Source organism: Streptomyces sp. BF23-19, from assembly GCF_041106355.1.
GTDB lineage: Bacteria > Actinomycetota > Actinomycetes > Streptomycetales > Streptomycetaceae > Streptomyces > Streptomyces virginiae_A.
Map to the genome: position 1 here is coordinate 85,848 of NZ_JBGBPT010000011.1, position 55,603 is coordinate 141,450.

The 55,603-nt window shown below is 72.1% G+C and carries 49 protein-coding genes and 1 pseudogene (1 of these 50 running past the window's edge); 18 read left to right on the top strand and 32 right to left on the bottom strand.

Going from position 1 to position 55,603, the window contains the following annotated elements:
* The 13 genes from pgi to AB8A24_RS09320 form a co-directional block, all read right to left on the bottom strand.
* Positions 1-1,422, bottom strand: partial view of a glucose-6-phosphate isomerase gene (gene pgi, locus AB8A24_RS09260; protein ID WP_328966032.1) — the 5' portion only. Its footprint begins 234 nt before the window's first position; the window shows 1,422 of its 1,656 coding nt (coding positions 1-1,422); the start codon lies at positions 1,420-1,422; its stop codon lies beyond the left edge, outside the window.
* Between the two features lie 149 nt (positions 1,423-1,571).
* Positions 1,572-1,907, bottom strand: a complete 336-nt coding sequence (locus tag AB8A24_RS09265) for an RNA polymerase-binding protein RbpA (protein ID WP_010352468.1) — start codon at positions 1,905-1,907, stop codon at positions 1,572-1,574.
* A gap of 181 nt (positions 1,908-2,088) precedes the next feature.
* The gene (gene secG, locus AB8A24_RS09270) at positions 2,089-2,319 is read right to left on the bottom strand and encodes a preprotein translocase subunit SecG (RefSeq protein ID WP_030720398.1); all 231 of its coding nucleotides are present in this window, start codon (positions 2,317-2,319) and stop codon (positions 2,089-2,091) included.
* Positions 2,320-2,449: 130 nt separating this feature from the next.
* The gene (gene tpiA / locus AB8A24_RS09275; RefSeq protein ID WP_328963799.1) at positions 2,450-3,226 is read right to left on the bottom strand and encodes a triose-phosphate isomerase; all 777 of its coding nucleotides are present in this window, start codon (positions 3,224-3,226) and stop codon (positions 2,450-2,452) included.
* Between the two features lie 6 nt (positions 3,227-3,232).
* Complete coding sequence (gene pgk / locus AB8A24_RS09280) at positions 3,233-4,447, bottom strand: phosphoglycerate kinase (protein WP_369475321.1); 1,215 nt, start codon at positions 4,445-4,447, stop codon at positions 3,233-3,235.
* Between the two features lie 131 nt (positions 4,448-4,578).
* Positions 4,579-5,586, bottom strand: coding sequence for a type I glyceraldehyde-3-phosphate dehydrogenase (gene gap / locus AB8A24_RS09285; protein WP_030009077.1), 1,008 nt, complete (start codon positions 5,584-5,586; stop codon positions 4,579-4,581).
* A gap of 231 nt (positions 5,587-5,817) precedes the next feature.
* Complete coding sequence (locus AB8A24_RS09290) at positions 5,818-8,778, bottom strand: M14 family zinc carboxypeptidase (protein ID WP_369475322.1); 2,961 nt, start codon at positions 8,776-8,778, stop codon at positions 5,818-5,820.
* 138 nt (positions 8,779-8,916) lie between these two features.
* Positions 8,917-9,912 (bottom strand): DNA-binding protein WhiA, encoded by a 996-nt coding sequence (gene whiA / locus AB8A24_RS09295; RefSeq protein ID WP_030009075.1) that lies wholly within the window; start codon positions 9,910-9,912, stop codon positions 8,917-8,919.
* The gene (yvcK, locus tag AB8A24_RS09300) at positions 9,903-10,967 is read right to left on the bottom strand and encodes a uridine diphosphate-N-acetylglucosamine-binding protein YvcK (protein WP_030720408.1); all 1,065 of its coding nucleotides are present in this window, start codon (positions 10,965-10,967) and stop codon (positions 9,903-9,905) included. The genes whiA and yvcK overlap by 10 nt, the downstream gene beginning before the upstream one ends.
* Entirely contained in the window at positions 10,964-11,911 is a 948-nt protein-coding gene (rapZ, locus tag AB8A24_RS09305; protein ID WP_030720410.1) for an RNase adapter RapZ, read from the bottom strand. Before rapZ ends, yvcK begins: the two co-directional genes overlap by 4 nt.
* Positions 11,908-13,926, bottom strand: a complete 2,019-nt coding sequence (uvrC, locus tag AB8A24_RS09310; RefSeq protein WP_328963796.1) for an excinuclease ABC subunit UvrC — start codon at positions 13,924-13,926, stop codon at positions 11,908-11,910. The genes rapZ and uvrC overlap by 4 nt, the downstream gene beginning before the upstream one ends.
* Before the next feature lie 228 nt (positions 13,927-14,154).
* Positions 14,155-14,946, bottom strand: coding sequence for a hypothetical protein (locus AB8A24_RS09315; RefSeq protein ID WP_328966031.1), 792 nt, complete (start codon positions 14,944-14,946; stop codon positions 14,155-14,157).
* A gap of 5 nt (positions 14,947-14,951) precedes the next feature.
* Positions 14,952-15,560 (bottom strand): papain-like cysteine protease family protein, encoded by a 609-nt coding sequence (locus tag AB8A24_RS09320; protein ID WP_266485042.1) that lies wholly within the window; start codon positions 15,558-15,560, stop codon positions 14,952-14,954.
* Positions 15,561-15,789: 229 nt separating this feature from the next.
* Between AB8A24_RS09320 and AB8A24_RS09325 the strand changes: the two genes are divergently transcribed.
* Positions 15,790-16,722, top strand: coding sequence for a hypothetical protein (locus tag AB8A24_RS09325; protein WP_266485040.1), 933 nt, complete (start codon positions 15,790-15,792; stop codon positions 16,720-16,722).
* Between the two features lie 38 nt (positions 16,723-16,760).
* Here AB8A24_RS09325 and AB8A24_RS09330 read toward each other — a convergent pair whose 3' ends face one another.
* On the bottom strand, positions 16,761-17,192 hold the full coding sequence (locus AB8A24_RS09330) for a Rieske (2Fe-2S) protein (protein ID WP_328963795.1): 432 nt from the start codon (positions 17,190-17,192) through the stop codon (positions 16,761-16,763).
* Between the two features lie 139 nt (positions 17,193-17,331).
* Here AB8A24_RS09330 and AB8A24_RS09335 point away from each other — a divergent pair, with 139 nt between their 5' ends.
* A complete protein-coding gene (locus AB8A24_RS09335; RefSeq protein WP_369475323.1) occupies positions 17,332-18,207 on the top strand; it encodes a carbohydrate kinase in 876 nt (291 codons plus the stop codon).
* Positions 18,208-18,284: 77 nt separating this feature from the next.
* Here the strand turns inward: AB8A24_RS09335 and AB8A24_RS09340 are convergent, their stop codons facing one another.
* The gene (locus AB8A24_RS09340; protein ID WP_328963793.1) at positions 18,285-18,902 is read right to left on the bottom strand and encodes a helix-turn-helix domain-containing protein; all 618 of its coding nucleotides are present in this window, start codon (positions 18,900-18,902) and stop codon (positions 18,285-18,287) included.
* Positions 18,903-18,968: 66 nt separating this feature from the next.
* Here AB8A24_RS09340 and AB8A24_RS09345 point away from each other — a divergent pair, with 66 nt between their 5' ends.
* Positions 18,969-19,619, top strand: coding sequence for an NAD(P)-dependent oxidoreductase (locus tag AB8A24_RS09345; RefSeq protein WP_369475324.1), 651 nt, complete (start codon positions 18,969-18,971; stop codon positions 19,617-19,619).
* An 88-nt stretch (positions 19,620-19,707) separates the two neighbouring features.
* Here AB8A24_RS09345 and uvrA read toward each other — a convergent pair whose 3' ends face one another.
* A complete protein-coding gene (gene uvrA / locus AB8A24_RS09350) occupies positions 19,708-22,719 on the bottom strand; it encodes an excinuclease ABC subunit UvrA (protein WP_328963791.1) in 3,012 nt (1,003 codons plus the stop codon).
* 187 nt (positions 22,720-22,906) lie between these two features.
* On the opposite strand from uvrA, the gene AB8A24_RS09355 reads away from it, so the two are divergent.
* The 3 genes from AB8A24_RS09355 (at position 22,907) to AB8A24_RS09365 (ending at position 25,809) form a co-directional block, all read left to right on the top strand.
* A complete protein-coding gene (locus AB8A24_RS09355; protein WP_328963790.1) occupies positions 22,907-23,596 on the top strand; it encodes a maleylpyruvate isomerase family mycothiol-dependent enzyme in 690 nt (229 codons plus the stop codon).
* A gap of 9 nt (positions 23,597-23,605) precedes the next feature.
* Positions 23,606-24,262, top strand: a complete 657-nt coding sequence (locus AB8A24_RS09360; protein WP_328963789.1) for an MBL fold metallo-hydrolase — start codon at positions 23,606-23,608, stop codon at positions 24,260-24,262.
* A gap of 230 nt (positions 24,263-24,492) precedes the next feature.
* Positions 24,493-25,809 carry an MFS transporter gene (locus AB8A24_RS09365; RefSeq protein WP_328966030.1) on the top strand — a complete coding sequence of 439 codons (1,317 nt, stop codon included), beginning with the start codon at positions 24,493-24,495 and terminating at the stop codon, positions 25,807-25,809.
* A gap of 28 nt (positions 25,810-25,837) precedes the next feature.
* Here the strand turns inward: AB8A24_RS09365 and AB8A24_RS09370 are convergent, their stop codons facing one another.
* The 4 genes from AB8A24_RS09370 to uvrB all read right to left on the bottom strand — a co-directional run bounded on the left by AB8A24_RS09370 (position 25,838) and on the right by uvrB (position 31,880).
* Positions 25,838-26,821 carry a TerC/Alx family metal homeostasis membrane protein gene (locus AB8A24_RS09370; RefSeq protein WP_266390265.1) on the bottom strand — a complete coding sequence of 328 codons (984 nt, stop codon included), beginning with the start codon at positions 26,819-26,821 and terminating at the stop codon, positions 25,838-25,840.
* 239 nt (positions 26,822-27,060) lie between these two features.
* Complete coding sequence (locus tag AB8A24_RS09375; protein ID WP_328963787.1) at positions 27,061-29,013, bottom strand: TerD family protein; 1,953 nt, start codon at positions 29,011-29,013, stop codon at positions 27,061-27,063.
* Between the two features lie 44 nt (positions 29,014-29,057).
* Positions 29,058-29,636 carry a TerD family protein gene (locus AB8A24_RS09380; protein ID WP_030762430.1) on the bottom strand — a complete coding sequence of 193 codons (579 nt, stop codon included), beginning with the start codon at positions 29,634-29,636 and terminating at the stop codon, positions 29,058-29,060.
* 87 nt (positions 29,637-29,723) lie between these two features.
* Positions 29,724-31,880 (bottom strand): excinuclease ABC subunit UvrB, encoded by a 2,157-nt coding sequence (uvrB, locus tag AB8A24_RS09385; protein ID WP_328963786.1) that lies wholly within the window; start codon positions 31,878-31,880, stop codon positions 29,724-29,726.
* Between the two features lie 234 nt (positions 31,881-32,114).
* On the opposite strand from uvrB, the gene AB8A24_RS09390 reads away from it, so the two are divergent.
* The 3 genes from AB8A24_RS09390 (at position 32,115) to AB8A24_RS09400 (ending at position 35,194) form a co-directional block, all read left to right on the top strand.
* A complete protein-coding gene (locus AB8A24_RS09390) occupies positions 32,115-33,047 on the top strand; it encodes a glycerophosphodiester phosphodiesterase family protein (RefSeq protein WP_328963785.1) in 933 nt (310 codons plus the stop codon).
* A 106-nt stretch (positions 33,048-33,153) separates the two neighbouring features.
* Positions 33,154-33,726, top strand: coding sequence for a methylated-DNA--[protein]-cysteine S-methyltransferase (locus tag AB8A24_RS09395; RefSeq protein ID WP_328963784.1), 573 nt, complete (start codon positions 33,154-33,156; stop codon positions 33,724-33,726).
* A gap of 208 nt (positions 33,727-33,934) precedes the next feature.
* Positions 33,935-35,194, top strand: coding sequence for an MFS transporter (locus tag AB8A24_RS09400; RefSeq protein WP_328966029.1), 1,260 nt, complete (start codon positions 33,935-33,937; stop codon positions 35,192-35,194).
* Here the strand turns inward: AB8A24_RS09400 and AB8A24_RS09405 are convergent.
* Complete coding sequence (locus AB8A24_RS09405) at positions 35,184-35,552, bottom strand: cupin domain-containing protein (protein WP_328963783.1); 369 nt, start codon at positions 35,550-35,552, stop codon at positions 35,184-35,186. The genes AB8A24_RS09400 and AB8A24_RS09405 overlap by 11 nt on opposite strands.
* A 100-nt stretch (positions 35,553-35,652) precedes the next feature.
* Positions 35,653-35,930: pseudogene (locus AB8A24_RS09410) on the bottom strand (class I SAM-dependent methyltransferase); the annotation flags it as partial.
* Positions 35,931-36,040: 110 nt separating this feature from the next.
* Between AB8A24_RS09410 and AB8A24_RS09415 the strand changes: the two are divergent.
* Together AB8A24_RS09415 and AB8A24_RS09420 are read left to right on the top strand one after the other, a co-directional pair.
* Positions 36,041-36,973 (top strand): pseudouridine-5'-phosphate glycosidase, encoded by a 933-nt coding sequence (locus AB8A24_RS09415; protein WP_328963782.1) that lies wholly within the window; start codon positions 36,041-36,043, stop codon positions 36,971-36,973.
* On the top strand, positions 36,970-37,869 hold the full coding sequence (locus AB8A24_RS09420) for a PfkB family carbohydrate kinase (protein ID WP_328963781.1): 900 nt from the start codon (positions 36,970-36,972) through the stop codon (positions 37,867-37,869). Before AB8A24_RS09415 ends, AB8A24_RS09420 begins: the two co-directional genes overlap by 4 nt.
* Positions 37,870-37,940: 71 nt before the next feature.
* Here the strand turns inward: AB8A24_RS09420 and AB8A24_RS09425 are convergent, their stop codons facing one another.
* On the bottom strand, positions 37,941-38,636 hold the full coding sequence (locus AB8A24_RS09425; RefSeq protein WP_328963780.1) for a uridine kinase: 696 nt from the start codon (positions 38,634-38,636) through the stop codon (positions 37,941-37,943).
* Between the two features lie 93 nt (positions 38,637-38,729).
* Here AB8A24_RS09425 and AB8A24_RS09430 point away from each other — a divergent pair, with 93 nt between their 5' ends.
* Positions 38,730-40,184 carry a WGR domain-containing protein gene (locus AB8A24_RS09430; protein WP_369475325.1) on the top strand — a complete coding sequence of 485 codons (1,455 nt, stop codon included), beginning with the start codon at positions 38,730-38,732 and terminating at the stop codon, positions 40,182-40,184.
* 62 nt (positions 40,185-40,246) lie between these two features.
* Here the strand turns inward: AB8A24_RS09430 and AB8A24_RS09435 are convergent, their stop codons facing one another.
* A complete protein-coding gene (locus AB8A24_RS09435; RefSeq protein ID WP_323181209.1) occupies positions 40,247-40,651 on the bottom strand; it encodes a cupin domain-containing protein in 405 nt (134 codons plus the stop codon).
* Between the two features lie 106 nt (positions 40,652-40,757).
* Between AB8A24_RS09435 and AB8A24_RS09440 the strand changes: the two genes are divergently transcribed.
* Complete coding sequence (locus AB8A24_RS09440) at positions 40,758-41,450, top strand: DUF2293 domain-containing protein (RefSeq protein ID WP_369475326.1); 693 nt, start codon at positions 40,758-40,760, stop codon at positions 41,448-41,450.
* Positions 41,451-41,455: 5 nt separating this feature from the next.
* On the opposite strand, the gene AB8A24_RS09445 is transcribed toward AB8A24_RS09440, so the two are convergent.
* Positions 41,456-42,127 carry a chaplin gene (locus tag AB8A24_RS09445; RefSeq protein ID WP_328963777.1) on the bottom strand — a complete coding sequence of 224 codons (672 nt, stop codon included), beginning with the start codon at positions 42,125-42,127 and terminating at the stop codon, positions 41,456-41,458.
* A gap of 163 nt (positions 42,128-42,290) precedes the next feature.
* On the opposite strand from AB8A24_RS09445, the gene AB8A24_RS09450 reads away from it, so the two are divergent.
* Complete coding sequence (locus AB8A24_RS09450; protein WP_328963776.1) at positions 42,291-42,839, top strand: hypothetical protein; 549 nt, start codon at positions 42,291-42,293, stop codon at positions 42,837-42,839.
* On the opposite strand, the gene AB8A24_RS09455 is transcribed toward AB8A24_RS09450, so the two are convergent.
* The 3 genes from AB8A24_RS09455 to AB8A24_RS09465 form a co-directional block, all read right to left on the bottom strand.
* Positions 42,820-44,025: an SWIM zinc finger family protein gene (locus AB8A24_RS09455; RefSeq protein WP_328963775.1), complete on the bottom strand. Its 1,206-nt coding sequence runs from the start codon at positions 44,023-44,025 to the stop codon at positions 42,820-42,822. The two genes, AB8A24_RS09450 and AB8A24_RS09455, sit on opposite strands and share 20 nt — an antisense overlap.
* On the bottom strand, positions 44,022-46,922 hold the full coding sequence (locus AB8A24_RS09460) for an SNF2-related protein (protein WP_369475327.1): 2,901 nt from the start codon (positions 46,920-46,922) through the stop codon (positions 44,022-44,024). The genes AB8A24_RS09455 and AB8A24_RS09460 overlap by 4 nt, the downstream gene beginning before the upstream one ends.
* Positions 46,923-47,035: 113 nt before the next feature.
* On the bottom strand, positions 47,036-48,409 hold the full coding sequence (locus tag AB8A24_RS09465) for a helix-turn-helix domain-containing protein (protein ID WP_369475328.1): 1,374 nt from the start codon (positions 48,407-48,409) through the stop codon (positions 47,036-47,038).
* Between the two features lie 177 nt (positions 48,410-48,586).
* Between AB8A24_RS09465 and AB8A24_RS09470 the strand changes: the two genes are divergently transcribed.
* On the top strand, positions 48,587-49,204 hold the full coding sequence (locus AB8A24_RS09470) for a hypothetical protein (protein ID WP_328963772.1): 618 nt from the start codon (positions 48,587-48,589) through the stop codon (positions 49,202-49,204).
* Positions 49,205-49,244: 40 nt separating this feature from the next.
* The gene (locus AB8A24_RS09475; protein WP_328963771.1) at positions 49,245-49,505 is read left to right on the top strand and encodes a DUF6343 family protein; all 261 of its coding nucleotides are present in this window, start codon (positions 49,245-49,247) and stop codon (positions 49,503-49,505) included.
* A 34-nt stretch (positions 49,506-49,539) separates the two neighbouring features.
* Here the strand turns inward: AB8A24_RS09475 and AB8A24_RS09480 are convergent, their stop codons facing one another.
* The 4 genes from AB8A24_RS09480 to rpsA form a co-directional block, all read right to left on the bottom strand.
* Complete coding sequence (locus AB8A24_RS09480; protein ID WP_369475329.1) at positions 49,540-49,971, bottom strand: tetratricopeptide repeat protein; 432 nt, start codon at positions 49,969-49,971, stop codon at positions 49,540-49,542.
* A gap of 66 nt (positions 49,972-50,037) precedes the next feature.
* Positions 50,038-50,658 carry a dephospho-CoA kinase gene (gene coaE, locus AB8A24_RS09485; RefSeq protein WP_369475330.1) on the bottom strand — a complete coding sequence of 207 codons (621 nt, stop codon included), beginning with the start codon at positions 50,656-50,658 and terminating at the stop codon, positions 50,038-50,040.
* A 31-nt stretch (positions 50,659-50,689) separates the two neighbouring features.
* Complete coding sequence (locus AB8A24_RS09490; RefSeq protein ID WP_328963768.1) at positions 50,690-51,628, bottom strand: PAC2 family protein; 939 nt, start codon at positions 51,626-51,628, stop codon at positions 50,690-50,692.
* A gap of 210 nt (positions 51,629-51,838) precedes the next feature.
* Positions 51,839-53,347 (bottom strand): 30S ribosomal protein S1, encoded by a 1,509-nt coding sequence (gene rpsA / locus AB8A24_RS09495; protein WP_033222162.1) that lies wholly within the window; start codon positions 53,345-53,347, stop codon positions 51,839-51,841.
* A gap of 353 nt (positions 53,348-53,700) precedes the next feature.
* Between rpsA and AB8A24_RS09500 the strand changes: the two genes are divergently transcribed.
* A complete protein-coding gene (locus AB8A24_RS09500) occupies positions 53,701-54,549 on the top strand; it encodes a class I SAM-dependent methyltransferase (RefSeq protein WP_266390318.1) in 849 nt (282 codons plus the stop codon).
* Between the two features lies 1 nt (position 54,550).
* The coding region (locus tag AB8A24_RS09505) for a DEAD/DEAH box helicase (RefSeq protein ID WP_369475331.1) at positions 54,551-55,603 on the top strand (1,053 nt) is incomplete at its 3' end.

Sequence of the window (55,603 nt, forward strand, 5' to 3'; positions counted from 1 at the left end):
GGCCAGGATGGTGGTCGTCGGGTGGTTCCCGTGGAAGGTCTTGTGCGGGACCAGCGACTCCGGGGCGCCCTCGGCACGCACCTCGTCGGCCGTCTTGCCGAAGGCCAGCGCCTGGGTCTGCGCGAAGAAGTTCGCCATCAGCAGGTCGTGCTGGGCCGCCGGGGCGGCCTCCAGCTCCGCCACCGGCCGGGCGAAGCCGATGAAGTCCGCGGGGATCACCTTCGTCCCCTGGTGGATCAGCTGGTAGTAGGCGTGCTGTCCGTTGGTGCCGGGCGTGCCCCAGACCACCGGGCCCGTCTGCCACTCCACCGGATTGCCCTCGCGGTCCACGGACTTGCCGTTGGACTCCATGTCGAGCTGTTGCAAGTACGCCGTGAACCGCGAGAGGTAGTGGCTGTACGGGAGCACCGCGTGCGACTGGGCGTCGAAGAAGGCGCCGTACCAGATCCCCAACAGGCCCATCAGCAGCGGGGCGTTCTCGTGCGCGGGAGCCGTCCGGAAGTGCTCGTCCATGGCGTGGAAGCCGCCGAGCATCTCCCGGAAGGCGTCCGGGCCGATCGCGATCATCAGCGAGAGGCCGATGGCGGAGTCGAAGGAGTAGCGTCCGCCGACCCAGTCCCAGAACCCGAACATGTTGGCCGGATCGATGCCGAACTCGGTGACCTTCTCGGCGTTGGTGGACAGCGCCACGAAGTGCCGGGCCACGGCGGCCTGGTCCCCGCCCAGTCCGGCGAGCAGCCAACCACGCGCCGAGGTGGCGTTGGTGATGGTCTCGATGGTGGTGAAGGTCTTGGAGGCGATGATGAACAGCGTCTCGGCCGGGTCCAGGCCCCGCACGGCCTCGTGCAGGTCGGCGCCGTCGACGTTGGAGACGAAGCGCACCGTCAGATCGCGGTCGGTGAAGGCGCGCAGGGCCTCGTAGGCCATGGCCGGGCCGAGGTCGGAGCCGCCGATGCCGATGTTGACGACGTTGCGGATGCGCTTGCCGGTGAAGCCCTTCCACGCGCCCGACCGGATCTGGTCGGAGAAGGCCGCCATCTTGTCGAGGACGGCGTGCACCTCGGGGACGACGTTCTCGCCGTCCACCTCGACGACCGCGTCGGCCGGTGCGCGCAGGGCGGTGTGCAGCACCGCCCGGTCCTCGGTCGTGTTGATCTTCTCGCCACGGAACATCGCCTCGCGCAGCTCGGCCACGCCCGTGGCGCCGGCCAGCTCGTGGAGCAGCGCGAGCGTCTCGTCGGTGACGAGGTGCTTCGAGTAGTCGATGTGCAGGTCCCCGACCTGCAGGGTGTAGCCGGCGCCGCGGCCGGGATTCTCCTCGAACAGTTCCCGCAGATGCGTCTGCCCGAACTCCTCCCGGTGCTTGCCCAGTGCCAGCCACTCGGGCGTCCGGGTCAGCTTCGTACGGCTGCCTGCATTCATCTCGGACATCAACCCACTTCTTCCGTCCTGTCGTGCCCCGCCGGCTCCAACCTAAGGGATCAGAAGCGGCAGAACGCACACAAAGAGGCCCGGTCCCACAGGAGAAGTTCCTGTGGGACCGGGCCTCACGTCACACTCTTCGAGCCGGCTCAGATCTCGCCGCGGAGCTTGGCGAGCGCCTCGGCGAGGATCGCCTCGCCATCGGCGTCCGAGCGCCGTTCCCGTACGTACGCCAGGTGCGTCTTGTACGGCTCGGTGCGCGGAGGCGCGGGCGGGTTGTCCCGATCCTGGCCGGCCGGAAACCCGCAGCGCGGGCAGTCCCAGGTGTCGGGCACCTGCGCGTCGCTGGCGAAGCTCGGCTGCGTCTCGTGCCCGTTCGAGCACCAGAAGGAGATGCGCAGACGGGGCGCGGACTCGCCGCGCTCCGCCTCACCCATCGGCCCCGCTCCGACCCGGCTACCACGGATCGCGTTGCCACTTGCCACGGTCGTAACTCCCTGCGTGATGGTGCCGCGGAAGGTGAGTGGAATTCCGCCGCGGAGCGCCCAAGTCTACGTAAGGCCCAACGCACGTCCAGTGAGCGGAGTTACTGATTCCACGCGATGAACGCCGACCCTCATTCTAGGCCGGGCGGTGCCGACCGGACTGCCGGAATGGCCAGAACGGTCAGGTGCTCGACTTCGTCAGCAGGCCGAGCGCGACGATGCACGCGAACCACAGCAGACCGACCACCACGGTGATGCGGTCGAGGTTGCGCTCCGCTACGGAGGAACCGCCGACCGACGACTGCATACCGCCGCCGAACATGTCGGAGAGGCCGCCGCCCTTGCCCTTGTGCATCAGCACGAGCAGCATCAGCAGGGCGCTGAAGACGATCAGGGCGATCGAGAACCCCATAATCACGGCTGATTCCTACTTTCTGGCTTTTTCGGGCTTTCCGGCTTTGCGAGATGTGCACGGGGGCCAGGGGCTGATGCATCAGCCTCCGGCCCCCGCAAGGGTACGACGGATCCGCCCTACCGCATACTCACTGGTCGCGGAAGCGGACGATCTTGACGAACTCCTCCGCGTCCAGCGCCGCGCCGCCGATCAGGGCTCCGTCGACGTCGGGCTGGGCCATGATCGCCGCGATGTTCCCGGACTTCACGGAGCCGCCGTACTGGATGCGGACCTTGTCGGCCAGCTCCTGCGAGTACAGCTCGGCGAGACGGCCGCGGATCGCCCCGCAGACCTCCTGGGCGTCGTCGGGGGTGGCGACCTCGCCGGTCCCGATGGCCCAGACGGGCTCGTAGGCGATCACGATGGACTCGACCTGCTCGGCCGGGACGCCTTCCAGGCCGCCGTCGAGCTGGCTGAGGGTGTAGGAGACCTGCTCGCCGGCCTTACGGACGTCCAGGCCCTCGCCGACGCACAGGATCGGGGTGATCCCGTGCCGGTAGGCGGCCTTGACCTTGGCGTTGCAGATCTCGTCGGTCTCGCCGTGGTACTGGCGGCGCTCGCTGTGGCCGACGGCCACGAACGTGCACTTCAGCTTCGACAGCATCGGGCCGGAGATCTCACCGGTGTAGGCACCGGAGTCGTGCGCGGAGATGTCCTGCGCGCCGTACTTGATCTTCAGCTTGTCGCCGTCGACCAGGGTCTGGACCGAGCGGAGGTCGACGAAGGGCGGCAGGACCGCGACCTCGACGGCGTCGTAGTCCTTGTCCGCGAGGGCGAAGGCGAGCTTCTGGACGTGGGCGATGGCCTCGAGGTGGTTGAGGTTCATCTTCCAGTTGCCCGCCATGAGCGGGGTGCGCGTGGTCATACGGGTTCAGCCCTCCAGGGCGGCGAGGCCGGGGAGCGTCTTGCCCTCGAGGTATTCGAGGGAGGCGCCGCCACCGGTCGAGATGTGGCCGAATGCATTCTCGTCGAAGCCCAGGATGCGGACCGCGGCGGCGCTGTCGCCACCGCCGACGACGGTGAAGGCGCTGCTGTCGAGCAGGGCCTGGGCGACGGCCGTGGTGCCCCCGGCGTAGTCGGGGTGCTCGAAGACGCCCACCGGGCCGTTCCAGAAGACGGTCTTGGCGTCGGCGATCTTCGACGCGTACAGCTCACGCGTCTTGGGGCCGATGTCCAGACCCTCCTGGTCGGCGGGGATCTTGTCCGCGTCGACGATCGCGAAGGTGGCCGGGGTCTTGCCCTTGAGGTCCGGGAACTCCGAGGAGACCAGGACGTCGACCGGGAGGACCAGCTCGACGCCGGTGTCCTCGGCGCGCTTCATGTACTCCTTGACGACCTCCACCTGGTCCTTCTGGAGCAGGGAGATGCCGACCTCGTAGCCCTTGGCGTAGAGGAAGGTGTAGGCCATGCCGCCGCCGATGAGGATGCGGTCGGCCTTGCCGAGCAGCTGGTCGATGACGGCGAGCTTGTCGGAGACCTTGGCGCCGCCCAGGACCACCACGTACGGGCGCTCGACCTCGGCGGTCAGCTTCTTCAGGACGCCGACCTCGGTGGCGATGAGGTAGCCGGCCGCGTGCGGGAGGCGGGCGGGCAGGTCGAAGACCGAGGCGTGCCCCCGGTGCACGGCGCCGAAGCCGTCGCCCACGTAGACGTCGGCGAGCTCGGCGAGCTGGTCCGCGAAGGCGCCGCGCTCGGCGTCGTCCTTGGACGTCTCGCCGGCGTTGAAGCGCAGGTTCTCGATGACGGCGACCTGGCCGTCGGTGAGAGCCGCGACGGTCTCCTTGGCGGAGGCGCCGACGGTGTCGGTGGCGAACGCCACGTCGGCACCGAGCAGTTCGCCGAGGCGCGTGGCGGCCGGGGCGAGCGAGAACGCCGGCTCGACGCCGGTGCCCTTGGGGCGGCCCAGGTGCGAGGCCACGATGACGCGGGCGCCGGCTTCGGCGAGCTTCGCGATCGTGGGCCGGACGGCGCGGATGCGGCCGTCGTCGGTGATGGTGCCCTCGGCCAGCGGGACGTTCAGGTCCGCGCGGACGAAGACCCGCTTGCCCTTGACGCCTTCGGCGAGCAGTTCATCGATCGTCTTCATGTATTTCTACTCCTTTGAGCCTTCACTCGAAGGGCGAGGAAGGATAACGAAGCAAGCAACAGGGCCCGCGCGGCGCATCATTGCGCTGCTCGGACCCTGTGCTTCACATCGTGGTGCCTTGCCCTACGTTTTTAGAGCTGACCGCCGACGAAGACGGTGAGGTCGACGAGACGGTTGGAGTAGCCCCACTCGTTGTCGTACCAACCGACGACCTTGACCTGCGTACCGTCCTGAACCATGGTCAGGGAGGAGTCGAAGGTGCAGGACGCGGGCCAGTTCACGATGTCGGAAGAGACGATCGCGTCCTCGGTGTAGTCGAGGATGCCCTTGAGCTGCCCCTCCGAAGCCTTCTGGAAGGCCGCGTTGATCTCTTCCACCGTGGTCTCGCGGGAGAGCTCCAGCACCAGGTCGGTCACCGAGCCGGTCGGGACCGGGACGCGCATGGCGATGCCGTCGAGCTTGCCCTTGAGCTGCGGGAGGACCAGCGCGGTGGCCTTGGCGGCACCGGTGGAGGTCGGGATGATGTTCTCGGCCGCGGCGCGGGCGCGACGCAGGTCCGAGTGCGGGAAGTCCAGGATGCGCTGGTCGTTCGTGTACGCGTGGACCGTCGTCATCATGCCCTTGACGATGCCGAAGTTCTCGTCGAGGACCTTGGCCATCGGCGCCACACAGTTGGTGGTGCAGGAGGCGTTGGAGATGACGTGGTGGTTGGCCGCGTCGTACTTGTCGTGGTTGACGCCCATCACGATGGTGATGTCCTCGTCCTTGGCCGGAGCCGAGATGAGGACCTTCTTCGCGCCCGCCGCGATGTGCTTGGCGGCGTCGGCCTTCTTCGTGAAGATGCCGGTCGACTCGATGACGATGTCGGCGCCCAGCTCTCCCCAGGGGAGGTTGGCGGGGTCACGCTCGGCGAAGGTTTTGAAGGTCTGGCCACCGACGGTGATGCTGTCGTCGGTGTGGGAGACCTCGGCCTTGAGGCGGCCCAGGATGGTGTCGTACTTGAGCAGATGCACCAGGGTCGCGTTGTCAGTCAGGTCGTTGACACCGACGATCTCGATGTCCGCTCCCTGCTCCAGGAGCGCCCGGAAATAGTTGCGGCCAATTCGGCCAAAACCGTTGATGCCTACGCGGATCGTCACGAACCGATCTCCTCGTTGGTGCGCCGGTAAGAGCGCCGGCGAGCTGTATGGGATGTCCCCGACCGCTTACGACCCTACCTCTCCGTGAGCTTTTGGGTGACATCGGTCGGGGCCTGACACTCCCCCTACTTCCCGGGGGTACTCCCGCGTGGGTCCCGTTCCGGACACTCCGGAACGGGACCCACGGACTTCGACCCCGTCACTCAGGGTGAGCGAGAAACGGGACTCCGATCAGCGGTGCAGTGTGCGCAGTGCCTTACCGACGAGTAGGGCACGGTCCGCCGCGGTGGGCATGTGCTCCAGGCCGAAGCCCAGCAACACCGTGTCACGCGTAGTCACCGCAGCGTAGGACTTGAACAGTTCCCCGGACCGGGCCCAGTCGCCGGGGACTTCGGGACTTCCGGCCGGTGCGGCCTGTGCCGTCCAGGCCCCGAGCGACGTCTCGAATCCCTCCACGGGCTGGTCCGCGCCCTTGACGGAGAGGCGTGCCTCGTCCGCGAAGACGCCGCGGCCGCCCGAGCCCGGGTCGGTGATGTAGGAGAGGGAGAGCTCAACGGTCTTGCCGGCGTAGGCGCTCAGGTCGAAGGAGACCTGCTTCCAGCCGCCGGAGGATCCGGTGAAGCTGTTCCACTTGCCGCTGGTGCCCTGCGGGGTGCAGCCGGCGGCGTCGAGCGTGAGGTAGCGGCGCAGGAACGGGTGGCCGTTGACGAAGAACCCGGCCGCGCACTCCTCCGGGACGGTCGAGCTGCTCAGGCCGCCCGCGTCCGGAAGGGTGGTCCAGTCGTCGCCGCCGGCGGTCCGGGCCTCCAGCGCGGCGTGGTCGTAGCCCTCCTCGACGTTCCAGTTGAGCGCCAGTTTCAGCTGCGGCTGGTCGGCCGCGGTGACCCCGGTGAGGTCGATCGTGCGGACGAGGCGCTTCCAGTCGTCGTCGGCGTGCAGGGCCGCGGCCATGCCGGTGCCGGCGTAGGGGGCGTACGGGTTCACGACCCCGGTGAAGGCTCCCGCCTGAGCGCTCTTGAACTGCGGGAACTGCGCGGGCGCCAGGGTCTCGGAGGTCACGGTGTACCCGCCGGGGGCGTTCAGCGGGTTGCCCGCGGCGTCCGCGACGGTGCCCCGCGCGCCGTTCAGCGCGCCGGCACCGGCGAAGCCGGTGGCTCCGGCGGTGCTCGTACGGCTGTACGCGCCGAGCCAGTACTGGCTGAAGTCGTTGGTCACGGCGCGGCCGACCTGGGCGTTGCCGCCCGCCAGCTCACCGGCCTCGATCAGCTTGCCGCCCTCGTTCAGGAAGTCGCGCACCGCCAACTGGGTCTCGCCGCCGGGGGTCTTGGCCCCCGTGTAGTGGACGGCCGTACCGAAGTGGGAGAGGACCCCGAGGTGGTGCGGGACGCCTTGGACGGCGACGTCCCAGACCGCCGCCGACCTGCCGTTGGCCCGCAGGGCGTCGACGTAGGACTGGGCGTGCTGGGCCTTGGCCCCCTCTTCCGCGATCACCAGGACGTCCGCGCGCGGCCGCTCGGCCACCGTGTACGTGAAGTGCTCACTGGCGACCTGCTTGCCCGAGCGGTCGCGGCCGGTGAACCAGACCTCGACCTTGTCGCCGGGCTTCGCGCCGTCGACCTCGGCGCGGTACTCGTCGAACCAGTTGTTGTCGTCGCCGCCGTAGACCTCGCCGCCCTTCCAGGGCCCCAGGTCCTCGTCGTGCGTGCGGCCGCCGTTGATCCGGAAGTTGAGTTCCTTGTCCTTCAGTGCCTTGCGGGCGGTGACGGAGACCGGCTGGTCCTCGCCGCGGGCGACGTAGGAGGTGGCGAAGGCGTCCACGGTGAAGTCGGCGGCGCTCAGGCCCAGCGAGGACTTCGGACGGTCCGGGGTCGCGGCGCTCTCGCCGACGGAGAGCGCGAAGGGGATGTTCTTGGCGAACTCCGCCTGGATGAGCTTCTCGTCGTCCGGGAAGTTGAAGCCGGAGGCGCAGTCCTCGGGCTTCCACTGATCGTTCGGGTCGCTCGCCGAGGCGGTCTGGCAGGTGGTCATCTCCGGCGTGAACATCATGATGCCGTTGACGTTGGAGGCGTGGCCGTCGGCCTCGCCGTTGGTGGTGTAGAGCTCGGAGGAGACCTGCGGGTAGTAGCCCGGGACGGCGGGGTTCTCCGGGGTGCCGGCGAGCGCCTTGTAGGCGACGTCGTCGGGGGTGGGGGTGGCGACCTGCCAGCCCACGCCGTAGAGCAGCAGCTCGGCCGCGGAGTGGTAGTTGATGGCGTAGTCGAAGCCGATGCGCTTCTCGAAGCGGTCGAGGGCGACGGTCTCCGGCTCGGAGGAGGCGCTCGGGCCGCGGTAGGTCTCGTTCGCCTGGTTCGGCGAGGAGCCCTCGTTGTCGTAGCCCCACTTGAAGGCGAAGTTCCGGTTGAGGTCGACCCCGTCGCCGGGGCCGGTCTTCCCGTCGCCGTTGTTGTCGCGCAGGTTCTTGCGCCACAGCCGCTGGCCGTCGGCCGCGTGCGTGTAGTCGTACCCGTCCGGGTTGGCGGAGAGCAGGAACCACAGCTCGCTGGAGTCCACCAGCTGGGTGATCCGCTGGTCCTTGCCGTAGTTGTCGATGGTGTGGTGCATCAGCCGCCGGGTCATCTCGGGGGTGATCCACTCACGGGCGTGCTGGTTGGACATGTAGAGGACCGACGGCTTGTCGCCGTCCTTGGTCCTCTTGGCGTTCTTGCTGACCTTCAGGGCGAGGATGTCCTTGCCCTGGACGGTCTTGCCGATGGAGACGACCTTGGTGAGCCCCGGGTTCTCCTGCGCGGTCCGCAGGATCTCCTCCTGGAGACCGCCCTTGCCGCTGTACGGGCGGAACACCCCGTCCCCGGCGGCCTTGGCACGGGCGAGGCCCTGGGCGGGAACCTTGCGCTCGGCCAGCTTGACGCCCTGGGCGGCCAGTTCCTCGGCCTGGGCACCGCTGAGGAAGAGCTCGACGCGGGCCGTCCCGGTCTCCGGGGCCCGCTCGGTGAGCTCGTGCGCGTCCTGCCCCGCGGCGAGCACGAGCGGGACCTGTTCCCGGGTGATGTCGGCGTCGTAGACCCGTACCTCATCGGCGCCGGATGCGGCGCCGGGTACCGGCTGGGCCTGCGCCGCGGCGGGTAGCACGGCGAGTGTGGTTCCGAAGACGAGTGCGCTTGCGGCGAGGATCGATCTCGCGCGGTGACTCATGTGCCCCCCTGGGCGTCGTCTGCCACGAAAGCGTTCGGACGCCAGACTCAAGACCGGCCCATGCTCATGTCAATGGGGCGTGCGGCAAAGGGGCCCGCACGAGTGATCGCGCGAGCCCCTTCAGCCGTACCGGATGACCTAACCGGCCATGTTGTCGGCCATCTCCTCGCTGAGGTCGAGGTTCGACTCGGTGCCCGGGATGCCGAGGTCCTGGGCCCGCTTGTCGGCCATCGCCAGCAGGCGGCGGATCCGGCCGGCGACCGCGTCCTTGGTCAGCGGCGGGTCGGCGAGCGCGCCCAGCTCCTCCAGGGAGGCCTGCTTGTGCTCCATGCGCAGCCGGCCGGCCGCGGCCAGGTGCTCGGGGACCTCCTCGCCGAGGATCTCCAGCGCGCGCTGCACGCGGGCTCCGGCGGCCACCGCGGCCCGCGCCGAGCGGCGCAGGTTGGCGTCGTCGAAGTTGGCCAGGCGGTTGGCGGTGGCGCGCACCTCGCGCCGCATCCGCCGCTCCTCCCAGGCCAGCACCGACTCGTGCGCGCCGAGCCGGGTCAACAGGGCGCCGATCGCGTCGCCGTCGCGGACCACGACCCGGTCCACCCCGCGCACCTCGCGCGCCTTTGCGGCGATGGACAGCCTGCGGGCGGCGCCCACCAGGGCCAGGGCGGCCTCCGGGCCGGGGCAGGTGACCTCCAGGGAGGAGGACCGGCCCGGCTCGGTGAGCGAGCCGTGGGCCAGGAAGGCGCCGCGCCAGGCCGCCTCCGCGTCACAGGTGGCCCCGGAGACCACCTGCGGGGGAAGACCCCGGATGGGGCGGCCGCGGCCGTCCACGAGGCCCGTCTGGCGCGCCAGCTGGTCACCGCCGGCCACGACGCGGACCACGTAACGGCTGCCGCGGCGCAGTCCGCCGGGGGCCATCACCACCAGGTCCGAGGAATGGCCGAAGATCTCCAGGATGTCCTTGCGCAGGCGTCTGGCGGCGATCCCCGTGTCCAGCTCCGCCTCGATGACGATGCGGCCGCTCACCAGGTGCAGCCCGCCCGCGAACCGAAGGATCGCCGAGACCTCCGCCTTCCTGCAGCAGGTCCGGGTGACAGGCAGGCGGGAGATCTCATCCTTCACCGCAGGCGTCATCGCCATGGGCCGATCCTTCCATGCATCCGAAAAATACGGTCGTACGCGGCGGCCAGCAGCTCCGGATCGTGCTTCGGAGAGCCGTCCTGCCTGGCCACGGGGGCCAGCTCGACCGCGGCACCGAACCGTTTCGCGGCATCGGCGAGGGACTCGCGGTCGGGCACGGCGGCCTCGTCGGCCAGCACCACGTCCAGGGCGAGTTTAGGGGCGTGTCGGGCCAAAACCTCCAAATGACGCTGCGGAGAGAAGCCCTCTGTTTCGCCGGGCTGCGGCGCGAGGTTCAGCGAGAGCACCCGCCGGGCCTTCGTCTCCATGAGCGCGTCCAGCAGTTCCGGCACCAGCAGGTGCGGAATGACCGAGGAGAACCAGGACCCCGGACCGAGCACCACCCAGTCGGCGTCCAGGACCGCGGCGACGGCCTCCGGCACGGCCGGCGGGTCGCTCGGCACCACCTGTACGGAGAGCACCTCGCCCGGGGTCAGCGCCACCGTGGCCTGCCCGCGGACGGTGTCCACGTCCTCGGGGCGGGCCGGGTCGTGCCCTCTGACCAGGGCCTGGAGTTCCAGCGGCACCGCCGACATCGGCAGCACCCGGCCCTGCGCGCCGAGCAGCTTCCCGACCAGGTCGAGGGCCTGGACGGGATCGCCGAGCTGTTCCCACAGGGCGACGATCAGCAGGTTGCCGACGGCGTGCCCGTGCAGGTCGCCCTCGGACTGGAAGCGGTGCTGGATGACCCGGGCCCAGGTCTGGCCCCAGTCGTCGTCACCGCACAGCGCGGCCAGCGCCTTGCGCAGGTCGCCGGGCGGGAGCACGCCGAGCTCCTCCCGGAGCCGGCCGCTGGACCCGCCGTCGTCGGCGACGGTGACCACGGCGGTGAGGTCACCGGTGATCCGGCGCAGGGCGGCGAGGGAGGCCGACAGGCCCTGGCCGCCGCCGAGCGCCACCACCTTGGGGGTGGCGCCGCGTCGGCGGCCGGAGCGGCCGGAGCGGCCCACGCCGTCCTCGCCCCGTCCCGGGGTGAGGCGGCGCAGGCGGCTCAGCCGCGGGGTCCGTGCGGTCACTCGCGCCCCATGTCCCGATGGACGACGACGGTCTCGACTCCCTCGGAGGCGAGGCGGGCGGCGAGCTTCTCGGACATGGCCACGCTGCGGTGCTTGCCGCCCGTGCAGCCGACCGCGATGGTCACGTACCGCTTGCCCTCGCGGCGGTAGCCGGTGGCGATCAGCTGGAGCAGCTCGGTGTAGCGGTCGAGGAACTCCTTGGCGCCGGGCTGGCTGAAGACGTACCCCGACACCTCCTCGTTGAGCCCGGTGAAGGGGCGCAGCTCCGGGACCCAGTGCGGGTTGGGGATGAAGCGGCAGTCGACGACGAGGTCGGCGTCGACGGGGAGGCCGTACTTGTAGCCGAAGGACATGACGGTGGCCCGCAGCTCGGGCTCCTCGTCCCCGGCGAACTGGGCGTCCATCTTCGCGCGCAGTTCGTGCACGTTCAGGCTGGAGGTGTCGATCACCAGGTCGGCGTCGCCGCGCAGCTCGCGCAGCAGGTCGCGCTCGGCGGCGATGCCGTCGGTGATGCGCCCGTCGCCCTGGAGCGGGTGCGGACGGCGGACCGACTCGAAGCGGCGGACCAGCGCGTCGTCGGAGGACTCCAGGAAGACGATGCGGCGGGTGACGCCCTTGCTGTCGAGGTCGGCGAGGGACTCACGCAGGGCGTCGAAGAACTGGCGGCCGCGGACGTCGACGACGACGGCGATGCGCGCCACGTTGCCCTGGGAGCGCGCGCCGAGCTCGACCATGGTCGGGATCAGGGCCGGCGGGAGGTTGTCGACGACGAACCAGCCGAGGTCCTCCAGACACTTCGCCGCCGTACTGCGGCCGGCCCCGGACATGCCGGAGATGATCACCAGCTCGGGGATGGCCGCCTCGGCGGTCTCGCCGGGCTCCACTGTCGTGCCCGTACTCACCTGTGCTCCGTCTCGGTCGTGCGTGGTCTCGTGCTCGGTCATTGCTCGGTCCCCCGTTCGGACGATGCTCCCGCTGGCGCGGGGGTCTCATCCTCAATGATCTCTCCTGTCGCCGTGTTGACGGCAGGACCAGCGGGAACCGCCTGGGCGAGGGCCGCGGCCACGGTCTCGGCCGTCTTACGACCTATGCCCGGGACCTCGCAGATCTGGTCGATTGTCGCCTGTCTCAGCTTCTTCACCGAACCGAAGTGCTTGATCAGGGCCTGCTTGCGGCTCTCGCCCAGGCCGGGCACCTCGTCCAGCGGGCCGGATTTCAGGCGCTTGCCGCGCTTGTTCCGCTGGTACTGGATGGCGAACCGGTGGGCTTCGTCACGCACCCGCTGGAGCAGGTAGAGGCCCTCGCTGGTGCGCGGCAGCACGACGGGGTCGTCCTCGCCGGGCAGCCAGACCTCCTCCAGCCGCTTGGCCAGGCCGCACACGGCGACGTCGTCGATCCCGAGCTCCTCCAGGGCCCGCTTGGCGGCGGCGACCTGCGGCTGTCCGCCGTCGACCACGACGAGCTGGGGCGGGTACGCGAACCGCTTGGGCCGCCCGTCGTCCTCCGGGACCGACCCGGCGACGTCCTCGCCCTCCTCGGGGTCCCACTCCCCCGTCCTCAGCTTCTCCTGGAGGTAGCGGCGGAAGCGCCGGGAGACCACCTCGTGCATGGAGCGGACGTCGTCCTGCCCCTCGAACGTCTTGATCTGGAAGCGCCGGTACTCGCTCTTGCGGGCCAGCCCGTCCTCGAAGACGACCATCGACGCGACGACGTCGTCACCCTGGAGGTGGGAGATGTCGAAGCACTCGATGCGCAGCGGGGCACTGTCGAGGTCCAGGGCCTCGGCGATCTCCTCCAGGGCCCGGGACCGGGTGGTCAGGTCGCTGGCGCGCTTGGTCTTGTGCAGGGCGAGGGACTGGAGCGCGTTGCGGTGCACGGTCTCCATCAGGGCCTTCTTGTCGCCGCGCTGCGGTATCCGCAGGCTGACCTGGGACCCTCGGCGCTCGGCGAGCCACTGGTTCAGCGCCGGCGTGTCCTCGGGGAGGGCGGGGACCAGCACCTCCTTGGGGACGGCCTCGCCCTTCTCCTCGCCGTACAGCTGCTGGAGGGCGTGCTCGACGAGCCCGGCGGTGTCGACGGCCTCGACCTTGTCGGTGACCCAGCCGCGCTGGCCGCGGACCCGGCCGCCGCGGACGTGGAAGATCTGCACGGCGGCTTCGAGCTCGTCCTCGGCCACGGCAATCAGGTCGGCGTCGGTGGCGTCGGCGAGCACGACGGCGTTCTTCTCCATCGCCCGACGCAGGGCCCCGATGTCGTCGCGCAGCCGGGCGGCCTTCTCGTACTCCATGTCCTCGGCCGCGATGCGCATCTCCTTCTCCAGCCGGGAGAGGTAGGCGCCGGTGCGGCCGGCCATGAAGTCGCAGAAGTCCTCGGCCAGTTCGCGGTGCTCCTCGGGGGTGACCTTGCCGACGCAAGGGGCGGAGCACTTGCCGATGTAGCCGAGCAGGCAGGGGCGGCCGATCTGCGCGGACCGCTTGAACACGCCCGCGGAGCAGGTCCGTACCGGGAAGACCCGGAGCATCAGGTCGACGGTCTCGCGGATCGCCCAGGCATGCCCGTACGGGCCGAAGTACCGCACGCCCTTCTTCTTGGGCCCCCGCATGACCTGGACCCTCGGGTACTCCTCGTTGAGGGTGACGGCGAGGGAGGGGTAGCTCTTGTCGTCCCGGTACTTGACGTTGAACCGGGGGTCGAACTCCTTGATCCAGGAGTACTCCAGCTGCAGCGCCTCGACCTCGGTGGACACCACGGTCCACTCGACGGAGGCGGCCGTGGTCACCATGGTGGCGGTACGGGGGTGCAGGCCCGCGATGTCCTGGAAGTAGCTGGCCAGGCGCTGGCGCAGGCTCTTGGCCTTCCCGACGTAGATCACCCGACGGTGCTCGTCGCGGAACTTGTAGACCCCCGGTGAGTCCGGGATCTGGCCCGGCTCGGGGCGGTAGCTGGAAGGGTCGGCCATGCCAACCACCCTACTTGCGCGCACCGACAACAGACCGTACGCCTCCGGCGCGGTCTGCGGATCCGGCGGTGGCCCCGCGGGCCTTCCGGGCTCCGCCCGCACCCGGTCCTCAAACGCCGGACGGGCTGAAGATCCAGCCTCGCCGGCGTTTGAGGCGCCTCTTCAGCCTCGCCGGCGTTCGAGGCGCGGGGGTCCGGGGGCGGAGCCCCCGTAGCCCCGCGGAGCGGGCTACGCCCCCACGGCCCGGCGGCGCCGGAGCATCAGCAGCCCGCCCCCGCCCAGCGCGAGCGCAGCGGCGCCACCGGTCACGGCCGCGACCGGAGTCCCGTCACCCCCGGCCGGGGCTTCGGCGTAGCCGCCCGCCATGCCCCGCGCGGCATAGGCGGACCCGGGGAGCTTGTCCCCGTACGCCCCGGCCACCCGGGCCCGGTAGGCGTCCAGGCTCGTGCCCCCGGCGCCCACGGCCCGTACCGCGTCCTCGTCCAGCGGGAGCACTCTGCTGCCCCCGGCCACGTACCAGGCGTCGATCTGCGGCTCCCGGAACACCGTCCCGCCGGGCAGCTTCGCCGCGCCCAGCTGCGCGTAGCGGAACTCGTCGTCGCCGGTGGCGATGTTCACGACCGCCCAGCCGGCCTCCGTCCGGGCGGTCCACAGCGCGGCCTGCTGCCCGTCGGAGGAGACGGCCTTGCTGGCGAGGAATTCCAGGCGGGCGACGGGCGCGCCCGCTCTGCCCGCGACGAACTCCGGGGAGAGGTGGTTGACCGGTATCGCCTCGCCCTCGATCCGGGGCCGCGCGGCCGTGAGGGAGACCTTGCCTTCCCGGGCGAAGAAGCGGGAGAGGGTGGCCAGGGTGTCGGGGGCGGTGGCCGCCTGCGCGGCGGCGGCCTTGTTCTCGGCGGTGGCGGCCTGGGGCTGCGGCACCGGGCCCCCGGGGGCCGCGGCGGCCTGTGGGGCGAGGCCGAGGAGGGTGGTGGCGGCGAGGACCGCGGCTGCGGCGGCGGTGGCGGCGCGCAGGGTCATGGCGGTCACGCCCCGATCCGGTAGAGGGAGTGGGTCCAGGAGAAGGTGCTGTTGTCGACGTACCAGGCGTGGGAGGCCCAGTTGTAGCGGTCGCTGGAGGGCCAGGGGTCGCCCCAGTAGACCCAGTTGTTCGCGGTGTCGTAGCCGTAGACGACGTGCATGTGGCCGCCGCCGTTCGACCACTGGATGCGGGTCTCGATCGGCCGGTCGGCGTTGATCTCGGTCTGGACGGTGGAGTACTGGAGCCAGCCGGTCACGTACGAGCCGGGGTTGATGCCCGCCCAGCGCAGCCCGGTCTGGACGTTGCCGAGGGTGGCCTGGTTGTTGGGGCATTCGCTGCCCTGTTGGCGGTTGAAGGCGGCGTTGCAGAACTGGTTCTGGCTGTAGTTCCGGCCGAACCAGGTGGCGATGGTGTTGCCACCGGCGGCCCAGCACCAGTTGGTCTTCGTCTGGGCCTGCATGGTGATGTTCAGCCGCTTGGTGGCGAGGGCGGAGTCGGTGCCGGCCTCGGCAGCGGCGGCGGTGCCGGTGCCGAGGGGCAGGGCGAACAGCAGGGCGGTGAGCACGGCGGTGAGGCAGGCGGCTGGGGAATGCCGCCTGTTTCGGTTGCGCATCGCGTTCCTCCCGATGTGGGGTGTGGGGGGTGGAGGAGCGCGTCCGGACGCTGTTCAGGAGCATCAGGGAGTTGTCGCGATCAGGTCAACACGCTTCAATACGCGGTGACATTGCTATGTGAACGGTGGGGCTGCGGTGTGAACGGTTGCTGCCGTGTCACCTGGTCTCCCGGAGCCACCGCCGCGATCCCCCGCGCCGGCCCGTGTGAACGTTCACGAAGGAGTCGCCATGCGACCGACCGAGGACACGGCGGAACTCGGCCAGTTGCTGCGCGGCGGCCCCTTCCACCTCGCCCTGCGCGCCGCCCTGGCCGCGCGCGGACTGCCCCTGCACCGGGTGCAGCACCGGCTCGCCGCCCAGGGCATCAAGGTGGGTGTCACCAGCCTCAGTTACTGGCAGCAGGGCGCCCGGCGCCCGCGTCACCCGGAGTCACTGCGGGCGGTCACCGCCCTGGAACGGATCCTGGAACTGCCCGACGGCGCCCTCCTGCGCCTGCTGGCCGCCGAGGACCCCGGCCCCGGGTCCGCGCGCCCGCCCACCCGCTCCTACCGGGCACTGTTCAGCATGGGAGGGACGGTCGAGCGGCTGCTGGACGGGATGGACCTCCCGCCGGACGGCGGGCTGCACTCGGTCGGCCACCACGAGCGGGTCCGCATCGGACCGGCGGGCGAGCTGCGGGTCCGCGAGTCGCAGCAGATCGTCCGGGCACACCGCGACGGCGTCGACCGCTACCTCGCCGTCCACCACGGCGACCCCGGCTGCGACGTGTCCCGGATGCGCGTGACGGCGTACGAGAACTGCCGCACGGGCCGGGTGCGGTGCCACCCGGAGTCCGGGGTGGTGGTCGCGGAGCTGCTCTTCGACGCACGGCTGCGGCGCGGGGACACCCACGTCTTCGGCTACGGGGTCGAGGACGGCACCGGAGCCCGCAGCGGCGAGTACGTGCGCGGGTTCAGCTACGCCGGCGGCCAGTACATGCTCCAGGTCAGCTTCGACGAGGCGGCCCTGCCGGTGCGCTGCCGGCGCTTCGCCCGGGGCGGGCCCGAGGCCCCGCGCACCGGTCTCGTGGACCTGACGCCCAGCGGCCGGCACCGGGCGGTGCACCTGGTGGAGCAGTCGGTGCGGCGCGGGATCCTCGGGATCGCCTGGGACTGGGACTGATACGAACGTCCGGACGCGGTCCCGGGAGCGGACGCGGGTCAGCCCGCGACGAGCTTGCCGTTCTCGGCCCGGACCGGGACCGCGGGCAGCGGGGCGGCGGCCGGACCGCGCAGGACCTTGCCGGTCTTCACGTCGAAACGGCTGCCGTGGCAGGGGCAGTTCCCCTCCCCCTCGACGATCTTGTCCAGGACGCAGCCGGCGTGCGTGCACTGGGCGCTGAAGGCCTTGTACTCGCCCTCCGCCGGGCAGCTGACGATCAGCTTGTTCTCCCGGTACAGCTTCGCGCCGCCCACCGGGACGTCGGCCGCGGCGCCCAGGTCCACCGGCGCGGTGGGGGTGGCGGGGGTGTGGCCTCCGCTGTCGGTCTCGGTCGAGCAGGCCGCGAGGGTCGCTCCGGCGCCCGCGGTCCCGGCGAGCGCGGCGGCGCCCTTGAGGACGGTACGGCGGGCGGGCGACTGCGGCGCGGACATGCGGTTCTCCTGAGCTACGGGACGGGGTGCGGGCACCCGGGGAGGGGTGCGGGCGCGGGGGGCGGGGCGCGGGCCGGAACCCGGCCGGGGCACCGGCCCACCCGACGATACCTCCGTCCCATGAGGTAGCTTCCCCCGCGTGATCGTCGTCGGCGGAGAAGCCCTCATCGACCTGGTGCCCGTCGCGCTGCCGCCCGGGGCCCTGCTGCCCCGGCCGGGCGGCGGGCCGTACAACACCGCGCTCGCGCTCGGGCGGCTCGGCGCCGAGGTGGCCTTCTGTTCCCGGGTCTCCTCGGACGGCTTCGGCGAGAGTCTGCTGGCCGGGCTGCGGGCCGCCGGGGTGGACCTGTCGCTGGTCCAGCGCGGACCGGAGCCGACCACGCTCGCCGTGCCCTCGCTGGCTCCGGACGGCTCGGCCTCGTACGGCTTCTACGTCGAGGGCACGGCGGACCGGCTGTTCACGCTGCCGCCCGCCCTCCCCGACGGGGTACGGGCCCTCGCGCTCGGCACCTGCTCGCTGGTCCTGGAACCGGGCGCGAGCGCGTACGAGGCCTTGCTGCGCCGGGAGTCCCGGCGCGGGGTGCTGACCCTGCTGGACCCCAACATCCGGCCCGCGCTGATCGCGGACCCGACGGCGTATCGCGCGCGCTTCCTGGAGCGGCTGCTGCCGCACACGAGCGTGCTCAAGCTGTCGGAGGAGGACGCGGCCTGGCTCGGCGGCCGGGTCGAGGACTGGCTGGCGGCCGGGCCGTCGGCGGTGGTGCTGACCCGGGGCGCGGCGGGTCTGACGGTCCGGACCCGGGAGGGCGGGGAGTACTCGGCGGCGGCCCGTCCGGTGGCGGTGGTGGACACGATCGGCGCGGGCGACACCGTCAACGCCGCCCTGCTGCACCGGCTGACCGCCGCCCCGGGCGGCCCGGTGGACTGGCCGGAGATCCTGGCCCACGCCGCCCACGCGGCGGCCCTCACCTGCACCCGGGCGGGCGCGGAGCCGCCGTACGCGGCGGAACTCTGACGGGGCGGCTCGGCCCTGCTCGGCCCTGCCGCGTCTGCTCGGCCCTGCCGCATCCGCTCCGGTCTGCTCGGGTCAGCTCACTTCAGCGCCGCCCAGACGGTACGGGCCACGGCCGGGGCGAACTCCTCGACGGGCTGGACCACGTGGGCACCGGAGAAGTGCAGGAAGAAGGCTCGCTGGAAGCAGGCGCCGAGCAGCAGGGCCGCGGCGGCCCGCGGATCGGCGTCCGGTCGCAGCCGCCCCGCGTCGAGCTCCCGCCGCAGCCGCCCGGCCAGCGCGTCCAGGACCACGTGCGGTCCCGCCCCGATCTCCTGGACGCCCTCGCGGTGGCGGGTGAGCAGGGCGGGCTCGGCGAAGAGCGAGGCGGCCATGGGCATGGCGTCGGCGTAGAAGAGAGAGGCGTACCGGGCGATGCCGGTGAGACCTTCCTCGACCCCTTCCTCGGCTTCCCCCTCCCCCGGTCCGGCCTGGAGCGCGGCCATGAGCGGGCCCGCGTTGGGGGTGCGTTCCATCAGGACCCGGACGAAGAGCTCCTCCTTGTTCGCGAAGTGCTTGTAGAGCGCGGCCTCCGAGCAGCCGGCCTCGCGGGCGATGGCCTTGGTGGTGGCGTTGGCCAGACCGCTGGTGCGCATCAGCTTCTCGGCGGCGTCGAGCAGCCGCTCGGGGGTGGGACGGCTTGACTTCGAGGTGAGCATTCACTCACCCTAGCTGAAGCAGGGGTGAGTGAATGCTCACCCACCTCTCGTCGTGGAGGTAGGACGATGAAGATCACGGTGTTCGGAGCCTCGGGCGGCGTCGGCCGCGAGGTCGTCCGGCAGGCACTCGACGCGGGGCACGAGGTGACCGCGGTGGTACGGGACCCGGCGCGGCTGCCGGTGCCCGCGCACGAACGCCTGCGGGTGGCCACCGTGGCCGACGTGACCGACCCGGAAGCGGCGCTGTCCGTGATCGACGGACAGGACGCGGTGGTCTCCGCGCTGGGTGCGGCGAGCAACAAGCAGGCCCGGACGACGCCCGTCGCGGGCCCGGCGCTGAGCGCGATCACCTCGGCCATGGACCGTGCGGGCGTACGCAGGCTGTCGGTCGTGAGTGCCGCGCCGGTCGGCCCCCTGCCGGAAGGCGAGGGCTTCCTCACCCGCGCCGTGGTCTACCCGTTGCTGCGCCGACTGCTGCGCGACGTGTACGCGGATCTCGCGGCCATGGAGACGGTGGTGGCAGCTAGCGGGACCGAGTGGACGGTGATCCGGCCGCCGAGGCTCCAGGACAAGCCGCACACGGGCGGCTACCGCCGCGCCATCGGCGCCAACGTGCGCGGCGGCAGCGTCATCCCGCGCGCGGACGTCGCGGACGCCCTCCTGACCGCCCTGACGGACCCGGCCTGCACCTGCCGCGCGGTGGGCGTCGCCTCCTGAAGGTTGCCCGGGCGCACGACGGAAGGGTCCAGCCATCGGCCGGACCCTTCCGTCGTACGCGAACCCGCTCTCGAACGCCGCGCGGCGGCTACGCCTTGGGCGCCCGGGTCGTCGCCTTCTTCGCCGGGGCCGCCTTCTTCGCGGCCGCCGCCTTGGTGGCCACGGCCTTCTTCGCCGGGGCCTTCTTGGCCGGAGCCTTCTTGGCCGGAGCCTTCTTCGCGGCGGCCCGCACCGGGGACGCACCCGCGTCGGAGACCCGGTCCGCGCCCAGGACGTCCCGCAGGAACTTGCCCGTGTGGCTGGCGCCCACCGAGGCCACCGCCTCCGGCGTGCCTTCGGCCACCACCAGACCGCCGCCGTAGCCACCCTCCGGGCCCATGTCGATGACCCAGTCGGCGGTCTTGATGACGTCAAGGTTGTGCTCGATGACGATCACCGAGTTCCCCTTGTCCACCAGCCCGGAGAGCACCTTGATCAGCTTCGAGATGTCCTCGAAGTGCAGACCGGTGGTCGGCTCGTCCAGCACGTAGACCGTCCGGCCCGTCGACCTCTTCTGGAGCTCGGAGGCCAGCTTCACGCGCTGTGCCTCACCACCCGACAGGGTCGGCGCGGACTGGCCGAGGCGGACGTAGCCCAGCCCGACCTCGTTGAGCGTCTTGAGGTGACGCGCGATCGTCGGCACCGCCTCGAAGAAGCCGAGCGCCTCCTCGATCGGCATGTTCAGCACTTCCGCGATGGACTTGCCCTTGTAGTGGACCTCCAGCGTCTCCCGGTTGTACCGGTCGCCGTGGCAGACCTCGCACGGGACGTAGACGTCCGGCAGGAAGTTCATCTCGATCTTGATCGTGCCGTCACCGGCGCAGTTCTCGCACCGGCCGCCCTTCACGTTGAAGGAGAAGCGGCCCGGCAGATAGCCGCGCACCTTCGCCTCCATCGTCTCCGCGAACAGCCTGCGGACATGGTCGAAGACGCCCGTGTACGTGGCCGGGTTGGACCGCGGGGTGCGACCGATCGGCGACTGGTCGACGTGCACGACCTTGTCGACGAGGTCGTCGCCGTCGACCCGCGTGTGCCGGCCCGGCACCGAGCGGGCGCCGTTCAGCTCGCGCGCCAGGTGCGTGTAGAGGATGTCGTTGACCAGCGTGGACTTGCCGGAGCCCGAGACACCGGTCACGGCCGTCAGCACACCCAGCGGGAAGGACACGTCGATGTCCCGCAGGTTGTTCTCCTTGGCGCCGTGGACGGTCAGCTTGCGCTCCCCGTTCACGGGCCGACGGACGTCCGGGATCTCGATGGACTTCTTGCCCGACAGGTACTGCCCGGTCATCGACTCGGTGTTCTTCAGCAGCTCCTTCAGCGAGCCGCTGTGGACCACCTTGCCGCCGTGCTCACCCGCGCCCGGACCGATGTCCACGACCCAGTCGGCCACCTTGATGGTGTCCTCGTCGTGCTCGACCACGATGAGCGTGTTGCCCATGTCCCGCAGCCGCACCAGGGTCTCGATCAGCCGGTGGTTGTCCCGCTGGTGCAGACCGATGGACGGCTCGTCCAGCACGTAGAGCACGCCGACCAGACCGGACCCGATCTGGGTGGCGAGCCGGATGCGCTGGGCCTCGCCGCCCGACAGGGTGCCGGCGGCCCGGTTGAGCGAGAGGTAGTCGAGACCGACGTCCACGAGGAAGCGGAGCCGCTCGTTGACCTCCTTGAGGACCCGCTCGGCGATCTTCTTGTCGCGGGCGTCGAGCCGCATCCGCCCCAGGAAGTCCGCGCACTCGCTGATCGACATGGCGGCGACCTCGGCGATGGACTTCTCCATCACCGTCACCGCGAGCACGATCGGCTTGAGACGGGTTCCCTCACAGGTCGGGCAGGGCACCTCGCGCATGTAGCCCTCGAAGCGCTCGCGGCTGGCGTCGCTCTCCGACTCCGCGTGCCGCCGCTTGACGAACGGCACGGCGCCCTCGAAGGCCGTCGTGTACGCCCGCTCCCGCCCGTACCGGTTGCGGTAACGGACCTCGATCTGCGTCTTGTGGCCGTACAGCAGGGCCTTCTTCGCGCGTGCCGGCAGCCCGGCCCACGCGATGTCGGTACGGAAGCCCAGCTCCTGGGCGAGCGCGCCGATCAGCCGCTGGAAGTAGTCCTTGGTGTGGCCGAGCGACCACGGCGAGACCGCGCCCTCGTCCAGGGACTTGTCCTCGTCCGGAATGATCAGCTCCGGGTCCACCTCCATGCGCGTACCGATACCGGTGCACTCGGGGCAGGCTCCGAAAGGCGAGTTGAAGGAGAAGGAGCGCGGCTCCAGCTCCTCGAAGGACAGGTCGTCGTACGGGCAGTAGAGGTGCTCGGAGTACATCCGCTCACGCTCGGGGTCGTCCTCGGCGAGGTCGACGAAGTCCAGGATCACCATGCCGCCGGAGAGGCCGAGGGCGGTCTCCACGGAGTCGGTGAGTCGGCGCTTGGCGCTCTCCTTGACGGTGAGGCGGTCGATGACCACCTCGATGGTGTGCTTCTCCTGCTTCTTCAGCGTGGGCGGCTCGGAGAGCTGGATGGTCTCCCCGTCCACCCGCGCCCGGCTGTAGCCCTTGGTCTGAAGGTCGGCGAAGAGGTCGACGAACTCACCCTTGCGCTCGCGCACCAGCGGCGAGAGCACCTGGAAGCGGCTGCCCTCGGGAAGCGCGAGCACCTTGTCGACGATGGCCTGCGGCGACTGGCGCGAGATGGGCCGACGGCACTCGGGGCAGTGCGGCTTGCCGATGCGGGCGAAGAGCAGGCGGAGGTAGTCGTAGACCTCGGTGATGGTGCCCACGGTCGAGCGCGGGTTGCGCGAGGTCGACTTCTGGTCGATCGAGACGGCCGGGGAGAGGCCCTCGATGAAGTCGACGTCGGGCTTGTCCATCTGCCCGAGGAACTGGCGGGCGTACGACGAGAGCGACTCGACGTAGCGGCGCTGACCCTCGGCGAAGATCGTGTCGAAGGCCAGGGAGGACTTGCCCGACCCGGAGAGTCCGGTGAAGACGATGAGTGAGTCGCGGGGCAGGTCGAGCGAGACGTTCTTCAGGTTGTGCTCGCGAGCGCCACGAACGATGAGACGGTCGGTCACGCCGGTCCGCACCTTTCTTGAGAGAGCGGGGGCACGGGCCCCCGTCCCAGGGTATGGGGGGCGCCTCTGCGATGGACTGGGTCCTTGGACTTCCGAGCGTATAGCACGCACATTCGATTTACGGCACTCCGCAGACCGCTTCACCCAATCGTGTGGCCGGACCGGGTGAGCCACTAGGCTCGCCGTCATGACTGATCATGTGCACGACCTGCGATCTGTACGTGAAGCCACGGACCGGCTGCTGACCGCAGTCGCGAAACTGGACAACGCGGCCCTCGCCGAGGAGTCACACCTCCCGGGCTGGACCCGCGGCCACATCCTGGCCCACCTCGCGCGCAACGCCGATGCCCTCGTCAACGTCTTCGAGGGACGCCCGATGTACGAGAGCGCCACCGCCCGCGACACGGACATCGAGCGCGACGCAGGCCGGCCCCTGGAAGAACACCTGGCGGACCTCCGTGATTCCGCGGCCCGCTTCATGGCCACGACCGAGCACGACCAGGACTGGTCCCGCACGGTCGAGCTGCGCAACGGCGTCACCGACCGCGCCGCCGGCGTGCCCTTCCGCCGCTGGATCGAGGCCGATCTGCACCACGTCGACCTGAACATCGGCTACGAGCTCTCCGACCTCCCGGACGAGTTCACCGACCGCGAGATCGACTTCCTCGCCGACCGCTGGTCCGGCCGCCCCGAGGTACCGCCGGTGGCCCTCGTCGCGACCGACGGCCGGACCCGGCGCACCGGCTCCGCCGGGGATCCCACCGTGACCGTGTCCGGCACCCCCGCGCAGCTGCTGGCCTGGCTGGCGGGACGCGGCGACAAGGGCGCCGCCCTGACCACCTCGGGCGGCCCCCTCCCCGAGCTCCCCCCGCTCTAGGATCAAGACATGACGTACACCGGAGAGGTCAAGGTCGGCGGTCCCGCCGACGTGCACGAACTTGCGGACCTGATGATTTCCAAGGTCGCGGTGGGCCCGATGAACAACAACGCCTACCTGCTGCGCTGCCGCGCCACCGACGAGCAGCTGCTCATCGACGCGGCCGCCGAGGCGGGCACCCTGCTCAGCCTGATCGGCGACGACGGCATCACGTCCGTGGTCACCACGCACCGGCACGGCGACCACTGGGGCGCGCTCGCCGAGGTGGTCGAGGCGACCGGTGCGCGCACCTACGCGGGCGCCCTCGACGCCGAGGGCATCCCGGTGGCGACCGACGTGCCCGTCGCCGACGGGGACACGGTCACGGTCGGACGGGTCAGCCTGACCGCCCGCCACCTGGTCGGCCACACCCCCGGCTCGATCGCGCTGGTCTACGACGACCCGCACGGGCACGCGCACGTGTTCACCGGCGACTGCCTCTTCCCGGGTGGCGTCGGCAACACGCACGACGACCCGAAGGCCTTCACCAGCCTGCTCGACGACGTCGAGCACAAGCTGTTCGAGCAGCTGTCGGACGAGACCTGGGTCTACCCGGGCCACGGCAACGACACCACCCTCGGCGCCGAGCGTCCGCACCTGGCCGAATGGCGCGAGCGCGGCTGGTAGGCACCACAACGCGTCAACTTCGAGACGCGAAGCACTCCTTCCGGTCGCTTACGACCGAACTCACGTCCTGAGGGCGGGGAACGGGTATTTGGTGCGGCATGCCACACGACCCGTCCCCGCCACCGGCCTCCTCCGCCCCCGAGGCCTCCCCCGCCCCTTCCCTCGCGCCCCCGTGCGCGAGCCTGCCCGAGCCCCCGCCCGCCGAGGCCGACGGCTCCGCCGGGCCCGGCATGCTGCGGCTGGCCACGGCCTCGCTCGCCGGGACCGCGATCGAGTTCTACGACTTCTTCGTGTACGGGACGGCCGCCGCCCTCGTGCTCGGCCCGCTCTTCTTCCCCTCCTTCTCCCCGCTCGCCGGCACCCTCGCCGCCTTCGGCACCTTCGGCGTCGGCTTCCTGGCCCGCCCACTCGGTTCGGCGGTCTTCGGCCACATCGGCGACCGCTACGGCAGGCGCCCGGTGCTGCTCGCCTCCCTGCTGCTCACCGGACTCGCCACGGTGGCCGTCGGCTGTGTGCCCTCGTACGGCTCGATCGGCATGGCCGCGCCCGTACTCCTGCTCCTGCTGCGCTTCCTGCAGGGCCTCGGGCTGGGCGGGGAGTGGGGCGGCGCCGTCCTGCTGACCGCCGAGCACGCCCCCGAGCGGCGGCGGGGACTGTGGTCGAGCTTCCCGCAGATGGGGCCGGCGGTCGGCTTCCTGCTCGCCAACGGGCTGATGCTGGGGCTGTCCGCGTCCTTGACCGACGCCCAGTTCACCGCCTGGGGGTGGCGGGTGCCGTTCTGGGCGGCCGGGGTGCTGGCGCTGGCCGGGCTGTGGCTGCGCCGCTCGGTGGAGGAGACCCCGCAGTTCCGGGCGCTCGCCGCGACGGACCGGCGGGCCGAGGCCCCGCTGACCGAGGTGTTCCGGGGCCACTGGCGGCTGCTCCTGCTGACCGGCGGGGCGCTCGCCGTCGGGTACGCCGTCTTCTACGCGGTCACCACCTGGTCCCTCGCCTACGCCGCCGAGCACCTCACGGTGAGCCGTACGGCGATGCTGGCCTGCATCATGGTCTCGGTCGCGATCAAGGGCCTGATGACCCCGCTGATCGCGATGCTCGGTGACCGCTACGGGCGGCGGCCGTTGTGCCTGATCGGGTGCGCGATCTGCGCGGTGTGGATGTTCCCGCTGGTGGCGCTGTTGCGGACGGCCGATCCGCTGCTGATGACGGTGGGCTTCGTCGGGGCGCTGCTGGGCATGGTGACGATGTTCTCGGTGGTGGCCGCGTACCTGCCCGAGCTGTACGCGCCGCGGATCCGCTGCACGGGCGCGGCCGTCGGCTACAACCTGGGCGGTGTGCTGGGCGGGGCGCTGACCCCGATCGTGGCGACGGCGCTGGCGGACGGCTCCGGTCCGCCGTGGGGCGTCGCTCTGTACCTGACCGGCATCGCCCTGGTCAGCCTGGTCTGTTTCGCCCTGCTGCCGGAGACCGGTCCGGCGGCCGTGCACAAGCGGGTGGCCGCGGCCCGGGCAACGGAAACGGGGGCGGCCGAAGCGGCCGCCCCCGTGTAGATCCGTGGATCCGGGGATCCGGATCCGGTTACGCGTCGATGTTCTCCGGGCGGGCGGTGGCCTCGGCCGCCGCCTGCTTCTTCGAGGCCATCAGGCTGGTGATCGTGGTGATGACCAGGACACCGCAGATGACGCCGAGGGAGACCGGGATCGAGATCACCGGGACGTGGACGCCGCTCTCGTGCAGGGCGTGCAGCACGAGCTTGACGCCGATGAAGCCGAGGATGACCGACAGGCCGTAGCTGAGGTGGACCAGCTTCTTCAGCAGTCCGCCGATGAGGAAGTACAGCTGGCGCAGACCCATCAGGGCGAAGGCGTTGGCCGTGAAGACGATGTACGGGTCCTGGGTCAGGCCGAAGATCGCGGGGATCGAGTCCAGGGCGAACAGCACGTCGGTGGTGCCGATGGCGAGCATGACGACCATCAGCGGGGTCAGCACGCGCTTGCCGTTGTTCTGGATGAAGAGCTTGGTGCCGTGGTACCGGTCGGCGACGCCGAACTTCTTCTCCACGGACTTCAGGAGGCGGTTCTCCTCGAACTCCTCGTCCTCCTCGTCCTTGCGGGCCTCCTGGATCAGCTTCCACGCGGTGTAGATCAGGAACGCGCCGAAGATGTAGAAGACCCAGGCGAAGCTCGCGATGATCGCGGCGCCGGCCGCGATGAAGATCGCGCGCAGGACGAGTGCGATGAGTACACCCACGAGCAGCACCCGCTGCTGGAGGTGGGAGGGCACCGCGAACTTCGCCATGATCAGGACGAAGACGAAGAGGTTGTCGACGCTCAGGGACTTCTCGGTGATGAAGCCCGCGAAGAACTCCTGGGAGGCTTGGCCGTTCCCGAAGAACCAGAGGCCGAGGCCGAAGAGTCCGGCGAGGACGATCCAGATGATCGTCCAGGTGCCCGCTTCCTTGATGGACACGTCGTGCGGTTTGCGGCCGATGAAGAAATCGGCGCCGATCAGAAGGGAGAGACCGAGAATGGTCAGCGCCCAAAGGGCCCAGGAAACTTCCATGGTGAAACACGCCTCCGGCGGATGGCTCAGCACTTCGTCAGCGTCATCGCTGCCGGAGGTCTCTTCCACCCAGGAGGCCTGGAGGCCGTGGGCCGGCGCCCCGGGACCTACTTCGTTCGTTCAGCCGAAGTGGTCCGTATTGACGGGTACGCCGTAGCAGGAAAGCAGGAATACTCCCCTCCGCACACACGAGCATACCCGTCAGAGACGGTTTAGGTAAAGAGAGTCCCAAAGAATGGTCACGGGCGGGTAGTGCGCCGGGCCTCCGCCACCCGGTCCAGTGCCTGGTCGAGGACCCTGCTGCCCTGTGGGGGCAGGTCCGGTTCGAAGGTCCAGGCGTGATGGACCCAAGGGTCGGCGAGGTGGTTGTCCGGCACCGGCGAGAGCCGCATCAGGGAGCGCCACAGCGGGTCGAGCAGCGGCCCGTAGGCCGAGGCCTCGTCGCGGTCCGCGACCATCAGCAGGTGTACGCCGACCGCCGCGCCCTCGTCGGCGAGGTAGCGCAGCTGGGTGACGGCGCGGTCGTCGAAGCCGTGCGGGAAGTCGTGCACGATCAGCAGTTGGTCGGCCGTGTCCACGTCCGGCGGCAGGTCCTCGGGGGCGCCGGCCCGCAGCGCCATCTGTACGAGGTCCACCCGCCGGGTCAACCCCGCCAGGGTCTGGGTGACCCCGTGGGCCCCGGCGGCGGGCGGCCCGGCCAGCACCCCGGCGCGCACCAGCGGCGCCAGGGAGGCGGATCCGGCTCCGGCCGCGTCGATGACGTGGACGGAGAACCGGTCGGCGGGATGGACGGCGAGCAGCCGGACCGCCAGGGCGACGGCCATGTCCATGGCGGCCCGGCGCAGCCGGTCGGTGTCCATGGTCATCGCGGCCTCGGAGCCGGTACGGCCGTTGTCGATCCAGAGCCCGCGCTCCAGCGGGAGCCGGCTCAGCATGGGGATGCGCAGGTCGGGCCGCTCGGGCAGGTGCAGGTCGCCCAGGCGCAGGGCCAGCGGGCCCTCCTCGGGCGTGCGGTGGCCGTGCCAGACGGGGTTGTCCCAGCGGGCGTACGCGGCCGGCAGCGCGGGCTCGACGACCTCCGACTCGGCGATCAGCTGGGCCAGGTCCCGGTCGAGGACGGCCTGGGCCTGGGCGACGAGCTCCTCGCGGCGGGCCCGCGCCGTGTCGCGGGCCGCGTTCCCGGAGCCGCCGAGGCGGTGGCGCGGGTCGGACAGGGCCTCGTCGAGCTCGCGGTCCATGCGGGAGTCGGCGAACTCGACGGCGCTGCGATAGGCGGCGACCGTGCGGGCCAGGTCCTCGAACATCCCCCAGACCTGGTTGTAGAGCCGCTCGTCCATGGACCAACCGCCGGCGTCCCCGGCGACCGGCCGCGGGGCCTGGCCCGGTTCCTGCGCGGCGGCGGGCCGCGGCGCGGGCTCGGGCGGCTCGTTGCTGGTGCGGCGGCGCCGCGGGTGGGCGTAGCTGATGGTGGGCGGGGAGGTCGGGGTGTCACCGGGCCCGGGCGTACCGGCGTACGGGTGCCCGGAGACGGGGACCGGGTCGGGCGGTTCGGGGGTGGGCGCGGGAGCCTGCGCCGGGGTCTGCGGGGCGCGGAGGTCGCCGACGAGGGTCGGCATGGTCGCGAGGGTGGCGTCGGCTCCCGCGGTACGGGGAATCGTGCCCAGCGCGGCGGCGGCCAGCTCCGCGGCCGCGAGCGCGGGCAGCCCGCCGTCGGTGAGCAGGGCGCCGAGGCCCTCGGCGTAGCCCTGGCCCACGGCGCGGACCTTCCAGGCGCCCTGGCGCCGGTACAGCTCCAGGGCGACGACGGCCGTCTCGGCGTCGAGTCCCGTCAGGGTGTATCCGGCGAGCTCGGCGCCCTCCGGGTCGGCCACGGCCACGTAGGAGGCCGGTACCGCGCCGAAGCGGACCGGGCCGCCCGGCGGCAGGACGAGCAGGACACCGAGCCGGTGGACGTCCGCCGCGACCTCGTCGAGGTCGACGGCGAAGGCGTGCCGGTCGGCGAGCTCCCCCGGCGACTCGACGCCGGGAAGGGACCTGGCGCCCGGGTGGGCGAGTATCCCGTTGCCGGAGAACCGGCCCTGTTCGTCGGCGAGCGAGGCCAGGGCGAGCACGGGTGTGCCCGCCGAAACCCTGATCTCCACCCGGCTCTGGGACACGGGGTGGTTCTGCCCCCGGACCAGTTCGGCCGTCATCGTGCAGCCCCTCCCCCGTGCCTTCTTCTCTTGTCCGGTACTGCTTACAGGTGCGGCAGGATCGCCGGCATGAGGTCCTGGAAGGTGCGGCCGTTGGCCGGGTTCCCGAGGGCCGTCATCTGCCAGCCGGCGCCCGCGCGGGACACCTTGGCCATGATCTGCGCGGTGTACTGACCGCCGCCGTCGAGGGTGTAACGCGCCAGCTCCTGGCCGTTGGTCTCGTCGACGATGCGGCAGAACGCGTTCTGCACTTCCTGGAACGTCTGGCCGGTGAAGGAGTTCACCGTGAAGACGATCTGGTCGATGTGCACCGGCACGCGCTGGAGGTCGACGAGGATCGCCTCGTCGTCCCCGCCCTGGCCGACGCCGCCGACGAGGTTGTCACCGGTGTGGCGCACCGAGCCGTCGTCGCTCTGCAGGTGGCGGAAGAAGACCACGTCCACGGGCTGCTTGTCGGCGAAGAGCACCGCCGAGGCGTCGAGGTCGATCTCCCGGGTGCGCGAGCCGAACAGCCCGCGGCGCTTCGCCGCCTGCCAGCCGAGGCCCATACGGACCGCGGTCAGCGTGCCTCCGTCCGCCTTCTGCAGACTGATGGCCTGACCCTTGGTCATGTTGACCGTCACGTACTGTCCCCTCTCCCTTGCCCGCCCCATGACGAGCGTGCAGCGTGTACCTGCGGCTGAGACCCAACCCTACTGACCGGCCTCCGGTCAGGCGAGGCCCGCTTCCTTCATCTGCCGCAACTCCTTCTTCAGCTCGCCCACCTCGTCCCGGAGCCGGGCCGCGACCTCGAACTGGAGCTCGGCGGCCGCCCCGCGCATGCGCTCGGTCATCTGCTCGATGAGCGCGGCCAGTTCGGCCGCGGGCCGGTCGGTGAGCACCTCGGCGCCCGCGGCCCCCTTCGCGCCCTTCGCACCCTTTCCGCCCGTCTTGGCCGCGACGGCCCGGCCACCGAGCGCCGGCACCGGAGCCTTGGCGCCCTTGCCGTCCTTCGCCTGCCGGTATCCGGTGCCGAGGAGCTCCTCGGTGTCCAGTTCCTCGCGGGCGATGGTGGCCACGATGTCGTTGATCTTCTTGCGCAGCGGCTGCGGGTCGATCCCGTTGGCCGTGTTGTAGGCGATCTGCTTCTCGCGGCGCCGGTTGGTCTCGTCGATGGCCTTCTCCATCGCCGGGGTCATCTTGTCGGCGTACATGTGGACCTGGCCGGACACGTTGCGCGCGGCCCGGCCGATCGTCTGGATCAGGGAGGTCCCGGAGCGCAGGAAGCCCTCCTTGTCGGCGTCGAGGATCGCCACCAGCGACACCTCGGGCAGGTCGAGGCCCTCACGGAGCAGGTTGATGCCGACCAGGACGTCGTACTCGCCGGCCCGCAGCTCGCGCAGCAGCTCGATGCGGCGCAGGGTGTCGACGTCGCTGTGCAGGTACCGCACCTGGATGCCGAGCTCCAGGAAGTAGTCCGTGAGGTCCTCGGACATCTTCTTGGTGAGGGTGGTGACGAGGATCCGCTCGTCCTTCTCGACCCGCTGCCGGATCTCGTGGACCAGGTCGTCGATCTGCCCCTCGGTGGGCTTGACCACGACCTCGGGGTCGATGAGGCCGGTGGGGCGGATGATCTGCTCGACGAAGCCGTCGCCGCGCGAGAGCTCGTACTTTCCGGGGGTCGCCGACAGGTAGACGGTCTGCCCGATGCGCTCCTGGAACTCCTCCCACTTCAGCGGCCGGTTGTCCAGGGCGGACGGCAGTCGGAACCCGTGGTCGACGAGGGTGCGCTTGCGGGAGGCGTCGCCCTCGTACATGGCGCCGATCTGCGGCACGGTGACGTGCGACTCGTCGATGACCAGGAGGAAGTCCTCCGGGAAGTAGTCGATGAGCGTGTTGGGCGCGGAGCCGCGCTCGCGGTCGTCCATGTGCAGCGAGTAGTTCTCGATGCCGGAGCAGGACCCGATCTGGCGCATCATCTCCAGGTCGTAGGTGGTGCGCATGCGCAGCCGCTGCGCCTCCAGCATCTTGCCCTGCTTCTCCAGCTCGGCGAGGCGCTCGGTCAGCTCCGCCTCGATGCCGCGGACCGCCTTCTCCATGCGCTCGGGGCCGGCGACGTAGTGGCTGGCGGGGAAGACGTACAGCTCGCGGTCCTCGCTGATGACCTCGCCGGTCAGCGGGTGCAGGGTGGAGAGGGCCTCGATCTCGTCGCCGAACATTTCGATCCGGACGGCCAGTTCCTCGTAGACCGGGAAGATCTCGATCGTGTCGCCGCGCACCCGGAAGGTGCCGCGGGTGAAGGCGACGTCGTTGCGGGTGTACTGGATGTCCACGAAGCGGCGCAGCAGCTGGTCCCGGTCGACCTCCTCCCCCACCTTGAGGGAGACCATCCGGTCGACGTACTCCTGCGGGGTACCGAGGCCGTAGATGCAGGACACGGAGGCGACGACGATCACGTCCCGCCGGGTCAGCAGCGAGTTGGTCGCGGAGTGGCGCAGCCGTTCCACCTCCTCGTTGATCGAGGAGTCCTTCTCGATGTACGTGTCCGACTGCGGAACGTAGGCCTCGGGCTGGTAGTAGTCGTAGTACGAGACGAAGTACTCGACGGCGTTGTTCGGCAGGAGCTCGCGGAACTCGTTCGCCAGCTGGGCGGCGAGCGTCTTGTTCGGCGCCATGACCAAGGTGGGGCGCTGGAGCTTCTCGATCATCCAGGCCGTGGTCGCCGACTTGCCGGTGCCGGTCGCACCCAGCAGGACGACATCCTTCTCACCTGCACGGATGCGCTTCTCCAGCTCGGCGATGGCCGCCGGCTGGTCGCCGCTGGGCTGGTAGGGGCTGACGACCTCGAAAGGCGCCACCGTGCGTTCGATCTTCGATACGGGCCGCATGGGTCAACCGTACGACCCCCCACTGACACTCATGCGCCCCCACGGGCCCGCGGCACGCTCCGGCCGCTCCCGGCGGACCGGGCCGCTGTCATTCGTTCTGGTCCGTTTGTCGTAGTTCGGTGGCGGCTCAGTGATCTTCAACCCCATGATCGCGGTGAAGTGCATCGCCACAACGTCTGCCGCTCCGCACCCGTCTGACGCAGGAACAGGGCTCACGACCCGAGGAGAACGCACATGTACGTCCGACCCGCCGCCGCGGCCGCCGCCGCATTCCTGGGCTTCACTCTCACCCTGCTGGGCGGGACGGCCTCGTACGCCGCCACCGGTCCCGGATCCGCGACCGGCACGGGAACCGGCACCCGCCCCGGCGCCGGCCGGGCCGCGCTGGGGGGCCCTGTCGTGTACGCCCACCGGGGGGCCTCCGCGTACGCCCCGGAGAACACCATCGACGCGATCGACCTGGCGATGCAGATGGGCTTCGACTGGGTCGAGAACGACGTGCAGCGCACCAAGGACGGCGTGCTGGTGGTGATCCACGACGACACCCTGGCCCGGACCACGGACGTCGAGCAGCGGTTCCCGAACCGGGCGCCCTGGAAGGTCCAGGACTTCACGGCGGCCGAGATCGCCCAGCTGGACGCGGGCAGCTGGTTCGGCGACGAGTACGCGGGCGCCTGGGTACCGACCCTGCGGGAGTACCTCGACCGGGTACAGCGCAACCAGCAGCGGCTGCTGCTGGAGATCAAGAAGCCGGAGCTCTACCCCGGAATCGAGGAGCAGACGCTGAAGGTGCTGGACGAGGCCGGCTGGCTCGACGCGCGCCACGTCGCGCAGCGCCTGGTGGTGCAGAGCTTCAGCGCCGACTCCGTGCGCATCGTGCACCGACTGCGCCCGGACCTGGTGACGGCCTTCCTGGGCACCCCCACCGTGGCGGACCTGCCGCGCTACGCGGAGTTCACCGACCGCATCAACCCGTGGCACACGACGATCTCGGCCGACTGGGTCTCGGCCGTGCACGGCCTGCGCGGCGCCCACGGCAAGGCGATGGAGGTGGACACCTGGATCGTGGACGACGCGGCCACCGCCCGGAGGGTGCAGGACATGGGGGTGGACGGGATCATCACCAACGCCCCGGACGTGGTCCAGGACGCGGTCGGCGGATTCTGAACCCCGGGCCCGTCCGGGCGGACACGCGGCGAACAGGCCGGTGGGCGATCCGGCCGACATCCACAACCGTGACCACCGTGTCGGTCGGTGGTCGTACGGTGGACACGTGGACAGCACCGAGCGGCCCCGCGGGCCGCACCTCGAATGGACCGTCGTCGCCGGCGACGGTGTCCTCGGCGGGCCCCTGCTCCTGGCCGCGACCCCGGAAGGTCTGGTCCGGATCGAGTTCCATGCCGAGCCGGACCGGGTCGACAGGATGATCGGCCCGCTCGTCTCCCGGCTCGGCGCCGACGCCTGGCGTCCCGCGCCGGGCGAGGAAGTACTGCTGGCCGAGCCGATACGCCAGCTCACCGCGTACTTCGGGGGGTCGCTGCGGCGCTTCGAGCTGCCGCTGGACTGGCGCCTGAGCTCCGGCTTCAACCGGCAGGTGCTCCTGGAGCTGGACCGCTCCGTGCCCTACGGATCGGTCGTCGGCTACGGGGAGCTGGCCGCCCGCGTCGGACAGCCGGGCGCCGCCCAGGCCGTGGGCAACGCCATGGGATCGAACCCGCTGCCGCTGGTGGTGGCCTGCCACCGGGTCGTGGAGAACGACGGGGGCATCGGGGGATTCGGCGGCGGGGTGGAGGCGAAGCGGCAACTGCTCGCGCTGGAGGGCGTGCTTCCGCAGCCGCTGTTCTGAGCCGTGCCCTGACCTGCGCGCTTCCGGCCCGCTTCAGGACCGGCTCCGGACCGGTTCCGTCGCGCGGTAAGGGCTGGCACACTGCGGCGGTGACTACTCCTGCCGCCGCACCCGGCCTCCCCGCGTCCCCCGCGCCCCGTGTCACGCACCCGCGCAACCGGTGTACGCCGTGACCGCCGCGCCCGGCACCGACCGGCCCGTGCGGCCGATGGGTCCGCCCGAGCTGGCCCGGCTGCAGCGCCGCACCTCCCGGGTCCTCATGGCCGGCCAGGCCCTCGGCGGCCTCGGCGTGCCGATCAGCATCGCCCTGGCCCCCGTGCTCGCCACCGAGGTCAGCGGTACCGAGGCGCTGTCCGGCGTCGCCTCCACGGCCGCGGTGATCGGCACCGCCGTCGTCTCGCTGCCGCTCGCCGCGCTGATGAACGCGCGCGGCCGCCGCCCCGGCCTGGTCCTGGCCTACCTGATCGGCGCCGCCGGAGCGGGCCTGGTCGTGCTCGCCGCCACGATCAGGAGCTTCCCGCTGCTGCTGCTCGGCATGGCCGCCTTCGGCGCCGCCTCCTCGGCCAACCTGCAGGCCCGGTTCGCCGCCGCGGACCTCGCGGCCCCGGACCACCGTGCCCGGGCCATCTCCGTCGTGGTGTGGGCCTCGACCGTCGGCGCCGTGCTCGGGCCCAACCTGTCCGCACCGGCCAGCCGCAGCTTCGCCGGCACCGCGATACCCGAGACGGCCGGCCCGTTCGTCTGGGCCGCCGCCGTCTTCCTGCTCACCGGCACGCTGATCGGCGTACTCCTGCGCCCCGACCCGCTGCTGACGGCCCGGGCGCTCGCCGCGCCCGAGGAACAGACCCGCGAAGGACGCTCGCTGCGGGCCGGATTCGCCGCCGTGAGGGCCTCGCCGCGGGCCCGGCTCGCCCTGCTCACGGTCGCCGTGTCGCACACCACCATGGTCTCGATCATGGTGATGACCCCGATGGACCTGAGCCACCACGGGGCCGGCCTGGAGCTCATCGGGCTGGTGATCAGCGGTCACATCGCGGGCATGTTCGCCTTCTCCCCCGTGATGGGCTGGCTCGCCGACCGGCTCGGCCGGCTCTCCGTGATCGGGCTGGCCGCGGGGCTGCTGTCGGTCGCCGCGCTGCTCGCCGGAACGGCCGGGCCCAGCCATGGCCGGAGCGCGCTCGGGCTCTTCCTGCTCGGCCTCGGCTGGTCCGCCGGGATGGTGTCCGGCTCGGCCCTGCTGACGGACTCGGTGCCGCAGCCCGCGCGGGCCGCCGTACAGGGGCTGAGCGACCTCACGATGAACGCGGCCGCCGGCCTGGGCGGAGCGGCCGCCGGGCTGATCATGTCCGGCGCGGGCTACGGCTGGCTGAACGCCGTCGGCGCCGCGCTGCTGCTGCCGATGGCGGCGCTCGCGCTGTTCACGGCGCGCCGCCACCCCGTGCCCGCGAAGGGCGTGGTCAGTAGCTGATGTGGTAGGCCTTGCGCAGCGTCTCGTGCACGGTCCAGGTGGTCCGGTCGCCCTCCCGGAGCACACAGGCGGAGCCGGGGCCGACCTCCAGCGTCTCGCCGCCCTCGACCTCGACGGTGGCGCGGCCGCTGACCACCACGAAGAGCTCGTTCGCCTCGATGTCGGTGACGACTCCGGGGGTGATCTGCCAGATCCCGCGCACCTGCTTGCCGTCCGCCGACTCCCACAGCACCTTGCCCGTCACGACGGGCTCGCCGGAGACGATCTGTTCGGGGTCGAGGTCGTCCGCCTCCAGGTCGACGTCCGCGACGGAGACGGAGAAGGAGGCGGGGGCGGCGGGGTGATCACTGGTGCTCATGGCGCGCCAGCCTAGTGCGGCCCGCCCCCGTGGCGCGGTGGCCACAGCGTCCAGGAACGGCCCGGCCGACGAGTCACCCTGTCCAGCGCCCCGGCGTGCCGAGCTCCCCGTACGGGCGGGTGGAGAGCGGCGGCAGTCCGCCGGGGCGCCGCACCCGCCGGGTTTCGGCCAGGCCCGCGGTCACGTCCCGGGCGGTCAGCAGGTGGGGCAGGGCGTTGTCGGCGCAGACCACGGCGTCGAAAGAGGCGTCGGCGAAGGGCAGGGCAGGGCCCGCATGTCGGCGACAGCGACGGCGACGGGCAGGGTGAGCGAGCGCCGGCCGGCCTCGCGGGTGGTGCGGGCCACGGAGGCGGGGCTGAGGTCGGTCCCGGTCGGCCGGCTCGTCGTAGAAGCCGCGCGTGGCCAAGGAGGAACGCTACTCGGACAGGTTGGGGCGGGTGTGGCGGGAGAGAGTTTGGGGGCGTCAATCCCGTGCCATGGATGGGGACATGTCACAGCACAGAGCATCTGAGATCCCGGTCCTGTCGGCGGAGGTACGCGAGGCGCTCACCCGGGGAAATCCCGTGGTGGCCCTGGAGTCGACGATCATCGCGCACGGTCTGCCCCGCCCCCGCAACCTGGAGGTGGGCCTCGAACTGGAGGCCATGGTCCGCGCGGAGGGCGCGGTTCCGGCGACGATCGCGGTCGTGGACGGGGTGGCGTACGCGGGCCTGGACAAGGCGCAGCTGGAGCGGATCGCGGGTGGCGAGGGCGTACGCAAGCTCGGTCACCGGGATCTGGCGCCCGCGCTGGCGACGGGCGCGACCGGGGCGACGACGGTGTCCGCGACGGCCTTCCTCGCCGCCCGGGCGGGCCTGCGGGTCTTCGCCACCGGCGGGCTGGGCGGCGTACACCGGGAGTGGGCCCGGACGCAGGACGAGTCGGCGGACCTGTCGCTGCTGGCGCGGACGCGGATCACCGTGGTGTGCGCGGGGGTGAAGTCGATCCTGGACGTGCCGGGCACGCTGCAGCGGCTGGAGACGCTCGGGGTGGGGGTGCTCGGCTACGGGACGGACCGCTTCCCCGGGTTCTACCTGGCCGACTCGGGCGAGCCGGTGGACTGGACGGTGCACGGGCCCGAGGAGGTGGCGGCGGTGATGGCCGCTCAGGACGCGCTGGGCGGTGCCGACTCGGCGCTGCTGGTGGCCAATCCGGTGGCGCGGGAGGAGCAGCTGGATCCGGAGCTGCACGATCGGGTGCTGGCGGAGGCGCTCGCCGAGTGCCGCGAGCGCGGGATCACGGGGCAGGCGGTGACCCCGTTCCTGCTGGGGTTCCTGGTACGGGCGACGGGCGGGGCCTCGCTGGAGGCGAACCTGGCGGCGGTACGCGGCAACGTGCGGCTCGGGGCCCGGATCGCGGGGGCCTGGGCGGCGCGGGCATGACCGGGCCGGGGGCGTTGCTCGTCGTCGGGGACGTGGTGACGGACGTGGTGGCCATACATCCGGAGCCGCTGACTCCGGCCACCGACACGGCTGCCCGCATCCGGACCCTGCCGGGCGGGGCCGGGGCCAACGCGGCCTGCTGGGCGGCCCGTACGGGGACCGCGGAGGTACGGCTCCTGGCGCGGGTGGGTGCCGAGTCGGCACGCTGGCACGAGCGGGCGCTCGTGGACGCGGGGGTGCGGCCGCGGTTGGTGATCGACGCGCGGGAGCCGACCGGGACGGTGGTCGCGCTGGTCGGCAAGGACGCGGAGCGGACGTTCCTGACCGACAGCGGGGCCTCGCTGCGGTTGTGCCCCGCCGATTGGACCCCCTCCCTGCTGGACGGGGCGGCCCATCTGCATCTGTCCGGTTATCTGTTCTTCGCCGACAGCAGCCGGGAGCTGGCCATGGTCGCGCTGCGGGCGGCCCGGACGCGGGGGGTGTCGGTGAGCGTGGATCCCGCCTCGGCCGGATTCCTGGCCGGCCTCGGGCCGCAGCGCTTCCTGGACGCCGTGGCGGGGGTGGACGTGCTGCTGCCGAACGAGGACGAGGCCCGGCTGCTGGCCGGGCTGCCGGAGCCGGCGGGGGTGGCCCGGGCGGCGGCGGAGCTCAGCCGGCGGGTGCCGCTGGTGGTGGTGACCCGGGGCGCGGCGGGGGCGCTGATCGCCGAACGCGGCCGGATCACCGCCGAGATCGAGGCGGAACCGGTCGAGGCGGTGGACTCCACGGGCGCCGGGGACGCCTTCACCGGGGGCTTCCTCGCGGCCCGGCTGGACGGCGCGGACCCGGCTGAGGCCGCCCGCGCCGGGTGCCGGGCCGCGGCCCTGGCGGTGACCCGGCAGGGCGGTCGGCCGTAGCGGTCGTGGTGCCGCTGGAGCCGGCCCGGCCCGATCCGGCCGCCCGGTCCGGCCCGGCCCGTCCCGGCCCGTCAGCGGCTCCGGATGCCGGTCCAGGCGGGGTGGCGGGGGTCGTCGGCCCGGACCACCGCGTCGGCGGTCGACGCCGGGTCGGTGTCGGCCTCGTAGCGCGCGAAGGCGGGCAGCGTCCAGCGCGCGGACTCCTCGGTGCGGCGGGCGAGCGCGCCGGCGGAGAGCCGGATGTGGACGCTCAGGTCGAAGGGGAACCAGTGGCCCAGCAGCAACGGGCCGTGCACGAGCAGCACGCCGCCGGGTGGGAGTTCGACGTACGGGCTACGGGTCGCCCGGTCGGTCACCGGATTCCAGAGGTCCGGCAGCACCCGACCGGTGCCGCCGGGGTCGGTCGGGCCGAAGACCTCCCGCCAGAGGGCGGCCGTGTCGTACCAGCCGCCGAGGTAGGAGTCCACGTCCTGCCGGCCGAACTCGAAGCGGAGGGAGGCCGGCCGTAGGAATCCGTCGGCCGACACCACCAGGGACGGGCGTCCGCGTCGCCGCAGCGCTTCGGCCAGTTCACCGGCGAGGAGACCGGTGTCGGCGGCGGGGGCGCCGTCGATGCCCACCCGCCGCCAACTGCCCTGCTCGTGGGCGTTGTCGGGGTCGTTGCCGGGGTCGTTGCCGGAGGCCTTGTCGGAGTCGTTGTCGGGGTTGTCGAGGTGACCGGCGAGCCGCTCGGCCATCCGCTGCCATGTGATCGCTTCCCACTGCACGGGCCCATTGTCAGTGCTGGGCCGTAGCGTTTTTCACGAGGGATCACCGGCCGAAAGGGAGCCGGCGGCGCTGCCTTTGGGGAGAGGTTTGTCATGGCTCGGGAGACGACGTATCTGGAGCTGTCGCAGGACGACGGCGCGGCCCACAAGTTCTACGAGGTGACCGTCGACGGCACGGCCGTGTCCGTGCGGTACGGGCGCATCGGTGCGGACGGCCAGCTGCAGACCTCCGCGTTCCCGAGCGCCGAGAAGGCCCGGGCGGCCGCCGCGAAGAAGATCGGCGAGAAGGTGCGCAAGGGGTACGCCCCGGCGGTGCGGGGGCAGCGCGCGGCCCGATCGGTCACCCGCCGCCAGGTGACCTCGGCGCCCTCGACGGCGCGTGCGGTGGCCCCGGTGCTGTGGCGCTTCCGGACCGGTTCGTCGGCCTTCGGCATCCACGTGGACGAGGACCGCTGCTGGGTCGGCAACCAGGCCGGCGATGTCTACACGCTGAGCCACGGCGGCGAGGTGCTGGCCCGGTATTCGCTGCCGGACGGGGTGAAGTGCCTGGTCGCGGACGAGTTCTGGATATACGCGGGCTGTGACGACGGCACGGTGTACGACCTGTCGTCGAAGGTGCCGTTCGGCGCGTACGCGATCGCCGCGGACGTGGACATCTACTGGCTCGACATCCACGAGGGCGTGCTGAACGTCTCCGACGCGAACGGCGGCCTGACCGTCATCGACCACGAGGACGAGCACCAGTGGTCGCGGAAGTCCGGCGGCCACGGCGCCTGGATGGTCCGGGCGGACGAGCGGGCGGTCTTCCACGGGCACAGCGGCGGTGTGACGGCGTACGCGGCCGACGGCACCGGGCAGTTGTGGCACACCAAGACCCCCGGCGGGGTGCTGTTCGGCTGGCAGGAGGACCACGCGGTGTACGCGGGGACGGCCCGCAACACCGTGCAGCGGCTCTCGAAGACGACGGGGGCGGTGGAGGCCTCCTACGCGTGCGACGCGGCGGTGTACTCGTGCGCGACCTCGCCCGACGGACGGCACGTCTTCGCGGGCGACTCCTCCTCCTCGGTCTACTGCTTCGACGCCGACGGCCGACGCCTGTGGAAGCTGGGAACGGGCGGCGGGTCGGCACTGTCCATGCAGTACCTGGACGAGCGGCTGTACCTCGTCACCACCGACGGGTCGCTGGTCTGTGTGGACGCGACCGAGCAGGCGATCGCGGCGGCCCAGCAGGGTTCGGTGCCCGCACCGATGGACGTGAAGTCGGCGGCAGCGCTCCCGGTGTTCACACCGGCCGCGTCGGCCTCGGCGGTGGCGACGGTCTCGATGGCGGCGGTGACCGCGGACCCGGCGGCCGGCGTGGTGGTGGAGTGCGTCCAGCAGGGCGGCCGCATGCGGGTGCAGGTGGTGTCGGGCGGCTTCGAACCCACGTGGAACGTGCAGTTCCCGCGCGGGATACGGGAGGCGGGCGCCCGGTACGTGGTGGACGGGCTGCACCCGGCCTCGGGCGGCTTCTACCGGGTCCGCGGGGAGATACGCCGACTGGTGTGAGCGCCCGCCGGCTGCGGGACGGCGGGGGTGGCCGGAGTGGGCCGGGGCCGGAGCGGCCGGGTTCAGTGTGCGTGCTGACCACAGACCGCCTGCGTGACGCCGGCCGGGGCCGGGGTGGGTATCGCGAAGGGCGTCCCGGCCGGGAGCGCGGGGGTCACGTGGAGCACGACCGGCTCGGTGCCGAGGTTGTGGCCCAGGTGGATGTGTCCTATGCCCGCGGGTTCCACGAAGGTGGAACCGGCCGTGTGCACCTCGACGGTGCGGTCGTGCAGGACCCGGGTGAGGGTCCCCGCCAGGACCACCGCGTCCAGCCTGACCCGGTGGAAGTGCCAGCCGGTGCAACCGCCCGGCGGGATGACTATCTCCCGGCCAGTCGGGAGCGTGGCGACGCATGCCCCGCCCGACCGTGCCGTCATCGCCTGCCGCCCACCCATGTGCCCCTCCTCGGCGGACCTCCTGCGGTCCACCGCCCCACGGTAAAAGGGCCGCGGGACATCCAGGAACACTCGACGAAACATCAACATGCCTTCTTCACCAGGTGATATGAGGGTCATACAGCGGTATCACACGTCTATGAGCCTGGTGGTTTTCGAATCGCTGAAGCAGATCCACTGCGCCGACTGCCGGCAGGGCCCGCTGCGGCACCTCGTCCGCGAGTCCGGCGTGCCCCGCTGCCTGGACTGTACGGATCTCGGCCATCTCGTCTATCTCCCGCGGGGGGACACGGCGCTCACCCGCCGCTCCCGAGAGGCCAGTTCGCTGTGCGCCGTCGTCGTGCGCTTCAACAAGTGCCGGCACCGCTACGAACGCCTGGGCCTCCTCGTCGAGGAGGCCGCCCTGGCCGGCGCGGAGCGGGCCTGCCTCGCGGACTCGGAGGCGCGGGCGCGCCGTCGAGAGCGCGACCGGCGGCGGCGTGCGGCGGAGGACACCCGGTTCACGGCGGCCTTCGCCGCCGAGATCGTGCGGCTGTTCCCCGGATGTCCGGCCGACCGGGCCGTGGCGATCGCCACCCACGCCTCGGTGCGCGGCAGCGGCCGGGTGGGCCGGACCGCGGCCGGCCGGGCCCTCGACGGACTGGCGGTCTCCGTCGCGGTCCGGGCGGCGGTGCGACACACCGACACCGAGTACGACGCCCTGCTGATGGCGGGGGTCCCGCGGTTCGCGGCCCGCGCCCGGCTGGCCCCGCGGATCGACGCCATCCTGGACGGGTGGCGCACCCAGCCCCCGGGGCACGCGACCGCGCCCGCCCCGGACCCGTCTGCCTGAACCGCTCAGTTGAGGCGGAAGCGACGGTAGAGGAGCACCCCGCCGAGAAGGAGCGCGCCGCCACTGGGCAGCAGGTAGCCGACGCCGTCCGACCCGGTGTGGGCGAGCGCCTCGATGTGCCGCGGCGGGGCGGGCGGCGCCGGGCGCGGGGCCGGCGGCACGGCCACGGGTGCGGTCGGGGTCACCGGCTCTTCGACGACGGGCGGCTGGACGGGCTTACCGCCCGTGGGCTCCTCGCCGTTGACGGACGTGTTGCCGTGGGAGGTGTTCCCGATGCCGACCACGCTCACGGCGTTGCCGCTGATGTTCAGCGGGAGGTCGACGGGGAGCTGGATCCCGTTGCCGGACAGCACTCCCGGAGAATCCTTTCCGCGTCCCTCGGCGACGGCCCCGCCACTGTTCCCGCCTGCCGGTTTCGAGGAGTGGGTGGATCCCGCGGTCGAATGTCCGCCGCCACCGCCCGGTGACTCGTTGCTACAGCGGTTCCCGGCCGCCGAGTTGAGCACGCCGACCACGCTCACGGTGTTCCCGCACGCGTTCACGGGGATGTTCACCGGCAGTTGTACGAGGTTTCCGGACAGCAGTCCCGGCGAGCGCTCGGCCCGGCCACTCGCGTCCGCATCGGCGTGGGCCAGTCCGCCCACACCCGCGACCGCCAGTCCGCCGCCCGCAACCATCGCCGCGATCAAGCCATTCCGACGACTGTGACGCATCAGTTTCCCTGCCTTCCGGAGAAGTTCGCGGGTAATGTCCCCGCACCGGAAACAACGCTCCGACCCCATTCGGGTTATAGAGACGGTAAGCATTTCACTCAATCGTGTACTGGGTACTGGGTACTTCATGACCGATCGCCCGCTGCTCCTCCTCGATGTGGACGGCCCCCTCAACCCGTTCCGCTCCGCCCTGGCCGGGTTGCGCGGATACCGGAGCCACCGGATGTGGCCCGACGTCTGGCTCTCCTACCGCGATCCGGCGTCCCGCAAGGCCCGGCGCGGCGCCCGCGTGCGTCTCCACCCCTCCCACGGAGCCCGGCTGCTGGCCCTACCCTTCGAGCTCACCTGGGCCACCGCCTGGACGCACCAGGCCAACACGATGATCTCCCCGCACATCGGGCTGCCGGGTGACCTCACCGTCGTCGAGTGGCCCGAACTCTTCGCCGACGACCCCGACGGCCTCTCCTGGAAGACCCGCCACCTCCGCGACTGGGCGGCCGGCCGGCCCTTCGCCTGGGTCGACGACATGATCACCCCGCGCGACCGCGCCTGGGTCGCCGAACACCATCCGGCCCCGGCCCTCCTGCTGCGCATCCACCCGCGCCACGGCCTCCGCGACCGCGACTTCGCCACCCTGACCCGCTGGGCGGAGGGCATCAGCCCAGCAGAGCGCTGACCGGGTCCGGGGAGGGGCGGCCCACGGGCCACCAGTCCTGGTCGCCGTGGCGGTCCTCGTAGCAGTACCAGAGGCCCTCGCGCCCGAGGCGGAGCTGGCGGGTGCGGATCGTCAGGCGGTTGCGGTCGGGGCGGAAGGAGCCCTGGCCGGCGGCGAGCAGGGCCGGGCGGGCCCGGTCGAAGGGTCCCGCCGGCGGATCCCAGGGCTCTTCGAGGGCATCGAGGGCCGGGCGCCCGCCCTGGCGCCAGGCCGCGGCGGCCCGGGCGAGATCGGTGGTGGTGCGGCCGGTGGCGCGGGCCAACTCCCGGTACAGGGTGCGGGCCGCGCCGGTCAGGCCCGCCGTGGGATGCGCGGACGCCAGCCGGACGGCGTCCTGCCACACGGTGAGCCCGGCGATCGGATCCTCGCCGGTGGTGAGGAGGGCCAGGGCTCGGGCGGCCGCGTCGGAGGCGAGCTGGTCCAGGGCCAGCGGGTCCGGCGCCGCCGGGTCGGCCGGGTAGGCGGGCGGAAGGCCCACGGCGGCGGGCACGGGGAGCGGCGCGGGCAGCAGCGGCAGGCCGCCACGGGCGAGCGCCGCCCGGGCCGGAACGCCGGGGAAGCCGGGCGCCGCGTCCGGCTGTTCGCGCGCGGCGTGGGCGGCGTTGCGGCGGGTGAGCTCGTCGAGCAGTTCCCGCTCGCCGCGGCCGCGCAGGAGCAGCAGGACGAAGGGGTCCTCGTCCAGGAGGCGGGCCGTCCGGTAGCAGAGGGCCGCCGCGTGCTTGCACGGCGGACGCCCGAAGTCCGGGCAGGAGCAGTGCGGGACGAGTTCGCCCGCGCCGGGCAGGACGGCTCCCGCGAGCGACTGCGGGACCTCCCGCTCCAGCAGGGCGGCGAGCGCCGCGGGGTCGGCCGCGACCGTCTCCAGCAGGTCGTTCCACTCGGGGTCGGCGAAGGCGGGCAGGGTCAGCTCGGTGCGGTACGGGCGGGGCCGGCTGCCCCGGACGTACGCCACGATCCGGCCGGGGGTGACGGTGACCGCGCTGACGTGTCCCGCGTCCGCGTACGTACGCCCCCGGGCCAGGCGGGCCGCGTCGTGGGAGACCTCCTCCAGCGCCGACACCCAGGCCCGGCCCCACCAGCTCACCGCCTCGGCCCCGGCGGGCACGGTCTCGAAGGTGCGGCGGCGGTCGTCCCGCGCGGTGATCATCCGGGCCTCCGCAGGGAGACGAGGTCGGCCAGCTCGCGGTCGGTCAGCTCGGTCAGCGCCGACTCCCCGGAGCCCAGGACGGCGTCCGCCAGGGCCCGCTTCGCCTCCAGCATCTCGGCGATCCGGTCCTCGACGGTGCCTTCGGCGATGATCCGGTGGACCTGGACGGGTTGGGTCTGGCCGATGCGGTAGGCGCGGTCGGTGGCCTGTTCCTCGACGGCCGGGTTCCACCAGCGGTCGAAGTGGATGACATGGCCCGCCCGGGTGAGGTTCAGCCCGGTGCCCGCGGCCTTCAGGGACAGCAGGAAGACGGGGACCTCGCCCGCCTGGAACCGGTCGACGAGCTCCTCACGACGCGGGACCGGCGTCCCTCCGTGCAGCAGTTGCGAACTGATCCCGCGGGCCTGCAGGTGCCGTTCGATCAGGCGGGCCATCGTCACGTACTGGGTGAAGACGAGGACCGAACCGCCCTCCGCCAGGATCGTGTCCAGCAGCTCGTCCAGCAGGGCGAGTTTGCCCGAGCGGTGCGGGATCCGGGGCTGCTCCTCCTTCAGGTACTGCGCGGGGTGGTTGCAGATCTGCTTGAGCGAGGCCAGCAACTTCATGATCATGCCGCGCCGTTCCATGCCCTCGCTCGACTCGATCACGGCCATCGCCTCGTCCACCGCCGCCCGGTAGAGCGAGGCCTGCTCCCGGGTGAGGGAGACCGGATGGTCGGTCTCCGTCTTCGGCGGCAGCTCGGGCGCGATCCCGGGGTCGGACTTCTTGCGGCGCAGCAGGAACGGCCGGACGAGCGCGGACAGTCGGGCGACCGCCGCCTCGTTGCCCCCGTCCTCCTCGTTCTGGTGCTCCACCGGGCGGGCGTGGCGGGCCCGGAAGGCGGTGAGCGGGCCCAGCAGCCCCGGCGTGGTCCAGTCGAGCAGCGCCCACAGCTCGGAGAGGTTGTTCTCCACCGGGGTGCCGGTCAGCGCCACCCGGGCCGGCGCCGGCACCGTGCGCAGCGCCTTCGCGGTCGCCGAATGCGGGTTCTTGACGTGCTGCGCCTCATCGGCGACGACCATGCCCCAGCTCTGTTCGGCGAGCAGGGCGGCGCTGGCGCGCATCGTCCCGTACGTGGTGAGGACGAACCCGCCCGCGCAGGACGTCAGGTCCTCGGTGCTGCGGCCGTTGCCGTGGAAGCGGCGCACGGGCGTGCCGGGGGCGAACTTCTCGATCTCCCGCTGCCAGTTGCCGAGGAGGGACGCGGGGCACACCACGAGGGTGGGCTCCGGCCGGTCCCGGTGCAGGTGCAGCGCGATCAGCGTGACGGTCTTGCCGAGGCCCATGTCGTCGGCGAGGCAGCCACCGAGACCGAGCGAGGTCATCAGGTCCAGCCAGGCCAGGCCGCGCGCCTGGTAGTCGCGCAGGGTGGCCTTGAGGGCGGGGGGCTGCGGCAGCGGGTCCTGCTCCCGCGTCAGCCGGTCCCGCAGGGCGGCCAGCGCGCCCACCGGCACCGCCTCGACCGTCGTGCCGTCGATCTCGGCGGTCCCCGTCAGTACGGTGGCCAGCGCGTCGACCGGGTCCAGGACGCCCAGCTCCCGCTTGCGCGCCTTGCGCACCAGTTCCGGGTCGACCCGCACCCACCGGTCGCGCAGCCGGACGACCGGCCGGTGCGCCTGGGCCAGCGCGTCCATCTCCCCCGGGGTGAGCCGGTCGCCGCCCAGCGCCAGCTCCCACGAGAAGGCGAAGAGGTGCTCGGCGTCGAAGAAGGCCGTCCCGTCGGTCGCCGAACCCGGCGCGGTGGACCGGACGACGGCGGTCGCCGACAGCGTACGAGCCAGCTCGCGCGGCCAGTGGACCAGGACCCCGGCGGCCGCCAGTCGGGTCGCGGCCACCCCCAGCAGGTCATCCAGCTCCGGGTCGGACAGGGCCAGGGCATCGGGCACGGGCTGGTCCAGCAGGCGCAGCAGCGGCGGCCAGACCCGAGCGGCCCGGCGCAGCGCGAGCACGGCGTCGATCCTGGCGCGCGGGCCGAACCCGGCCGCCGCCGTGCCCGCCCACAGCTGCCCGGCATCGGTGACCAGGGTCGGGTCGGCGAGGCTGTGCACCTGGACGACGGCGGCCCCGGCCCGCCGGATGTCGTCCTCCTCGGCCTCGTCGAAGAGCCGGAAGGAGGACAGGTCCAGCCGGAGCGAGATCCCGACGCCGGTGTCGGAGCCGGCCGCGACCTGCGCGGCCCAGTCCTGTATCCCGGGCACCAGCTGCGGCTCCCGCGCCGCGAACGGTCGCCCGGCGGCCACGGCCGCGGCCGGGGTGCGGGGCAGGCCGTCGGCGACGGCGTCGAGGAACGCGCGGACCAGTGCCTCCGGTTCGGGCAGTTGGAGCGGGCGGCGGCCGGCGAGCGGCGTCGCGTACCCCTCGTGCGGCAGCGCGGCGGCGACCGCGCGGAGGTGGTCGATGTCGGCGGCGTCGAGCGGTCCGGCCCGCCAGGCGTCGACGCCTTCGGGGGTGAGTCCGGGCAGGAGCCGACCACGGGCGGCGAGGGTGAGCGCCTGCCTGGCGGCGGTTCCCCAGGCGCGGGTGGCGGGGTGCGCGGCGGGGCTGTGGGGCGCCCGCGCGAGCAGGGGCAGGGCGGAGGCGACGGAGAAGGTCACCGCGGGCACGGTCCGGCTGCGGACCCCGTCGCCGTGCGGACGTACGACGGTGAGCGGTACCGGCGTGCCCGCCTCGGGCAGGGCGTCCCCGTCGGGCGCCCAGAAGGCGACCCGCCCCTCGCGGGGGACCGCGGCGGGCAGGAAGACCGCGGCGTGCCGCAGCAGCGCGGTGGCCTGCGGCGGCAACGGGCGCTGCGGCGGCGCCTGCGCCTGCGCCCGGGCCTGCGCCTGGGCCTGGGCCTGGGCCTGGGCCTGCTGTGTCATGGCTGTCCCCCTCCCCGTCTCCCCGTCTCGCCGTCGACGGTCTGGCGAATCTGCCGGTCCCCTCTGCCGACGAGTCTAGGCGTCACCACCGACAACGGCCTCTGACCTGCGGTTCAGCGGGCCCAGCGGCCCTGCTCCAGCGCGTACCCGTACACCGGCCGACCGGTGGCTGCGCTGGTGCGCAGCGGCCGCCCGCCGTCGTCGATGCGGAGGGTGCCCGACCCGGACGGGCCGGTCCACCGGAGGTCGAGGGACCAGTCGCAGTCACATCCCGTGGTGGCGGCCTCCACCCGCAGGACGACCGGCTCGGACGCCGAGACGCGCAGGGGGAAGGCGGGAGCGGGCAGCGGATCGCCGCCGTCGTTCCCGGCGACGGGCCGGGCCAACGGGCGCGGCGCGTCCAGATCGACGGCGAACGCGGCAGGGGTGAGCCCGCCGCCGCAGCCCTGCGACATCTGGTAGACGTTCCAGGCCGGCGGCTTGCGACGGGCGGCCACCCGTACCTCCAGGTCCTCCAGGACCACGGCGCCCTCGCCCGTGCCGTGCAGGGTCACCTCCACGATCTGCGAGCCGGCGTGCACGGCGCCCTGCGCCGACGCCCAGGCGGGCGCGTCGGCCTCCACGGGCGGCGGGGACACCGATCCGGGAGCGCGCTCGCTCAGGTAGGCGTGATCACAGCCCGCGGTCCACACGTGCGACCGCACCGCCGCCTTCAGGGGCACGGCCGGCGCCCGGCCCGGGGCCGACGGTGAGACGGAGGTCCGGCCGGGCGCCGGGGCCGTCGCCCCGGTCGGCCCTGACGACCCTGACGACCCTGCCGACCCTGCCGACGATGTCGGTTCCGGTACGTCCGTCGCCGCCGGTGCCGAGGCGGACCCCGCCCCCGGGGACACCGGCGCACTCGTCCCCGCGCTCGCCCCCTTCCCGGTATCCGTACGTCCACCGGCGTGCGGCGCACCCCGCTCGGGGCCGGCCGCCGCCAGCAGTGCCACGGCCACCGCCCCGGCCGTCACGCCCGCGGCGGCGACCACGGCCGCCCGCCGCCGGTACCAGGCCCCCCGGGCCACCGGCTCCGGCACGGGCTCCGGCGCCACCACCACGGTCGGCTCCGGCTCCGGCTCGGCCACAGGCTCCGGCTCCGGCTCGGCCACAGGCTCCGGCTCCGGCTCCGGCTCCGGCTCCGGTACGGGTACGGGCTCCGCCACCGGCACCGGCACGGGCACCGGCTGCGCCGCGGTTCCGGCGCGCCGCCGCGCGTCCGCCAGCAGCCACGCCCGGTGCAGGTCCACCGCCTCCCCCTGCGTCGCCCCGCAGGCCCGGGCGAAGCGGTCCACCACCGCGAACTCCGCCGGCAGCGCCTCCCCGTTGCAGTACCGGTGCAGCGTCGACGTACTCGTGTGCAACCGGCGCGCCAAGGCCCCGTAACTGAGCCCGGCACGCTCCTTCAGCTCCCGCAGCAACCGTGCGAAATGCTCGGCCTCGCTCACGCTCTCCCCCGTTCCGCGTCCCGCGACCGCGTTCCATGCATGAGGTGTTCCCCCAGGTGACGGCGCGTACGGCCGTTCCAGCGTCCCGGATTCGTCGCGATCCGTCGCCCGCCACGCCGTTCGGGGAACAGGCTCGTCAGGCACACACCACCACCGCACTCACGGGGAGAACCGACCATGTTCCGACGTTCCGGCACCGCCACCACGCTCACCACCGCGCTCGTCGCGGCGGCGGCCGCCCTCGTCCTGACCGCTTCCACCTCCGCCGCGGCCGCCACCGCGCCCGGCTTCCTGGCCGGCGCCGACCTTCCGCCGCACCCCAGCTCACCCTGGTACGCCGGCGCGGTCACCAAGGGGCTGCCCGAGACCGCGCCGTTCTGCCTGGAGGGCGTGCTCCCGGCGGCCGGCAGCTGGCACCGCATCTTCGGCACCGAGTACGACACCGGCGCCGTGCAGGTCTCCGTCCGGTCCGCCTCGCCCTCCGCGGCGGCCGAGCTCGCAGGCACCCTGGAGCGCAAGGTCGCCGCCTGTGCCGCCGACTGGCTGCGCACGACCCCGGGCGGCACCGCCTCCTGGCAGGACTACGGCACGCTTCCCGTCGAGGAGGGCGCGCACGTCTACGGGGTCCACACCTCGATCCCCGAGTCGGAGCCCGGCGTGCACCTGTTCGGGATCGGGCGCGACGGCTCCGCCGTGACCGTCGTGCAGTGGGGCCAGATGGGCGACCTGTCGCACGCCCCGGTCGCCGACTTCAAGAAGACGACCACCAAGGCCGTGCACAAGCTCAACCCCTGACCAGGAGGGGGTGGGACCATGGACAGGAGAGGCGATGGCCATGCGTTCCGGGAATGAGCCGGTGACCGCGCGCAGTCCGCTGCGGCTGCGGTTCTGGCTGGGTGTCTGGGGGCTGGTCTGGGCTGCCGCCGGCACGGCCTTGTTCTCGCTGGCGGGCCGCCCCGGCTGGGCGGCCGCCTGCGGGGCGCTGGCGGTGGTCGTGGCCGTGGACCTGTTCATGATCGTGCGCCACATCCGCCAGGGGCCGCACTACCAGCCCGGCCCGGACATCCCACCGTACGAGCCACCCCGCGGCCGGTGAGGCCCTGCGGTCGTGAGGACCCGCGGCCGGTGCGTCATGCGGGGTCGGCTCCGGCCTGGCCCTCCGCGGCCGGGCCCTCCGCGGCCGGGCCCTCGAAGCGGGCCGCCGACAGGTACTCGGGCCGCGGGTCGAGGGCCGCGGCGAGCCGGAAGTGCCTGCGCGCCTGCTCGGGCCGGCCCGAGCGCTCGAACGTACGGGCCAGCGCGAAGTGCGCGAAGGCGTTGTCCGGCTCCCGCTCCAGCACCAGCTCGAACTCCAGCTCGGCCGGTCGTAGTTGCGCCGCCGCGAAGAAGGCCCGGGCGCGCAGCAGCCGCGCCGCCGTGTTCTCCGGGTGCGCGGCTATGACCGAGTCGAGCAGCTTGACCGCGCCGCGCGGGTCGCGGGCGGCGAGCAGCTGCTCGGCGGCCCGGTAGTCGATGACGTGGGTTTCCGGGCTGGACGGTGTGGGGCGTGCGGTCTCGGACACGTTCGAAATCCTTCCCTCTTCGGGCGCGTTCAACGCCCCCGCCCCACCCGCTATTCCATGCACACGTCAGCCGAGCCCGTCAGGCCGCCCGCCCGCCGCCCGCGCCATGAGCTCGTCCCACACCTTGCGCACCTGCGGTTCCAGCGCCTCCAGCGGACCGTCGTTGTCGATCACGAGGGTCGCCACCGCGAGCCGCTGCTCCCGGGTGGCCTGCGTGGCCATCCGGGCCCGCGCCTCCTCCTCGGCCATCCCGCGCAGCGCGGTCAGCCGGGCCAGCTGTGTCCGCGGTGTCGCGTCGACCACGACGACCAGGTCGTAGAGCGGCGCCAGGCCGTTCTCCGTGAGCAGCGGTACGTCGTGCACCACGATCGCGTCGGCCTCGGCGGCGGCTTCCAGCTCCGCCGACCGGGCCCCCACCAGCGGGTGCACGATCGAGTTCAGTGTCCGGAGCTTCGCCGGGTCCGCGAACACGATGGACCCCAGCTTCGGCCGGTCCAGCGTCCCCTCCGCGGTCAGCACCGACTCCCCGAAGGCCGCCACGACGGCCGCGAGCCCCGGTGTGCCGGGCTCCACGACCTCGCGCGCGATCCGATCGGCGTCGACGACGATCGCCCCGTACCCCGCCAGCAGTCGCGAGACCTCGCTCTTGCCGGCACCGATTCCGCCCGTCAGGCCTACTTTCAGCATGCCCCGCAGCATAGGGGGCCCCGCCCGTACATCAGTTCTCGCCCTCGCGCTCGGCCAGGAACCGCTCGAACTCGCGGCCGATCTCGTCCGCCGACGGCAGCTCCGCCGGCTCGGCGATCATGTTCCCGCGGGTCTCGGCCCCGGCGGCCGCGTCGTACTGGTGCTCCAGCCCCTGCACCAGGGAGACCAGCTCCTCGTCGCCCTCCCGGATCTGCCGGTCGATCTCCGTCTGCGTGCGGTGCGCCTCGGTGCGCAGGGCGTGCGCCACGGCCGGCAGGACCAGCCCGGTGGCCGCGGTGATCGCCTCCAGCACCGTCAGCGCGGCGTCCGGGTACGCGGAGCGCGCGACGTAGTGCGGTACGTGCGCGGCGACGCCCAGCACGTCGTGCCCGGCCTGGGCCAGGCGGAACTCCACCAGGGACTCCGCGCTGCCCGGCACCTGGGCCTCGTCGAAGGGGCTGCGGTGGCCCGGCATGAGGTCGGTGCGGTTGCCGTGCGGGGTGATGCCCACGGGACGGGTGTGCGGGACGCCCATCGGGATGCCGTGGAAGTTGACCGAGAGCCGGACGCCGAGGCGCTCGACGATCTGCCGGACGGCGACGGAGAAGCGCTCCCATTCCACGTCCGGCTCCGGGCCGGACAGCAGCAGGAAGGGCGCTCCGGTGGCGTCCTGGACGAGCCGGACCTCCAGCCGGGGCTCCTCGAACTCCGTCCAGCGGTCGCGCTGGAAGGTCAGCAGCGGGCGCCGGGCCCGGTAGTCGATCAGCCGGTCCGCGTCGAAGCGGGCGACCACCTGGTGGGGCAGGGTGTCCAGGAGCCGCTCGACGATCTGCTCGCCGGCCTCACCCGCGTCGATGTACCCCTCGAAGTGGTACAGCATGACCAGCCCGGCCGAGTCCTGGGCAACCGCCAGGTCGGCCACCGCCAGGCCCTTGGCATCCCATTCGTACAAACCCTGTGGATCAAGCACCGTCACCACTCCTCCTCGCCTCGTTCTCAGCCAAGAACGTCCAAGGCGGCGCGGCCATTCCCCAGTTGGCCGCATTCACAGGAACGCAACGGATCACTCGGGGCGGACCGGGCGGGTGGAACGCGGTAAGGCCCGCCCCCCGAAGGGGACGGGCCTTACCGTTCAACGCAGTTCAGCTCGGCTCACACCGGAGTGTGATGCGCGCTGCGATCAGCTCTGGCCGCCGGCCAGCTTCTCGCGGAGCGCGGCCAGGGCCTCGTCCGACGCCAGGGCGCCGGAGGTCTCGTCCGACTCCGAGGAGTACGAACCACCCGAGATGCCCGCACCGGCGTTGCCACCGGCGGCCGGGGCGGCAGCACCCTCGGCAGCAGCGGCCTCGTCGGCCTCGCGGCTCTTGATGACCTGAGCCTGGTGCTGCTCGAAGCGCTGCTGCGCCTCGGCGTACTGGGTCTCCCAGGCCTCGCGCTGCTTGTCGAAGCCCTCGAGCCAGTCGTTGGTCTCGGGGTCGAAGCCCTCGGGGTAGATGTAGTTGCCCTGGTCGTCGTAGGACGCGGCCATGCCGTACAGGGTCGGGTCGAACTCGACCGACGCCGGGTCGGCACCGAAGGACTCGTTGGCCTGCTTCAGCGACAGCGAGATCCGGCGACGCTCGAGGTCGATGTCGATGACCTTGACGAAGATCTCGTCGTTGACCTGGACGACCTGCTCCGGGATCTCCACGTGGCGCTCGGCCAGCTCGGAGATGTGGACCAGACCCTCGATGCCCTCGTCCACGCGGACGAACGCACCGAACGGAACCAGCTTGGTGACCTTACCCGGGACGACCTGACCGATCTGGTGGGTCCGGGCGAACTGCTGCCACGGGTCCTCCTGCGTCGCCTTCAGCGACAGGGAGACACGCTCGCGGTCCATGTCCACGTCGAGAACCTCGACGGTGACTTCCTGACCGACCTCGACGACCTCGGACGGGTGGTCGATGTGCTTCCAGGACAGCTCGGAGACGTGCACGAGACCGTCGACGCCACCCAGGTCCACGAAGGCACCGAAGTTGACGATCGAGGAGACGACGCCGGAGCGGACCTGACCCTTCTGCAGGGTGGTGAGGAACGTCTGGCGAACCTCGGACTGGGTCTGCTCGAGCCAGGCGCGGCGGGACAGGACCACGTTGTTGCGGTTCTTGTCCAGCTCGATGATCTTCGCCTCGAGCTCCTTGCCCACGTAGGGCTGGAGGTCGCGGACGCGGCGCATCTCGACGAGAGAGGCCGGCAGGAAGCCGCGGAGGCCGATGTCCAGGATGAGACCACCCTTGACGACCTCGATGACGGTACCGGTGACGATGCCGTCTTCTTCCTTGATCTTCTCGATGGTGCCCCAGGCACGCTCGTACTGAGCGCGCTTCTTCGAGAGGATCAGGCGGCCTTCCTTGTCCTCCTTCTGGAGAACCAGGGCCTCGATCTCGTCGCCGACCTTGACGACCTCGTTCGGGTCGACGTCGTGCTTGATCGAGAGCTCGCGGCTGGGGATCACGCCTTCGGTCTTGTAACCGATGTCGAGGAGAACCTCGTCCCGGTCAACCTTGACGATGACGCCGTCGACGATGTCGCCATCGTTGAAGTACTTGATCGTCTCGTCGATCGCCGCGAGGAACGCGTCCGCGTCGCCGATGTCGTTGACCGCAACCTGCGGAGTGGTGGCGGTGGTCTCGGTGCTGCTCGTCATGTGGGAAAGGGCTCCGGTTACGGACAGAAAGTCGTAGGTACTGCTACGCCGGGAGCCCTTATCGGCATCCACCGAAGACCGGACAGCCAAGGAGGCCCCCGATCCGCAGAAGAGCGGCGGGGCCTCGAGAACCGAGGGGACATCAACAGATGCAAGCGCAGCCTGCTAGGTCTGAGGAGCACAGGCTCGCAGCGCAACTTGTAGCATACGGGGGCAGCCGGACAGGGTCAATGCGCGAAGGCGCACACCCCGGGCGGATCGCCGCAAGACCGGCACAATTCATGGGCGGGAAGCCGTTCCTGGCGCTTCCTGCCACATTCAGAAGACATTCGCAGACTACGACGACGGGCCCCATGAACCAAGAGGACTACGCCTCCGAAGTAGCGTCCGAAGCCGATCCGGTATCGGCGGAAGACCCCGAGGCCACACGGCGTGACGCGGGGGAAGCGGAGAGCAGTCGGGCGAGCCGCAGCTGGTGGGACCGCAACGCCGACGAGTACCAGAACGACCACGGCGCCTTCCTCGGCGACGACCGCTTCGTCTGGGGACCCGAGGGACTGGACGAGGCGGAGGCGGCCCTTCTCGGCCCCGCCGCCTCCCTCCGGGACAAGGACATCCTGGAGATCGGCGCCGGCGCCGCCCAGTGCTCGCGCTGGCTGGCCGCCCAGGGCGCCCGCCCGGTCGCCCTCGACCTCTCCCACCGCCAGCTCCAGCACGCCCTGCGCATCGGCGACGACCTCCCGCTGGTCGAGGCGGACGCCGGGAAGCTGCCCTTCCGCGCCGGCTCCTTCGACCTGGCCTGTTCCGCCTACGGCGCCGTCCCCTTCGTCGCCGATCCCGTCAACGTCATGCGCGAGGTGCACCGCGTCCTGCGCCCCGGCGGCCGCTGGGTCTTCTCCGTGACCCACCCCGTCCGCTGGGCCTTCCCGGACGAGCCCGGACCCGAGGGGCTGTCCGTCGCCGCCTCCTACTTCGACCGCACCGCGTACGTGGAACAGGACGAGCGGGGCCGCGCCGTTTATGTGGAGCACCACCGCACCATCGGCGACCGGGTCCGCGACGTGGTGGCGGGCGGCTTCCGCCTGCTCGACCTGGTCGAACCCGAGTGGCCGGAGTGGAACAGCCAGGAGTGGGGCGGCTGGTCCCCGCTGCGCGGAAACCTGATCCCGGGCACCGCGATCTTCGTCTGCGAGCGCGACTGACGTGATCCGTACCGCCGCCCTCGACGCCCTGCCCGTACGGGAGGCCGTGCCCGCGCTGGTCTCGGCGCTGGACGACCACGGCACGGCCGTGCTCTGCGCCCCGCCCGGCACCGGCAAGACCACGCTGGTGCCGCTGGTCCTGGCCGGCCTGGTGGGCGGCGGTCCGCGGCGCCGGGTGGTCGTCGCCGAGCCCCGGCGGATCGCCGCCCGGGCCGCGGCGCGCCGGATGGCGTGGCTGCTGGGCGAGCAGGTCGGCGGGGCGGTGGGCTTCACCGTGCGCGGGGAACGGGTGGTCGGCCCGGACACCGTCGTCGAGGTGGTGACCACCGGGGTACTGCTCCAGCGCCTCCAGCGCGACCAGGAACTGACCGGGGCGGACGTGGTGATCCTGGACGAGTGCCACGAGCGGCACCTGGACGCCGACACGGTCGCCGCCTTCCTCCTCGACGTACGCGAGACCCTGCGCCCGGAGCTGAAGCTGGTGGCGGCCTCGGCGACGACGGACTCCGCCGGCTGGGCCAGGGTGCTGGGCGGCGCGCCGGTGGTAGAGGCCGCGGGGGTCTCGTACCCGGTGGAGACGGTCTGGGCCCCGCCGGCCCGGCCGGTGCGGCCCCCGCACGGCATGCGGGTGGATCCGGCGCAGCTGACGCACGTGGCCTCGGTGGTGCGGCGGGCGCTGGCGGAACGCGACGGCGACGTCCTGTGCTTCCTGCCCGGCGTCGGTGAGATCGCCCGGGTCGCCGGGCAGCTGGGCGGCGTGGACGCCGAGGTGCTGCAGATCCACGGCCGGGCCCCGGCGGCGGCGCAGGACGCGGCGCTCTCCGTCGCCGATCACCGCCGGGTGATCCTGTCCACCGCCGTGGCCGAGTCGAGCCTGACCGTCCCCGGGGTGCGCGTGGTGGTGGACTCCGGGCTGGCCCGCGAGCCCCGGGTGGACCACGCGCGGGGCCTGGGCGCGCTGGCGACCGTACGGGCGTCCCGCGCGCCTGCCACGAGACCGAGCTCGTGCTGTCCCCGACCCGGACCAAGAAGCGCGTCGCCGTCGTCGGCGCCG

Bases quoted from the DNA above. Each gene is read 5' to 3' on its own strand.
- AB8A24_RS09290 (WP_369475322.1), bottom strand. From the start codon at position 8,778: ATGAGTCACCGCGCGAGATCGATCCTCGCCGCAAGCGCACTCGTCTTC.
- AB8A24_RS09315 (WP_328966031.1), bottom strand. From the start codon at position 14,946: ATGACCCTGCGCGCCGCCACCGCCGCCGCAGCCGCGGTCCTCGCCGCC.
- AB8A24_RS09370 (WP_266390265.1), bottom strand. From the start codon at position 26,821: ATGGAAGTTTCCTGGGCCCTTTGGGCGCTGACCATTCTCGGTCTCTCC.
- AB8A24_RS09360 (WP_328963789.1), top strand. From the start codon at position 23,606: ATGACGTACACCGGAGAGGTCAAGGTCGGCGGTCCCGCCGACGTGCAC.
- AB8A24_RS09405 (WP_328963783.1), bottom strand. From the start codon at position 35,552: ATGAGCACCAGTGATCACCCCGCCGCCCCCGCCTCCTTCTCCGTCTCC.
- AB8A24_RS09460 (WP_369475327.1), bottom strand. From the start codon at position 46,922: ATGACACAGCAGGCCCAGGCCCAGGCCCAGGCCCAGGCGCAGGCCCGG.
- AB8A24_RS09455 (WP_328963775.1), bottom strand. From the start codon at position 44,025: ATGATCACCGCGCGGGACGACCGCCGCCGCACCTTCGAGACCGTGCCC.
- AB8A24_RS09345 (WP_369475324.1), top strand. From the start codon at position 18,969: ATGAAGATCACGGTGTTCGGAGCCTCGGGCGGCGTCGGCCGCGAGGTC.
- AB8A24_RS09325 (WP_266485040.1), top strand. From the start codon at position 15,790: ATGCGACCGACCGAGGACACGGCGGAACTCGGCCAGTTGCTGCGCGGC.
- AB8A24_RS09330 (WP_328963795.1), bottom strand. From the start codon at position 17,192: ATGTCCGCGCCGCAGTCGCCCGCCCGCCGTACCGTCCTCAAGGGCGCC.
- AB8A24_RS09375 (WP_328963787.1), bottom strand. From the start codon at position 29,013: ATGACGGCCGAACTGGTCCGGGGGCAGAACCACCCCGTGTCCCAGAGC.
- AB8A24_RS09320 (WP_266485042.1), bottom strand. From the start codon at position 15,560: ATGCGCAACCGAAACAGGCGGCATTCCCCAGCCGCCTGCCTCACCGCC.
- AB8A24_RS09355 (WP_328963790.1), top strand. From the start codon at position 22,907: ATGACTGATCATGTGCACGACCTGCGATCTGTACGTGAAGCCACGGAC.
- tpiA (WP_328963799.1), bottom strand. From the start codon at position 3,226: ATGACCACGCGCACCCCGCTCATGGCGGGCAACTGGAAGATGAACCTC.
- AB8A24_RS09440 (WP_369475326.1), top strand. From the start codon at position 40,758: ATGAGCCTGGTGGTTTTCGAATCGCTGAAGCAGATCCACTGCGCCGAC.
- secG (WP_030720398.1), bottom strand. From the start codon at position 2,319: ATGGGGTTCTCGATCGCCCTGATCGTCTTCAGCGCCCTGCTGATGCTG.
- rpsA (WP_033222162.1), bottom strand. From the start codon at position 53,347: ATGACGAGCAGCACCGAGACCACCGCCACCACTCCGCAGGTTGCGGTC.
- uvrB (WP_328963786.1), bottom strand. From the start codon at position 31,880: ATGCGGCCCGTATCGAAGATCGAACGCACGGTGGCGCCTTTCGAGGTC.
- uvrC (WP_328963796.1), bottom strand. From the start codon at position 13,926: ATGGCCGACCCTTCCAGCTACCGCCCCGAGCCGGGCCAGATCCCGGAC.
- AB8A24_RS09445 (WP_328963777.1), bottom strand. From the start codon at position 42,127: ATGGTTGCGGGCGGCGGACTGGCGGTCGCGGGTGTGGGCGGACTGGCC.
- whiA (WP_030009075.1), bottom strand. From the start codon at position 9,912: ATGGCGATGACGCCTGCGGTGAAGGATGAGATCTCCCGCCTGCCTGTC.
- pgk (WP_369475321.1), bottom strand. From the start codon at position 4,447: ATGAAGACGATCGATGAACTGCTCGCCGAAGGCGTCAAGGGCAAGCGG.
- rapZ (WP_030720410.1), bottom strand. From the start codon at position 11,911: ATGACCGAGCACGAGACCACGCACGACCGAGACGGAGCACAGGTGAGT.
- AB8A24_RS09500 (WP_266390318.1), top strand. From the start codon at position 53,701: ATGAACCAAGAGGACTACGCCTCCGAAGTAGCGTCCGAAGCCGATCCG.
- AB8A24_RS09340 (WP_328963793.1), bottom strand. From the start codon at position 18,902: ATGCTCACCTCGAAGTCAAGCCGTCCCACCCCCGAGCGGCTGCTCGAC.
- AB8A24_RS09400 (WP_328966029.1), top strand. From the start codon at position 33,935: ATGGGTCCGCCCGAGCTGGCCCGGCTGCAGCGCCGCACCTCCCGGGTC.
- AB8A24_RS09450 (WP_328963776.1), top strand. From the start codon at position 42,291: ATGACCGATCGCCCGCTGCTCCTCCTCGATGTGGACGGCCCCCTCAAC.
- AB8A24_RS09475 (WP_328963771.1), top strand. From the start codon at position 49,245: ATGCGTTCCGGGAATGAGCCGGTGACCGCGCGCAGTCCGCTGCGGCTG.
- AB8A24_RS09420 (WP_328963781.1), top strand. From the start codon at position 36,970: ATGACCGGGCCGGGGGCGTTGCTCGTCGTCGGGGACGTGGTGACGGAC.
- AB8A24_RS09415 (WP_328963782.1), top strand. From the start codon at position 36,041: ATGTCACAGCACAGAGCATCTGAGATCCCGGTCCTGTCGGCGGAGGTA.
- AB8A24_RS09430 (WP_369475325.1), top strand. From the start codon at position 38,730: ATGGCTCGGGAGACGACGTATCTGGAGCTGTCGCAGGACGACGGCGCG.
- AB8A24_RS09390 (WP_328963785.1), top strand. From the start codon at position 32,115: ATGTACGTCCGACCCGCCGCCGCGGCCGCCGCCGCATTCCTGGGCTTC.
- AB8A24_RS09470 (WP_328963772.1), top strand. From the start codon at position 48,587: ATGTTCCGACGTTCCGGCACCGCCACCACGCTCACCACCGCGCTCGTC.
- AB8A24_RS09365 (WP_328966030.1), top strand. From the start codon at position 24,493: ATGCTGCGGCTGGCCACGGCCTCGCTCGCCGGGACCGCGATCGAGTTC.
- coaE (WP_369475330.1), bottom strand. From the start codon at position 50,658: ATGCTGAAAGTAGGCCTGACGGGCGGAATCGGTGCCGGCAAGAGCGAG.